The organism is Nitrospira sp. Ecomares 2.1 (assembly GCF_965152585.1).
Genome location: NZ_OZ224219.1, coordinates 4,437,628 through 4,495,298 on the forward strand (window position 1 = coordinate 4,437,628; position 57,671 = coordinate 4,495,298).

Sequence of the window (57,671 nt, forward strand, 5' to 3'; positions counted from 1 at the left end):
CGGATTCCAGCGATCTTCCGCCCATAACCCGTCATCGCCCACCTTTACCAGCCCTTGCAACCGGATCTTACCCACGCAGGCCGCCATACACCGGGTTTCCATCGGCTCCCCACCGGTCAGCGGGTCTTTGCCCTCGACCCGCGGATAGCACGCAATACACTTCTCACTCACCCGCGTCGTGCCCCGGTACATCGGCTTCTTAAACGGGCATTGCTCCACACACTTCTTGTACCCCCGGCACCGGTTCTGGTCGATCAACACAATCCCGTCTTCCGGCCGCTTGTAGATGGCCTTCCGCGGACAGGCTGCCAGACAGCCCGGATACGTACAGTGGTTACAGATGCGTTGCAGATAGAAGAAATACGTTTCATGCTCCGGCAAGCTGCTGCCCTGCATTCTCCACGGCTCTTCTTTCGTGAACCCGGTCTTATCCACCCCTTCCACGATCGCCCGCATCGAGGTCGCCGTGTCTTCATAAATATTCACAAACCGCCATTCCTGGTCGGTCGGGATGTAGCCAATGGCCGCCTGCCCGATCTTGGCCCCCGCATCAAAGATCGTCATCCCTTCAAACACCCCGTACGGCGCATGGTGCTTGCGGCCCACCCGCACGTTCCACACCTGGCCGCCCGGATTGACCTGCTCGATGAGCTGCGTGATCTTGACGTCATAAAATTGTGGATAGCCTCCATATGGCTTCGTTTCCACGTTGTTCCACCACATGTATTCCTGCCCTTTGCTGAACAGCCACGTCGACTTGTCCGCCATCGAGCAGGTTTGACACGCCAAACACCGGTTGATGTTAAAGACAAACGCAAACTGCCATTTCGGATGCCGCTCCTCATACGGATACAGCATCTTTCGTCCTAACTGCCAGTTATACACTTCAGGCATTGTCGTCCTCCGTTTCTGTTGTTTGAAATACTAAGTGAACGAGTGGGGAACCCAAAGAAATTACTTTCTTTAGGCTCCCCTGAACACGTTCTTACACTTTAATCTTAATATGATCACCCTTCAGCCATTTGATCATGAACTCATTCTCCTGGCCTGGGGTAAACCCGGTCCGGACCGGCTCCCACGGTCCACGGCCGCCGATACCACCGTCCTCCGCCTTGGTAATGCGGATCAGACATTCCTTCGGTGTCGTATTGACCGCATGATGGTCAATCGCAAAGCCCCATTTAAACTTCCAGCCCACGGGATGTTTGCCCGGCAACGAGTCGGTTTGATGCATGGGCATCAGCCAACTGCGGGTAAACGACTGCTGCGCTCCATACCGGAAGTTCGATTGATAGCCCGTATCCAGCGCAATCGCCCGTCCATCCGGCCGGGTTTCATGCCCTTTCACCGACTTCGCGGTCGACACATACGGCGCATGCTTGGCCATCGTGACATGGTACGGGAACGCCGGGTTGTACTTCGCCCGGATCATCAACCGCGCCACCTTGTAATACGGGTCACTGGGCTTCCAGCCCCGATACGGCCGGTCCACCGGGTTGCCGTCGACGTAGACATAGTCCCCGTCGTTGATCCCCCGATCTTTGGCCGCTGAGGGGTTGATATGGATTTGATGCTCGCCAACTCCTGGCGTCCGCTTATCCATCCGATAGGCATCCCCAAAGTTGGATTCATACATCTGCACCCAGTCATTCACCGACCATTGGCTATGCACCCGATGCCGGGTCTTCGGAGTGACGCAATAGAACTGATACCCCTTCTCCCAGAGCGGATTGGCGTACCGTTTAATTTCCGACCAGGGCAACCTGATGTTGCGAACGGTTTTGTCGTCATGATGTTGCGCCGTGATCGGCACCCCATAGTCATCCGGCCGGATATACGGATTGGAGGACATGATCGCATTCGGCAAATACGGGGTCGCCTCCGGGCCTTCCCGATGGACAATGAAGTTTTCCCCATATTCAATGGCTTCCGGCTCCACCCGGTAGGTCTCCAGCCGTCCGCTACGGGTCCACTGCGGTTTCGATTCGTTGACTTCTTCCCACAATGGGACGCGAGGATAGGTCCGGGTCATGACCATCCAGCCCTTTTCCGACTTCAACATCGTATCCGCGTTATAGCCATAGGAGCAGTTGCCCGCATCCAACAACCGTTGCAGATACACGTCCACGCGATTGTCATAGACAAACTTAAAGTAATCGCGGAACCGCCCATCCCCCGTCATTTCGGTGAGTTTAGCCGCGACGCCCGCGACCGTATCCAAATCGTTCCGTGTGTCATACAACGGCCGGATGCCGCCTTTCCACACCTGGAACCAGGGATTCGACACCGTCGCCGTATGCTCCGGATAGGTAAACTCCATCCACGTATTCACCGCAAATGACACGTCGAAATGGTTGACATCCGACGTCATCTCAACTTCCTGATGCACCAGACATTCATTATGCGGATCCACATTCTTGACCATGTCATAATGATGCTTCGAATTATTCAATACATTCACGTTGGCCACCCACCGGAATTTACTCGGGGTCGGCATGTGTGTTTTGCCTGTAAACACCCGACGACCATACTTCGGCGTATTCACAATCAACGCCGTATCGCCGTGGTTCCAGTATCCAACCTCTTCCCCATAGTAGTAACTTTTTACTTTTACTTCTTTTCCATGGGCATTGGGGTCCGTCGTAATATTGAACGGATCCTCTCCGGTATGCACCCCAAGACCGGCTCCTGACCACGGGGTCGCCGCCCAGGTTCCCGCCTTATAATTCCCGGACCAGGTATGACACCCGCTGCCGAATTTCCCAATATTCCCCGTATAAATGAGGTTCAAGGCCGCCGCCCGCCCATTTTGGGTCATGTGGAAATAATGACAGACGCCTTCCCCGTTGTGAATCGCAGCCGGTTTGACCGTCCCGATATCACGCGCCCACCGCACGATCAAATCTTTGGGAGACCGACAGATTTGATGCACCGTATCCAAATCATAGTCTTGGAGATGGACTTGATACATTTGGAAAATCGGCATCACGTCCACTTCCCGCCCACTGACCAAACGCACCCGGTGCGTCCCCGTCAAGGCCGGGTCAATGCCACTCTTCTTGAAATGCCACCCCACCAATTCACGATGAATGGGAACCGCTTGATTCTTGTTTAGATCCCAGACCATGAGGCCACCTAACCGCGCGATTTCCGCCGGTTTCAGCGTCTGCACTTTGCCCGAATAGGATTTGGAAAAATCGGGGAACTGATAATCTTTAATCACATCACGCGGATCTAAATATTGCAGGGTATCGGTCCGGACCAGGAGAGGCATATCGGTGTAGGACCGACAAAAGTCCGCATCGAACAAGCCCTCATCTACAAGCATTTTACACGACCCTAAAAAGAAAGAGGCATCAGACTCTGGACGCACAGGAATCCAGTAGTCGGCTCGATAGGCCGTCGGATTGTATTCCGGGGTAATGACCGCAATACGCGCACCACGTTCAATGGATTCAAGTTTCCAGTGGGCTTCCGGCATCTTGTTTTCGACGAAGTTCTTGCCCCAACTGGTGTTAAATTTACAAAAGCGCATGTCGCTCAAATCTTCATCGCAATTCTGGGTCCCATTCCACCAGGGCTGGGAAGGATCCTGGTCGCCGTGCCAGGTATAGTTATTCCAGTAGCGTCCGCCTTGCGCATGCTCAGGCCCAACTTTTCGCACCCAACTATCCAACAGAGCACCGCAGCCGCCATTCATCCGGGTGATGCCCATTTTCCCAATGATTCCCAAAACAGGCATGCCAGCCCGGAATTTCATAGTCCGGACTCCTGAGCCTTTCATCATCTCAAGCATCTCGGGCGGATAACCTTGCTCCCGCAACCGCCTGGCCCCGGCCTCGCCGCTATACCGGTTGGCGATGATGATCATGGCCTTCGCCAAATAGGTAAACGCCGTATCCCAGGACACCCGCAACATGTCGTCCAAGTACCGCGCATTAAATTTGTATTTCGTCTGAATGGCTGGCGTGAACTCCGGGCTCCCGTCATCCATCCATTGCTTCCACCCCCGACGCATCAAGGGCCCCTTGAGCCGGTACGGTCCATACACCCGCCGATGCATCGTAAACCCCTTCAGGCACATGCGGGGGTTATGCGCGAACGTCCCACGATTACCATAGAGATCTTCATAGGTCTGGTGATCGTAATTTTGCTCCACGCGCATGACGACCCCGTTTCGGACAAACGCCCGGATCCGACAGGCATGCGTGTCATTGGGAGAACAACACCAGGTAAACGAACTGTCATAGCGATATTGATCGTGGTAGACCCGCTCCCATGAACGGTCAGGATATTCGCCGAGAGGATTCCCGACTTCGATGACTGGCTGTAACGCCGTTAAGGCCAGAGCCTTATCGGCCAGTGCGACTGCAGCTACCGTTCCCGCTGAAACTTTCAAGAATTGCCGTCTAGAAAGAAACATTGCTTACACCTCCTAAGTGAGTGCAGGACATTAAGTCCATGATTTAATTCATCAATCTAAATTCAAAACTCTTTATCACCTCCTTTACATGAATGAAATTTGCCCAATTAAAATACTTAACCTAAATAATGATTTGTTAAAAATATACTAAGAGCAGGAAAAGCAAGATTTGAACCTTTTTTAATTATTAAAAAAATTTCCTAAGTGTTTGTTTAAATTACAAAAAATTCAAAAACTGACTTTTGGCGAAAATGAATTGATCCAAAATGGTAACATTCACAATTTCCTTCCAATGATTTCCCATTCTTAAAATCCTACTTACAAAAAATCATAAACGCTTGAAAAGTATATAAAAAATTATTAAAAAATTGTATTGAATCAAATTAAGATACCAATTGGTAACAAATAATTAAAAGGTAACATTAATTTATTTCAAACAATTTTAACTACCAATATTCAAAAATAACCCAATGCATAGGCAATTGAACCCCTAACGCAAATCCGTTCCAATTCTTTTGGTTAAATTTTCTAAATTCCCAACATTTTGAATCGCTTCCATTATGATCAATCGTCGCACAACACAATTAGGCGGATGAAGAATCGTTTATAAAGGACTTGGATCAAATAAAAATACGCCCATCCGACATATTCCTCAATTTTAACGTCTGGATACAACACCAATTTTTGGACAATAATGGCTTAGACTACAAGTACTGCACCGCGGCGAGATTGGTGTGCATATGTTTTGACCAAATGGGACCAACATCCCATTGAGAGGAATCCACCACCTTCGAGGAAGCTTCCCACGAAGTGCTTGCTCTGTTCCATCCGGGGTAGCAGTAAAAACAAAACCCCATCGATTGCAAATCCGATGGACATGTGTATCTACACAAATTCCTGGCATTTTATAGGCTAAAGTAATCACCAGATTAGCCGTTTTACGCCCAACTCCTGGCAATGATAACAGGGCATCAATGGTATCAGGAATTTTCCCGTGAAATTCCTTGCAAATCTTTTGGCTTAATGCCTTAATTTGCCTGGCTTTTACGCGATAAAATGCAACAGGGAAAATGGCATTTTCTATTTTTTTCACCTGCATTTGAGCCATTGAAAATGAGTCGGATGAAATAGCAAATAACCTCTTGCTAGCCTCGGCGGTCACTTGATCACGAGTGCGCAAGCTCAAAACACAGGCAACCAGGACTTTAAAAGGGTCACTATCTTGTTCGGCAAGGTGACAAAGGATTGGGGTAGGAAGTGGCCTTATGGCCTTCTTAACCAGGCTGAGGAAGACAAGATTGTCATCCTCATTCATATCTTCCTTTAATTAGACTTTGAGAGAAAAATTGAGGAGAAATTGCGATGTTGCAGGCAAATAGTTACTGGAAGGCTAAAACATTCTATTCTTTGAAAGCCATTTTTGGCGACGACGTGCAGCTTCACGCTCTTTACCCTTTTTCTTAACGCTGGGTTTTTCATAAAATCTGCGCCGTTTCAATTCACGAAATAAACCCTCTGCCGCTAACTTTTTCTTAGCAACTTTCAATGCTTTTTCAACGTTGTTATTGATAACTCGTACTTCCACGTTTCCCTCAACATAAAGATTAAATCAACATTTTACAGTTCAGTGTCCTGCTACCGAGTCTGGCACTCTATCACGAGTTGGAATCCTATGCAAGACGAAAATAATTCGAATATTCAGACATTTTAATTTAAAATCAACAGACTATGCGTTTTCAATAGCTTTGCCTAAAAAGACTGCACTCAGGAGTCTTTTAAGGCGGCAATAATATCCAATATCATTTTTTTGCCGTCCCCAAATAACATTAAAGAATTATCCAGGGCGAATAATGGATTAGGAATTCCAGCAAAACCAGGGCTTAAGCTGCGCTTAATCACCACAACAATCTTTGCCTTATCAACATCAATGATAGGCATTCCCGCAATGGGACTGCTTGGATCAGTCCTGGCTAATGGGTTCACCACATCGTTGGCACCAATAACCAGGACTACATCAACCTGATCGATGGTTTGGTTGATGTCATCCATATCCTTTAGGGAATCATAAGGAACATCGGCTTCTGCCATCAGCACATTCATATGACCTGGCATTCTTCCCGCCACAGGGTGAATGCCATATTCCACGGTTGTTCCGCGGCTCTCAAGGAGCGCAGCAAGGCTTGCCACCGGATGCTGTGCTTGAGATACAGCCATTCCGTAACCTGGAATAATGGCCACTCGCCGCGCCGCATCAAACAACAAGGCAACTTCCTCAGGAGATGCCGACTTAACTTTTCCGCCATACACTTCATCTGCAGTTTGGCCGCCCTCGCCCGAAGGCCCCATGACCCCAAACAAAACATTGGTCAACGAGCGGTTCATGGCCTTGCACATAATATGGGTCAGGATGATCCCGGACGCACCGACTAATGAACCGGTAATAATGAGGACATTATTGGAAAGCACAAAACCTGTTGCGGCGGCAGCTAAACCCGAATAAGAATTCAATAATGCGACCACCACAGGCATATCCGCACCACCAATAGGAAGCACAAGCAAAATTCCTAGAATAGATGCCACCCCAACCAACATCCAGTACAGCGAGAAGCTTTCAGGATTTAGGACCACCCCGATACTTAATCCCAGCACCAACACAGCCAATATTGAATTAATAACCTGTTGACCGGAAAACAATACCGCGTTTTCGGAGATCAGTCCCTTCAGCTTTCCAAAGGCTACCAAACTACCCCAAAACGTCACGGCCCCGATTAAACCTGATGCAGCTGTGGCAATGGTTAATTGAAGAATGGGTGAATCTGTTAAGGAAGAACCTTCAATCAATGCGGCCCCAGCCACAAAAATCGAGGCAGCGCCACCAAACCCATTTAAAAGGGCGACCATCTCGGGCATGGAGGTCATCTCTATGCGCAGCGCTAACACCGCTCCAATAGCGCCACCCACTACCATTCCCAAAATAATGTACTCATAACTGACAATGTGTCGATCAGTAAGGGTCACTATCACGGCCAGCAGCATTCCACAGGCACCCAGAAGATTCCCGCGAACTGCCGTTCGAGGATGGGTAAGCCCTTTCAAACCAAAAATAAACAGGACGGACGCAACGAGGTAAGAAAAATTTATAATAAAATCGTACATATAGTTTTAATTCTTCTTTTTGAACATGGCCAACATTCGGTTCGTCACCATAAACCCACCAATCACATTGATGCTCGCCAAGACCACAGACAGAAAACCCAAAACTGTAGTAACCCACAGTTCGGTTCCTGTAGAAACAATGGCTCCCACTAAGGTGATACCTGAGATGGCATTAGAACCTGACATTAAAGGAGTGTGAAGAGTGGGCGGGATCTTCGTGATGACCTCGAAGCCCACGAAGATCGCGAGAACAAAAACTGTAAACGACATGAGAAACATTTCCATAGCAATTCCCTCGTTCTTACGCCGATTGAGCTGGAAGCCCCAATAACTCTCGAATGCGCGGCTGAACAACTTCCCCATTTCGCGTCATTATGGTTTCTTTCGTAATTTCGTCGTTCATATCAAGTTGAATTTCCCCCTTTTTCACCAAATGGAGGAGAAAGGTCGCCACATTTTTGGCATACATTTGACTGGCATGAAACGGAACGGTTGAGGACAAGTTTTCAGGACCATGAATAGTCACACCATCCACTACAATAGTGTGGCCAGGCTTGGTCAGCTCGCAGTTCCCGCCCCGCTCTGCAGCCAAATCAACAATCACTGACCCTGGAGCCATAGCCCCAACCATATCGGTCGTAATAAGAATCGGTGCTTTTTTCCCAGGCACGGCTGCCGTGGAGATTACCACATCACTGGCGGCAATGACTTTTCCCAATAACTCCCGCTGCTTTTTGTAAAAGGTTTCATCTTGGGCTTTGGCATAGCCCCCTTTATCTTCCGCCGCGCCCGTTTCCAATGGCAGTTCAACAAACTTGGCACCTAAACTTAAAATCTGTTCCTTGACGGCCGGCCGTATATCATACGCCTCGACAGCAGCCCCTAATCGCTTAGCCACAGAAATAGCTTGCAATCCTGCAACCCCAGCACCAATGATCAAGACCTTAGCAGGGGTGACCGTTCCGGCTGCGGTCATGAGCATTGGAAACATTTTGGGCAGAGAAGTGGCGGCAATCAGTACCGCTTTATAACCAGCGACTGTGCCCATGGAGGAAAGGATGTCCATGCTTTGGGCACGGGTAATGCGAGGCATCAATTCTAATGCAAAGGCCGTGACCTCACGAGAAGCAAGGTCTTGAACCGATTGCGGGACAGTCAAGGCTTCGGCCATTCCAATTAGCATCTGCCCTTTGCGAAAACCGGCTAAGTCTGATTGGCCTTCGGTAGGGTTAGCCCCCAGCAAACGCACCTGAACCACGCAATCAGCCTTTTCAAACACTTCTGCGCGAGAGGAGGCTATGGTTGCCTCTTTTTCGATATAGGTGGAATCAGGGTAACCGGCTTGCTCACCTGCCTTGGATTCCACAATGACATCCATTCCCCCTTTTTTCAGTGAGGGAAGCACGGCTGGAACTAGAGCAACACGGTGTTCACCAGGATACGTTTCTTTCAGGACGCCAACAATCATAGGGGCATATCTCTAAAAATAAGGGTTATAGAAATTTTACAAATTTATTAAATCTGCAGGGAATTTTAAGGCTCCTTAACAAACCCTGTGTTGATATCATAGGGATTCAAAGAGAATCAATGTGTCTTTGGATCTATAAGGTGAATGAGACTAACGGCCCATCGTGTTAGGCAAGACCGAGGCAACACGCCTCATAGCCAATCAACAGAGAAATCACAGGAGAGGTAGCCACGGGTTCCGCGACCAAAAGAAACTTTTCACTCAACTACTTTTCTTTGAATAGAATGCCTGCGCGATTTCAGTCGCCAGAAATAGCATGGCACGGCTATGGGTATAGCATGCATGGCCGAATAAATGTTGTCGAGGAGACTCCTCCGCTTGCACCCCATATTCCACCAACAAACATTGTCCGTCATTGGCACATCGTGTCGCACGCCTGGTGCATTCCAGCCACCGTTCAAAGCCGTCATAGGGTTCAAAAATTTCCCGGAAATCAACATTGGCCTGCTCGGCCTCAGGGTTATTCGGAACCATGTCCGTTCCAGCTACAGCCAATTGCTGTACATAATCACCTCCAGTTTGATAGGGCACTTCCCACGCAATTTGAGGTAATTCCATTTTAGCCAACCAACGCTTGCCATCCGTTCGAATTTCACGATGATTCACAAAATGAAGTAGATGACCAACCCCATCGATATCCCAACCATAGCGAATCGGTGTCCCTAGCGTGACAACATCGACCGCTGCTCCATTTAACGCCACTTGATCCATTACAAGACCATACATACGTTCGAGTTGGGCTACGGACCGATCCGCTGAAGGGCACGACTGCCAGTATTTGGCCAAAATCTCGAAAACGCGCGCCCTCGCCTCTGATTCCCCTTTGGTGAGAATATTCGACAATAAAGCCAGGACCTGCCCAGCATGACCATGACCGACGAGAAGAACCCGATCATCTTTTGTTAAGTCAAGACTAGAGCCCCATTTTTGAAGATACATTAAGAGGTGAATGGCGGCTTCGACTCGGCCAACATGATGATTTACCGAGGACCAAATGTAGCGATTACAAGGAATAGATTTCTCGCTCGCCGGAGTCAGGGCGAGTTCAATATTCCTTACATACGACGAAGAAAAATTCCCTATTTCCTGAGCGAGCAGGTCCAACCTTTTGTGCGTTGCTTCATCGTCTGACACAGGGGGGTGGAGGGAATCTCCTGGGAAACAAATACCGTTTGTGGCAGGGCGAAGAAGAGCCAGCAACGATTCTAAACCAGATATTCCCCGTGAATACCCTCGTTTTAAACCTCCAACCTCATCTAACCTGGCAGCTCCAAAGAGATCCATAAAGGGAAGACCCTGGAGAAAGAGTACCCCCTTCACTCGGGATTGGGCCATGTGTTCGCCAACGCCAGCCATGGCTTGGCCCCACTCAGGAGAGTCCGGAGCCGCTCCAGGCTGAAAGGTTCGATAGCCCACCCGTGCACCAGGGTCCGACTTTGAATAATTGGCATGTTGGAAATTATTTTCGTGAGGCATCGCGAACCATCCATACTGTGAATACCCCCATTCATAATGGATACCCCAGACCGAGGGCAAGAGAAGCTTGAAAATTTTTGGGGTCCTTTATTATGGAAAGAAACGCCTGGGCTTCTCAGTTGGTTGACCGCCTGAAAATCTGCATGATAAGTTCAAATCCAACCACTCATCTGACAGTGGAGGAGAAGTTTCCTACTCAGAGAATGTAAGGTTCATTCCCAATTTCATCTATATTTTCTTTTCCTGGAGCAGGGCAGAAATTATGAGCACTTCCCAAATACCTACCCCCCAACATCGTCGTGGTAAACGCATGCGGTGTTTTTTCTTCGCATGGAGTTTGGTCTGGCTTCCGCTAATCGGAGGAACAGCTTCGATTGCTTCTGCCACACAAGCCGAACACATCATTCTGGTTGTATTGGAAGGGATCAAATCATCATCCATCCAAAGCGGTGCCACCCCAAACCTGGCTCGTTTAGCTAAGGAGGGAGTGGTGACCTGGGCCGCTCACTCCATTGCCCCACCTCTCACTGTTCCGGCGATGGCCTCTCTGCTCACCGGACTTCAAGTCGAGAAGCATCGGGTGACCGCCGAATGGGAAACATACGATTTTGCACGTTCATTTATGCGTTCACCCACAGTCTTTGATTACATGGATCTGGCTGGCGGAAAAGACACAGGCGTCTTTCTTATGGATGAACGCCTCTATCAATTGATTCGACCTGAAATTTACGTCGATTCCCAAGTCTGTGGCTACACCAAACCCCAATGCACGCCTGAAAGAGCGTCGGCATACATCAAAGACTTTTTAAAAAAAGTCACCAGTGAGAAAGGCTATGGCTTCCGGCTTTTTGGAGTACCAAACCTCTTATTAGTCCACCTGCCTACGGCGGTGAAGGTCGGACAAAAATACGGGTGGGATTCCGAAAAATACTCCGATGCCCTAAAGGCAATCGATACTACTGTGGAACAAATCATCCAAACGTATAAAGAACTTGGGGTATTGGACAAAACCATGGTGATTGTTACTGGCTTGAATAGCGGACCCCTTTCCTCCCCAGTAGGAGGCGTGAAACCAGTCTCTACCAGTCCTACTTCCCCTGAGTTAGATGCCACCGTCCCATGGATTGCCTGGGGCGCGAATATTAAGAAAAATCACCCCATCACCCAATCAGTCTCTTTGTTAGATACGGGAGCAACCATCATGTATGCCCTCGGGCTTGAAACGTATACAGAATGGGACAGCCACGCTATCGGTGAAATTTTCCAAACCGTTCCAGAACGACGGACCACCGGCAATGAACCATAAAACAAACAATAAAACCATGATTCGAATACATTTTCCGCGTCAATTCACACATATCGTTTTCTGCCTGTTGCTCATGGGAATTTCTCCACTGCTTATTCAGCTCGGGCACACCGCAGACTCTAACAACCCTTTGTTGCGACAATTTCCAATTACCGTGAATCCGAGCGCCCTCGCCCCTCCGACATGGTGGCACGTACCCGGCATGACGCCGTTGATTTGGACAAAAGATCCCATTAGTAGTGACGCCTACAAAACATCCGAGACCAGAACACTGAACCTCAAGCCTGGAGAATATCGCTTTGGGACTTTTACGTTTGATTTCTTATTCAAGGTCACCTTATCCGGGACCTTGGAATTCTCTCCAACACTTGATCAATGTGTAGACGGACGAGGAACACAAGTCCTGACAATTCGTTGTAGCCATACGCAACCCTATCCCCAAGAACCGGACTACCCGAAATAATCGGAAGGGATAAGAAGGAAAAAAATGTCGAATTCTGTGCAAGACTGGATTGATGCCCTGGAAGATGCCGATGATGCCACCCGAGAGGAAGCGGCTAAGGCCCTTGCGGAAAAGGGTGACCCGAAGACGCTAGAACCCCTTCTAAACGCCCTCGAAGATGACTATTGGTCGGTTCGATCTCATGTCGGATGGGCTTTGGCAAAGATTGGCGGAGAAAAAGCCGTTGATGGTCTCATTACACTTTTCAATGACAATATGATGGAAGTACAAGCTGAAGCAGTAAATGCCATGGCCTCCATGGGAAAAAGCGTCATTCCGCAATTACTGACTTGCTTAAAAGACAAACGGTGGCGGGTGCGCGAACAAGCCGCGAAAACGTTAGGCGAATTGCGTGACCCTCAGGCCGTCCAAGGCTTGAGCCTGGTGTGTCGTGACCGAGATGGTGCAGTCAAGAGTGCTGCAGCCGAAGCATTAGGAAAAATTGGAGACCCCAAAGCCATACCAACCCTGATTAAATTATTTAAAGATACATCCAAGATCGTGCGGGAAACCGCCGGAACCGCATTGATGTACGTTGGAAAAGAATCAGTCGATGCGCTTCTGGAATCCCTCAAAGACCCCCATTTCGTCGTGCGCTGTCACGCCGTTCGTGCGCTAGGAGGCATGACCACGGATTACCAAATGGGACGGGTGTGGGTACGTGAACCACGTGTCGTCGATGCCTTGATCGATATGGTAAAGGACCCTGACCGAGCCGTTCGCGAAGATGCCACAATTGCCTTGGGCAATATTGGAGATGCACGTGCGGTGGATGCCCTCATAGAAGCCATGAAAGATGGGACAGTAAAACGGCATGCAATCGCTTCCCTAGGCATGATCGGTGATCCTCGCGCCTACCCTCCCGTCCTGGACGCCTTAAAAGGTAAAGGGATACATCAGGAGGGGAAGCCAACCCCTGGCTGTATTATCAGCGAAGACCTCTTAATTAAAGAAGCGGCTGCCACAGCCCTTGGCCATTTCCGACATCCCAAAGTCATTCCGGATTTAGTGCTGTTACTCAAAGACCTAGTCCTTCGTGATTATGCCGCCAATTCCTTGGTCTTGATTGGAGATGCGGCCATTGAGCCCCTGGTATGGTTCTTCCATGACCCGGATTTATCGAAGGTCCAGCAAGAAAGCGAAAGGGTTTTGGCCTTTGCTACTTCTCGAATGACAGCAGGAGGTGCTCTCAAGAAAACGATACTAGATACCCTGGATAAACTCGGGTGGAAACCATCAGAAGGCATCAGCAAAGAGACCAGAGAGATTGAATATACCGATACTTCCAATGTGTTAGGTGAGGGAGGAGAGGGCCGCTTTGGCAAGAGCGGGGACTTTGCCATGCCGGCCAAACCACCTAAAATCGAACGGTAATATACTCCAATTCCCGTGTTGGAATGTGAAGGGGCTCCGCTCCTGACGGATGCCCCTTCCTCAATTAGTCTCGCCGGAAATGCAAAATTCCCCAGCTGAGGTGGCCACTTTTCCCAGCCTCTACCCAATGCTGGAGACCCACCTTCATATTAGCCAGATAATCCTCCGTACAAACCCGAATAAGCATATGATGTTGGGTGGTAAGTTCCTGAAGCACTCGCTCGTAATGTGAAGCAAGGTTCGCGGAAAGATCCTCAACTCCAACCTCTTTGAATCCAATTTTGGCAGCCAACTTCCTATAGTATTCAATCGATCCCAGTGAATCCAAATGAATACGATCTAAAATAGGTTGAAGCACATCGGGAGAACAGGTTGCACTCTTCATCGGATCGGTAAAAATAAATTGTCCGCCCTTAGCCAACACCCGGTGGACTTCCTGGAAAACTTTCTCCCGATCTCCGCTATGTAAAATGGCATCTTGCGACCACACCAGATCCACGCTCCCATCCGGCATGGGAATCGACTCAAAATTCCCGTCAATGACATTAATGGCTAGACTGATATTCTCCTTCTGATTGAGTTCTCTATTCCGCTTATTTTGGACTTCACTCAAATTCAGGCATCCAACCTGACATCCATATCGTCTCACAAGATGACGGGCGGAACCTCCGTACCCTGACCCAATATCCAATACCCGTGTCGTTGAATCAAGACCTTTGACAGAAGCCGCCATTTTCTCAACGGTTCGTCGGCTGGCATCGAAAATCGAGTCGTTGTCGGATGCGTACAATCCAATGTGAATATCTTCCCCGCCCCAGATTGTGGCATAAAACCGGTCAGCATCCGAACTGTTGTAATAGGCTCGAGCCGTATCCACGGTGGGGGAATAATTCAGATTGCCAATCTTGCCCATGATCGTGGGGGGGCGTTCCTCATTTTTATAGCGTTTCTCAGCCACATGAACATAAAAATCGGGGTCCTCAACTTTATGCGTTTCTTGAAAATCCGCATAGGTTTTTACTTGCTGAAAGCCAACCTCATTCATGAGCCGACGTGTATATTCTTTCCGCAGCGGAAACATATTCAAATGAAACGCTTCGCCATCGGGAAAAGTATATTTGAATCTGGCAAGCCCTTCATCAACATGTTCCGGCTCCGCACTCACATTGTCTCCGCAATAGTAATACACATGCTTTGAGGTAAACCCATTATCTAAAATTCCATCATAATTTCTTTGGTCCAGAATCAATACCCCATCGTGCTTCAGCGCGGTGTAAAATTCGGCCAAGGCTTTTCGCCGATCCTGCTCGGAAAAGAGATGAGTCAGAGAGTTCCCCAGGCAAATCACCGCATCGTATTTATTGTGTATATCCCGGCTCAACCAGCGCCAATCAGCATGAATCGTTCGCATAATAAACCCAGCTCGTCTGGCATTTTCAAATGCCCGTGCTAACATTTCAGGACTGCCGTCCGCACTCGTCACTTCGAATCCGGCACGCATGAGCCGAATAGAATGAAATCCCGTTCCCGTCGCGACATCCAATACCCGCTTGACGCCCCGTTCCTTCAAAATCCTGATAAAAAAGTCCCCTTCACTCGAGGCCCGGGCATCCCAATCAATCAAGGCGTCCCATTTTTGCACAAAACTATGAACATACTCCTGTTTGTACAAATCCGTTTTACGTTGGGCAATGGGATTATCCCCATATTTTTGCTTACTAACTGGCATCGTCGCTTTCTGAGTCATTAGGGGAAACCTCCTGGATGGCTACAGCCCTCACCACTGCTTGAGAATGATGGGTACAAGGTTAAGTAAAGGCTTGCGATTTACACATTTCATTACAGTATTCAAGTGAAAAAACCCGCAAGGGCAAAACAATAGTCTGTCTCCACGGACCAGAAATAAAATTGGGCTCCGTATTTTTCCTACGCGGGTAAGAAAGGCCCCACTGTTGTGTGTGAGATTCTCACACTAACTCGTTAGGCCCATCTTCGCAACCCCCTTTTGATGACGCTTTCATTCCTTCATCAACTCCCAAGTACAAAATTCAGTCGGTAGCCTTAAAATCTTAGGACGAAAAAAAGCTGATTTACCGCCACCTAAATAAAATTTGCCTACTCCTTGCCATTCTTTTCGGTTTGGCAATAAACAAAGGTTTCCTTGTTCAACAATGCCAAGTATGGTAAGGCCTAACCTTCCCATTCATTTCTATCGCCCCATGAACCCACTGAAATCTACCACCCTTGTTTTCAATATCTCCTGCGCCCTCGCCTTTCTCTTTTTGCTCTGGGGTGCCTTTGCCCCGAAACATTTAGCAAAAATCACCGGGACCGTCCAAACGGCCCTTCTTGATTCGTTTGGCTGGTTATATGTCCTGGCAGCAACCGGTTTTCTTATTTGCGCGTTCTGTCTGATTTTTTCCCGATGGGGTGATATTCCACTTGGGCCCGATGGGGCCAAACCTGAATTTCCTCTCCTCACCTGGTTTGCCATGCTGTTTTGCGCAGGCATGGGCATCGGTCTGGTGTTTTGGGGCGTGGCGGAACCCATATCCCATTTCCATGATCCCCCCATCGACGAAGGAGGAACACCCCAAGCCGCACGCCTGGCGCTGCAATATTCTTTTTTCCACTGGGGCCTACACCCCTGGGGCATCTACACCATGGTGGGCATGGCCCTCGCCTACTTTCAGTTTCGAAAAGGCACTCCAGGGCTATTTAGTGCAGGATGCCAGCCGGTTTTAGGCAGACATGCCACCGGGCCGATGGGAACGGCGGTAGATGTGGTCGCTGTTTTTGCCACGGTCTTTGGCGTAGCAACCTCCCTTGGATTTGGGGCTGTACAGATCAGCGGAGGATTATCCTATGTGTTTGCCCTGCCCAATACCCTCACCACTCAATTGGCCGTCATCGCCACTGTCACCGTGCTCTTTATGCTCTCCGCTCAAACCGGACTCCAACGAGGCATCAAATACCTTAGTAATCTGAATATGGTGCTGGCACTGACTCTCTTGTCGTTCTTGCTGTTTCTCGGCCCAACGCATTTCATCATGACCGTGTTTCCCTCGACCTTCGGAAACTACATCCAAAACCTTCCGACGATGAGCCTGAACCTCGCACCATTCCGAGATTCAACCTGGATTCACAACTGGACGTTGTTTTATTGGGCATGGTGGATCGCCTGGGCGCCCTTTGTGGGAACCTTTATTGCCAGAATTTCCAAAGGCCGGACGGTGCGACAATTTGTGTTGGGCGTATTGCTTGTTCCGTCAATATTTTGCGCATTTTGGTTTACGGTGTTTGGAGGAACCGGGATAGCATTAGAACTCTTTCAGGACGTGCCCTTGAAAACCGTCATGGAAAAGCAGGGAATCGAGGTTTTGCTCTTTACGGTATTAGAGGAATATCCAATGGGTACGGTCATGTCACTCATCGCCATTTTCTTGATCGGCACCTTTTTCATCACCTCAGCGGATTCCGCTACTTTCGTCTTGGGAACCTTAACCACGAATGGCAGCCTCAATCCCCCCAATCGGATCAAATTCACCTGGGGCATCATTCAATCCCTGTCGGCAGCCATCCTTCTTTGGTCAGGTGGACTCAAAGGCCTGCAAACCGGGGCCATCCTTGCTGCCTTTCCGTTTGTCTTCGTCATCATCATCCTCATCATCTCTCTCCTCAAATCCTTTCAGGAGGAAACCAGCTAGGCCTCGTGCGACAAAGGACACAATCTCTCAATAGTTGATTTGATCAAAAAAAATCGCTATTACTGCTAACCCTTGCAACCCTACAAAAATATACCTGTCACAGAAATATTAGAGAGGGATCAATGAAGTTAGACTCGCTTCCAACAGAATTTACGCCTTACAAGCAGTTAGAGATTGCGACGAATAAACTGGTCAATGGTGTGGCATTAGTATCAGTCAATGGATTCATTCCGGTTTTAATTGGAAGAGGAGAAACTCCTGAATTATGGGTGACCATTCCTGCCGATCAACAGGGGAAGGAATGGCGTCCAATCGTGAGTAAAAATTCATCTTTGCTTGATGTGATAACCGTCACTGCCTTGGGAAAGAAGATCGAAGTCGCCTTTGCCGACGAGATTGTTCTGGAAGTCAAAGAAATTAGCGGGGAAAACGCCGAAATTACGAAATGCAACCTTCGGCCATTTGGGATTAATGTGTTTTTAGAGGACGACTGTCTGAAAGTCATGACGAACCGCTATTCAGGCAACACCATAACCGAGGCAGAAATATTCATTGATGTAGGGAAAGGATAACCACAGCAAGATCGTTCGAAATGCCCTCGCACAACCGCACATTCTTGTTGGTGAACCATCATCGTGAATCCCAACATTGCGGGGCTTTCACCCTATTAGAGGACGCACACACAGAAAATCCAAAGGGAACCAGGCTCGCCATTTTCTCCCCCCGTCTGAGGCCAACCAGGGTGCCCTTCCATTTGTCTTTGTCATCATCACCCTCACCTATCTCCTTTCTCAAATCCCTCAACTGACGGGGCAAAAGACGGCAACATAGAAAATCACGTGTGACACGAGAGTCGTGGAAACAAATGCCATGCATTCTCCAGCCAGCGCTTTTTACAGGAAAATCTCAAGATGGATTCCCGATCCACACGTAAATCTGGAAGGCCAGAAATTTAAACTCCGAATGATCCAAGCACTTCTCATTCCGGACTTGCGCCATTTCATCTTTATTGTCAGAATGGCGATTGAAGGCCTCCCTGAAAGGCCAATGATTCCTACTTGACTCAAGTAAACGACAGAACCCGAAAGGAACAATCATGACTGACCTTGAGACGCCCCTCCCACATATCACCACCACCGAAACCCTGGTGAGATTTTATGTCCTTCTCTCCCAATACATCGACCGATGTCTGGATGAGGCCACCAAGCGCTCACTCCCGGAAGGAGAATTTCAAAAACACCTGAACGAGACTCACACCCAGGTGACAGAACTTCTCGCGACAAACCGGGTGGTCAAAAACAAGGCGGAGACCGAATTTCAACGGATCACCACGCTGTGTGAACAATTTTTGAAATCCCCGACCGATCAGGCCATTAAAGACAACCTGACCAACGAGCATGACGTTCTGAGAATAAAAATGTTAGCGTTGAGCGACCTCTTAGCGGTGTTTCGGTCGGTATAGGATATTCAACCGCCCTCACAGGCAACCACTCTTTCCCCTCATTGACCCCTCAAAAAATCGTGTGGTAACGTCGACCTTCGGGTTTTCCCTAATGGTAGGGAAAGGGGTGTGGTCTATATTCCACCACTTGGCACAAACATGGTCGACTCCGTCGCTGAACATATATCTGCGCTTGACGACGAGGATTGGGGGGTGCGTGAAGACGCAGCGGTAGCCCTCGGACGTCTTGGCGATCCCCGTAGCGTTCAACCATTGATTCGGGCGCTTCGTGACTCGGATCGGGCCGTGCGGGAAGCTGCAACCTCAGCATTAAAAGCGCTTGGGGAACCGGCCATTCTCTCGTTAGGGTTCTGCCTTCAGGATGCAAATCTTCAGGTTCAGGAATCGGCTGCGTGCATCCTGGCTGATATCGCTAACGAACAAGTCCTAGATCCCTTGTTGTTCGCGGCATTAAGTCCTAACTGGATTGTGCGAATGTCGGCAGCCAAAGGCCTCAGTCGGATCCAGAACCCCCAAGCCATTGATACGTTGATATTGCTTCTACAGGATAAAGTGCCGGCCGTCCGAGAGGAAGCAGGACGGGCCATTCAAGCCATCGGCAACACCAGCATTCCAAAATTATTGGAAAAATTAAAGGATGAAAACTGGAAAATCCGGTTGCGTGCGGTGGAAGCATTGGCCCTGTTAAAGCCCCTGGAAGCGGTAGGACATTTGATGATTCTGGTCCTCGAAGATTCCGATACTGCCGTGCGCCAGGACGCCGTGCGAGCACTTGGCCAGATCGGCGATCCCCGAGCCATTCCTCTTTTACTCTCGTCCCTTGCCCTCGACACGCCTTCGCTGAAATTGCCCTCGATTGAAGCACTTGGCCAAATCGGATCCACCGAAGCCATTCCCATGTTAATCGCGTTGGTCAATTCGCTACCCAAGGAAACCTACGAAGATCGCATGGAAGGATGCACCGACCCGCAATATAAAGAAGATCTTCCTCCCCTGGAAGCTGCCATCAGGGCCTTGGGAAAGATACGCGACCCACAGGCTATTCCCGCTCTTATACAAGCTCTGCAAAGTACGCTCCTGCGGACAGAAGCCGCCGAAGCCCTGACGCAGTTTGGCCAAAAAGCGGTGAATCCGTTGTTAAAGCTCCTAAAATCTACTAAAAATGACAATCTCCGTCGTCATGTGTTGGAATCTCTTTCTCACCTCGGCTGGAGGCCGGGCCAGATACGCATCTAACCGAAAGACCTGACGATGCCGAAAGAAACTTTCGAAACCATCATCTCTGAACTGGATCACGAGGAAGATTGGCGCCGAATGCGGGCCACCTCGACCTGCATGAAGGGGGGACCCAAGGCCGTCGAAGCCATTATTCAAGCTATGGCGACCGGTTCGACTCACTATAAGGTCGAAGCCGCAAAAATGTTGGCCCGCCTACGAGATCCCCGAGCAGGCCAGGCCCTCGCTCATGTCCTGAAGGATGAAGATGAACAGGTGAGACAGTCTGCCGTGGATGCCTTGGAACATATGGCTGGCATTTTGGATGAAGCCACCGCGGCTGCACTCTTAGAACATTTACGCGACGAAACTCTCCAGGAAAAAGTCACGGAACTCCTCGGTGTGATTCCCACCTCTATCGGTCCTCTGTCGGAACGGCTCAAGGATCCCGACCCAGCCATCCGCCTCCGGGCCGCAGAGATTCTCGCACACCTCCTTGATCCTCGATCGGCAAATGCATTTGTTGATGCCATGTCCGACCCCGATCTTCGTGACGTGGCCACCGATACCTTGCGCAAATTAGGTGCGATTCGAGACCGTGTCGATCAAACAATGGATGATCTGCGAGCGGTGGACGAATCCGAGTTAAAAGAAGGCGTGCGGCAGGAAGCGGTCATTCAACTGCATCGTATTGGCCGCCCAATCGTTGAAATTCTCATTGAATACCTGGAGGACGATGATTGGATCGTTCGGGAAGCTGCCGCTGATACCCTTGGCAAAATTGGCGATATTCGGGCGGTGGAACCACTCATGGTCAGGCTCCGGTCGGACAGCGATACGGGTGTAAAAGAGCATGCTCTTAAATCCCTTGGACTCATCGGCGATCCCCGGCCGGTTGAGTTATTCATTGAATCCATTCCCATTCGCCCCCTTCGTATACTCGCGGTCGAAGCCCTGGAGAAAGTGAAAGAAATCGAAGTCCTACGACCCCATATGGAATTATTTGCCAGATTAAAAACGGACCGGGATGGCCTGATTTCCTATAATTCAGGGGTCATCCTTGACAAACTCGAGGCTGCCACTGCACAAATGAGTATGGATGAAGAAGCCTGGGCCGAAAAGGAATAAAAGGAGTGTTGACCCATGACGGAAGGTAACCACGTAGATCCCTTATTGTCAGCGCTTCGTGATGACAATGAAGCCCTTCGGAATCATGCCGCCTCTCGGCTCGGAGAAGCTGGCTCTGAAGCGATTCCAAAGCTGATCAATATGTTCTTGGAAGACGATTGTGTGGTTCGTGAAGCAGCCACAAGCGCCTTGGTTCAAATTGGGGAATCTGCCGTTGATCCCCTGATTGAGGCGTTGAAAGATGATGAGGAATGGTCTGTTCGGGAACAGGCAGCTACCGCTCTCGGGAAACTCCGTGCGATTAAATCGGTGGAACCATTGGTCCAGGCCCTCCGGCACGACAAGGATGGAGGTGTGCGCACTGCTGCCATTTGGGCGTTAGAACGGATTGGGCATCCTGATGCGGTTCCCGCCTTAGTTGATGCCTTGATGGACGCGACCCTCCGTGAGGATGCCGCAAGAGTCTTAAAGAAATTGGGGGATTCGCGCGCGACTGATGCCCTGGTGGAAGGGTTACAGGCCTCGAATTGGATTGTGCGCCGACACGCGGCCGAGGCGTTGGGGAAAATTGGCGATCCCCGCAGTTTGGATCCTTTAATTCATGCTCTGGCTGATGAGGACTGGTTGGTTCGCCGCAATGCAGCCGAATCCCTGGCTCGTTTTAAGGATAGTCGAGCCATCGATCCCCTGGTCCCTTTACTCGAAGATGAAAATGAAATGGTTCGGGACACCGCCGAAGGTGCCCTGGCAAGCTTGGGATGGACACCCGGTTCTTCCCGATCATAACAACAAAAGCTCTTTTCGTTTTTTTAACTACAAATAAGGACACTGAACAATCATGGCAAATGAAGCACCCGCAAAACTCATTTCAATCGGCCCCAAAAGTGGCACGAAAAAAGACGGGTTTAATCTTGTGACTGAAAACGTCACTGCGATCAATCTTGATGAAAGACAAATCGAGGTCGAACTCTTGGCGTACGATGGGAAGACCGTCCTAATGGATGTCAGTGAAGAGGCGGTCGAAGACTTACAAAAGATCAAAATCGGTGACGGGGCGACTCTTCGCGTCGTTGAAGAAGACGGCAAACGAATCGTCAAAAGTTTTCGCATCCGCTCCAAGGACCCCAATATTCAACGAGCCGATGCTGCACTGCAAGATCTTACCGATTCTCACTGGCTCAATCGCAAGCATGCCATTGAAGTGCTTGGTGAACTCCGGGTGGAAGCAGCCGTGAAACCGTTAGTAGAAATGCTCAGCGATGAGGTGGGTGATGTCAGACAGCGTGCCTATGAGGCCTTGATCAAAATAGGCGCGCCCTGTGTTCCCGATGTCATTCCCTTTTTGGTGTCCGAAGAAGACGATCTTCGGCAATCGGCAACCGAAATTCTTCGAAAGATTGGAAAGCCCGCAGTCGAGCCTTTAGCTCTGGCATTAGGCGAGGCTGATGAAAAACTTCAAAAACGCATCATGAAGGTGTTAGACCGCATGGGCTATAAACGAAAATAGCGCAATCGGCAGGATACACCCAAAGCCATCCCATCACTTGCTCTACAAGCCCCGAAAGGCAACCGAAAACGTCTTGTGCCCGAATCCTGGCTTTTCTGGAAACAGGCTTCCCAACTAAGCTAGTCTTCAAGCACGAAACGTGTGTTGCGATCTTTTAGCTTTTTTGGGAAGGAGGGGCTCCCACGGTTTTTCGTCCCACCGAAACATAATGAAACCCCAGATCTTCCATCCTTTGGGGTTCATAAACATTGCGAAGATCGATAAAAATCGGAGAGGTTACTGCGGCCCGAACCCGGTCAAAATCCAAACTTCTAAACTGGTTCCACTCCGTAACCAACACCACGACATCCGCCCCTTCCATCGTGTGGTAGGCATCCTGACAGGGGATCATGGTGGGCAACACCTTCATCGATATCTCCAACGCCTCCGGATCATAGGTCCGCACGGTCCCACCCGCTTTCATGATCTGCTCTGCGAGGTACAAAGCCGGTGAATCCCGAATATCGTCGGTGTTGGGTTTAAAGGCTAACCCGAGTAAAGCAATGGTTTTCCCCCGCAACTCCCCGACCGCTTCTCGAATTTTCTCCATCATCCGGACTCGCTGCTGGTCGTTCACCCGTTTGGTCGCTTTGGCGATAGTCATCTCATAATTATTTTCATTTCCGATATTGATCAACGCGGCGGTATCTTTTCCAAAACACGATCCTCCATACCCTGGACCCGCATGCAGAAATTTCGACCCGATTCGTTTGTCTAAACCCATCCCTTTGGCCACCAGTTGCACATCGGCCCCAACCCCTTCACAGAGATTGGCCATTTCATTGATAAAGGAGATTTTCGTGGCCAAGAAAACATTTGAAGCATATTTGATCATTTCAGCGGTTGGAATATTAGTAATCACAATTGGCGTTTCAAGGATATACAAGGGGCGGTACAAATCTTTCATAATCGCCACCGATTCCGGACTGTCAGCTCCAATAACCACACGATTGGGCCGCAAAAAATCCTCAATAGCCGATCCTTCGCGAAGGAATTCAGGATTCGAGACCACGCCAAAACTACACGTCGTTGTTTGGTTCGCCTGAATAATCGACCGAATGCGTTTTGCCGTTCCGACCGGCACGGTGGATTTGGTCACCACCACCTTATATCCCGTCATCCGACTTCCCACATCTTTCGCCACCTGATCGATAAAGGACAGATCGGCTGACCCATCCTCACGGGATGGAGTGCCTACGGCAATAAAAATAACAAGGGCTTCATCAACGGCTTTGTGTAAATCAGTGGTGAATCGAAGGCGGCCGGCCGTCAGATTTTTGGTTACGAGTTCGGAAAGCCCTGGCTCATAGAAGGGCACCTTGCCCTTTTCCAAAGCCGCAATCCGGCTGGCATCCGTGTCCATACACAACACATTCAAGCCAAATTCCGCAAAACAAGCCCCTGTGACCAATCCAACGTACCCGGTTCCTATCACGCTGACATACATGAATTTATCCTCCTTGATCTCAATATGATATTTCCATTTTACTCGGTTAAAGTCTTATTGCACTTAAAAAAGAACGAATTAGTATACCCTATTCGATGTTGCTTGACAGCCTCCAGGGTGCCAACTAGAATCAGTTCAAATTTTCCTACAGAGCGGGAATAGCTCAGTGGTAGAGCATCGCCTTGCCAAGGCGAGGGTCGGGGGTTCAAATCCCCTTTCCCGCTCCAATTCTTTTATACCTTTCGAGCCTCATTGAGCCTGACAGACATTCCATCTGGCCTTTCATAAGACAATATCTTCAATGCTTCCGTGATTTCCTCCCCCATTCTGGCCACCCAGGCGAAAAATGGGCCGCCACTTCCGGCCTCTTACGATCATGTAAAGGCTGCCCTACTTCGTAATTCCCCCAAGACACTGAAGCCATGTGGTAAGGATCACCCGGGTACTGTTGAATCAGCGGCATCCTAGTAAAAGAATTGGTGGGGAACCAACCTGCGTAGTTTCCTCCCCTCCTCTTTTTCGAGGCAACGAAAAAAGCTTTTGAACACCGGTTGATCGCAAAGACGTTGCAAGAGAATGTCTAGGGAATCCCCATTTTGACCAACTCACGCCAGAAATACGGAAGTCGACCGTAACTGGTCAAAAACAATTCATCGATATGCCACATGTCGCCCGACGGTACTTGCTGCTTTCTTTACTTGCAAGCATTGGCAAATCAAAACTTCTGCCACCGTTAGGGATTATTTTCGTAAATGAACGTAATTCTGCACTCGGCGAGCGACACTTTCGCTTCACGGAAGCTGAGGCATAATCGTTGTTAAACCAAAGAGCATTTCTGAGGATGACGGCTGGGAACCGATAACCGGGGTAGACTGTCTGATAGGATTTTCATCCCACCAGGCTGTTTAATTTCATCCAACCTAATAACACCTCGCTCCTGCCTGCTTCTCCCGTACCCCAAATTGTATCGTTTTAGATAACAACCGTATCTCTTTAGATACTAATTGCATGCCCTCAAAAAGCTCTTTCCCAACAGCCATGAAGACGAAAGGAAGCTACAAAGGCTTCAACTAAGTCTTAGGATTTACCCTCTACTCAAATAAGCAGGCCCTCGCATTCCAGACTTTGAAAGCATATTGATCGACAAGGGTTTTTTCCTCATCAATGGTCCTTAATATCTAGACTAAAAATGATTTACCTGCCATAGCGAGAAGCGGCATTTTTCTTGCTCGCTTTAAAGTATCAAGTACACATTAGTCAGAAGGTTTCCATCAAACTCGCTTCCACTTTCTAGGAATGGGGTTCAGAGAGTGACAGTCATACCGATGACGTAGACCACTAAAGGTTCCTTCCAATAATCACGTGATATATCTGAAAACCACCGTTAAAAACCCCATGATCCCACCACTGATCATCTTCATCGCTATTTATTCAGGGGAAATAGTCTGTAAACAGGGATTATCGTGATGCACCCATTGGTTTGCATTGGGGGAAGCGTCACGCAGGGCATGAAAAGTTTTGCTCTACTTGAACCCCAATTGTCCTACCCTGCAATTATTGCTCATGAATTGGGTCTTTCCGATGATGAATTCCGGTTTCCTCATTTTACGGGTAAGGGCAGCTTTCCATTGAATATCGAATATCTTCTTCGAAAGATGGATCAATCTTTTGGAGAAAACGTCAATCTCTTGGAGCTTCCTTTTTCGGGAATTCTTCTGCGGGAATGGATGGACGAAATAGAGGACTATTGGGAAAGAGGTCCAGGAACCGCACCCCTAAATTATGAAGGATATTTTCACAATCTCGCTGTGTGGGGTTTTGAGATCCAAGATTCCTACCAAGTCACAGCGAAATTATGCCAACAGGTCATTTCACAAAACAAACCCACTGATAATTGGTTCAACCAAATTCCTGAACACGCGATGTTGGCGACTGCTAGGCGGGTCTTGAATCCCAGTCACTCTTCCGACCCCAAACAACTCAAGGCTAGCCAGGTCCAAAGAGCCGCAGAAATGGCGCGAAAGGACGGGATTGAAAATTTGATAATTAATTTGGGTGCAAACAACGTACTAATGAGTGTGGTTGACCTCGTGTATGAGGAAAGCGACGAATGGACAATTAAACAGAAAAATCCAGAATATCGATCCGAGGCACATCATCCCAATAAGAAGCATGTAACCGTTTATACACCTAAACATTATGAACATTTGCTTGATCGGCTTATCACCAAAGTGGAACAAATGAATTCAGGGAAAGGCGTACAGAGAGTATTTTGGGGCAATGTGCCACCGGTAACAGTTTTCCCTGTATGCCGCGGAGTCGGTGGACGCATGGAATCCGCCGAGGGGCTCAGTTCTCCTTATGGGGACAGAGACAAAGGACATCCTGATTGGTATCGTCGCTATTTTCAGTTTTACACCCGGCCCTGGATTCCTGATGACCGCTTTCATCCCGAAGAAGATCCTCACCTAACGGGAAAAGAAATTATTCAGATTGACACCGCAATCTCGACATACAACAAATTATTGAATGATAAGGTCGACCAACACAACAAGCGACGCCGCCACGCAGGCAAGAGTGAGGACTGGTTTATTGTTGACTTCCACAAGCTCCTTGATGAGCTGGCTTACAGGCGGTATCAGGAAGATCAGACTGTCCCGCGGCCCGATGGGTGGCAACCTCATAAAATTCCGCCAGAGTATGAAATATTACAGCTCGATACCAGATTTTTACGAGCCCATAACGGACAACGTACAGCTGGAGGATTTTTCAGTCTGGATGGCGTACACACGACCACAGTCGGAAGCGGGCTAGTGGCGCAGGAAATCATCGACGAAATGCAACGAAGGGGGGTGGAATTCCATAGACTGGTGAACGGGAAAAAGACCAAACGGAACCCGCCGATAAACGTCGACTATAACCGGCTGATTCGGCAGGATACGTTAATCGCCAAGCTTCCATCCACGATGGACGATCTCTGGGACAAACTCGAAAATGGGGATGAACTGGTAGATCTGTTTAAACGGGCATTCAGGGGTCTCGCCAAGCATTTTTGATTCTTCCACCAGGTGCGATGTTCTTTTTCATCTGAATGAAAAGACAATAGATCGAGCGCAGGCACAGTAACCTGAACCAATTTATCGTCAACTTTCATTTTCAGTCAAAAAGGAGATTTAAAGATGGAGGGAACTGATGGAACTCACGAAAGAGAAACAAGGAAACGATTGCCTATTACAGGAAAAAGGGAAAATATTACCGAACTTACGGCAGTTGCCCGAATCAAGCCAGGCACGTATCCGGAAAAGCGACTTCCCCATGAATATAAAGAACTAATCTTTCAAAGTGTCATAAAATTCAAGGATACGTTACTCGGTCTGCCAAAAACTTTTCTCACGGGTTTTGATGATCGGCTACGACAATTCTCCGACACCCTGGTAAACGAAATTTTTGAATCATCCAAGACTTCGATAGAACCTGAAAAATTGGTGTTTCGTCATTTCGAAACGCTTCGAGTACCGTCAAAATACGCCGATACGTTTAAAGTTTTTCTTATCAAATTCATTGAAAAACTATTAAAACAACCTCGACCAATGACGTGGCTGGATCATCTCAAATGGATTGGAAATTTGACTCATGAGAATCGGCAAGGCGAAATTAGAAAGATGTCAACCATTCATTACGCCCGATGGTTTATCCTAAACGAAAACTCTATTCCTGGACTTGATGGTGCACATCTTGTGTTTACAAGCAATTACGACGGGGAGTTGGCCGCCTATCTGGAGGATTTTGCTAGCGTGGATGAAGGTCCAGTCAATCTTGTCTTTGGCCATTGTATTGGCTGGCCTGGTGCCAGACCCGCCGATGGCTTCATAAAGTACGTAAAGGAGCATGAATATCCAGCCTTAATATTTTATGCCAATTATCCATTGGCCACGGTCGGCGAGGTGCGAAGGGCACTCGACTGGAAGAACAAAACCCAAAAGTTCATAGAAAATGATTTGCCAAAGTTGCTTAAGCGGAAGTCCGGAAAATGGGAAGCGTCCGCAAGGAAATATTTAAGCGGGTACCTCAACGAACTGGCAAAACCAACCTCAAACAGCGAGGAAGTATCAGAGTCTACTTTTGGAGTTTCAAGATAATTAAAGGGTCCGACAAGAGTTGAGGAGTCTTTCACCGAGGGAGACCGATGATGAATATGCCACCTATTAATGAACTAAAAGAAAATCTAATCGATATTCAAGGGAATCTTCTACGCGGCTATGGCCCTCGATATGCTACCTATCGCTTCTATAACGTAGGCGACGGGGAACAAGGAAGGAATTGGCTTAAGGAAATTCTCAAACCGAAAACCGGTATTCTCAAAGACTTGAAAATTACGACATCAGAATTCAGGCCAAAAGATCAAAAGCCTACTTTTACCCTCAATATAGCTTACAGCCACCTTGGACTGACCGCCTTGGAACTAGACAAAAATGTCCTTGTCACCTTCCCCGGAGAATTTCGAGATGGCATGTGTAAACGGGCAGTCGAATTCTTGGGTGATGAAGCCGACGGGAAGAATACTGATGGGGATAAAAAAGGTGGAGCCCTTCCAAGGCATTGGACAGACCAATTTTTACAAAAGGCTAAAGCTGACAAAATTCATATTCTGGTCATAATTACCGCTGAGACGGAGGACTTCAAAAAGAAAGGAATATCTTGCCTTGAACAAGCGGTTTCTAAATTTGACAAGGTACAACTCTTATTCACTCTTGAGGGGAAACGACGCCAGGAACCCAATCATAATAAAGAGCATTTCGGCTTTACGGACGGGATCAGCCAACCATTTCTGGAAGGAACAGAAGGGGTGTTCAGAGACAAAAAGAATGCCTACCCCGGCCAGGGAACACCGGATAAAGATGGCAAGTGGCGAAACCTCAAGCCGGGGGAGTTTATTTTGGGTTATGAGGATGAGTTTGGGGAAGTCGCACAGGTTCCCTCGCATTATGGTTTACGGAAAAATGGAACCTACTTGGTTCTGCGAGTCCTTGAGGAAGACGTTCCGGCTTTCAGGAAATTCCTCAAATCGACAGCCAGAAAACTGTGGCCATCAATATACCGAAAGGATCCCGAATACTATGAAAGCCTGGTTGCAGCTAAGATTATGGGGAGATGGCCAAGCGGTTGCCCTGTGATACGCTCAGATGCAAAAGATAATTCCCGTATTGCCAACGATCCCCAGAAAAACAACAACTTTCTTTACGAACGAGAAGATCCAGAAGGTCAAAAGTGTCCGCTTGGTGCGCACATCCGACGAACCAATCCCAGAGACAAATTGCTCTTAACGTCGAAGGACATCTTCAATGAAAATGAAGATTACGAATATCACCTGAATCGGCACCGGATTATCCGTCGCGGTCTCACTTACGGAAATGAGTACAGAGGAGGACGCGGTGACAAGGGTGACCGGGGGGTAATCTTCATGGCATTCAATTCCAGCATTGGCCGGCAGTTTGAGTTTTTACAAAGTCAGTGGATCAACAATGGTGAATTTCTCGGTCTGGACAAAACAGACCGGGATCCCTTTATGGGAAAGATGGATGGGAAGAACGCCAAATTCACTGTACCTGGAGCCGAAAACCCATTTGCACATGATCTCCAACGCTTTGTCACCGAACGAGGAGGAGAATATTTTTTCTATCCGGGTCTCACTGCTTTGCGGAAACTTTCAGAAGGGGTGTTTGGGCCCAATCCAACCTTCCAACCTCAACCAAAGGCCCTGCCGTCTATGGCCCATCAAGCCCTCCAATCTCAATCCAAGGCCTTACCGTCTATGTCCCATCCATCCTTCTTATCCGAATACCAGGCATTGAAATCCATGTCGCATCCTTTCAAGGGGGCGGCGGCCAGGCAACAATTGGTGAGTAAATGGTTAATTGAAAATGCCAAAAAAATGTTTGACGAGTTACGTGAGAAGGAACCGATTTTTATTGTGCAGCCCGTCCCTGCTCCCAAAAAACTTCCTGATTTGGGAAAGCCTTGGATAGTCATTGCGACCAAATATGACGATGTGTTGGAGATTCTCCGGGATAAAAATAAAATTTTTTCAGTTGACCTCTATGCGAAAAAAATGGATGACCCCCGTGGGCCTTTCGTTCTTGGCATGGAACACCATAAGGAACGATACAAGAAGGAATTAAATATTATCAAAAAGGCGGTCTACCCTCAGAATGGTGATGTGGGAACAACGATCTACGATACGATTGACCGTTTCGCCAGTGAGATCATCAACGACCTGAAAGGGAAGGGAAAAATCGATGTGATCGGGGATTTGGTATGGCCGGTCACCCTGCGCTTGAATGGGGAATACTTTGGTGTCCCAGGGCCTGGTCCGGGCTCTGAACTAAAGATCTTCAAAAGATGGTGTCGCGACATTTATACGGATTTATTCCTCAACCTTCGTGGCGACAGGGAGTGGGAGCGACGAGCGGAAATCGCAGTGCCGGAGATGAATAGTTATCTGGACGACCTTATTAAGGTCAGGCGAAAAGAGCTGAAACACTCCCAGAAGGAACCTGACACCGTTCTCGACCGTTTAATCCAAAGCCAGGAAGGGGAAGGTGACAAATTCGAGGATAAAGATCCGTGGGTGGGAGTTCGCAGGAACATCTTTGGCATGGTGATTGCCGTAGTAGAAACAACTTTAAAAGCTGTGCCGCGAACCATTGACCAGCTGCTCAAGCATGAAGCCATATTTCCAAAAGCCAGGGAGGCAGCGCTGGCTTTTTCCCATACTCAGGACCCGGAATTATTTATAAAATATGTGTTTGAAGCCATGAGGTTTAATCCTCAGAACCACGTGCTCTTTCGATTGGCTCAAGAACCCTTCAAGCTGGCTGAAGGGACGAATCGCGAAACAGTTTGTCCAGCACCCGCCTTGGTGTTCGCAGGAAATCTAGGAGCCATGTTCGACGCCGAGAAGATCCAGGACCCGGAGGAATTTCGTTTAGACAGGCCCGATGACAACTACTTATTCTTCGGGTACGAACATCATCGGTGCCTGGGAGAGCAGATCAGCCGAATTCAAATCCCTCTTCTGGTCAAACATGTGGTGACATTGAGTAATCTCCGCAGACCTGAAGATGGCGATCAATTCAACCCTCTGGACCTGCGACCCGAGCACTTCTTGTTGGAATTCAATGCTTCCTAGTGCCTTTGATAAAGGTGTGAAACCAGACTGGTCGGAAAACAATCGAAATTTGCTTGGGAAAAAGAAAGGAGGTGGATCAAGATAAGTCCTCAATAATGAAGAGAGCGGCAAGGGTATTTCTCCACTAGCCTAATTTATCTGATTGGTACGGTATTTTTCATAACACCGTTATTTCGGAAGGATTGTGAGGCATTTTGCAACGGGAGAATATAATGAAGGCTTTAAAAATTTTAGCCATCTCTCTCCTTCTATTTTTGCCATCGATCAACCCGGTATATGGGGAGGCATTCCGTAACCTTCATCAGGGCACGGCGGCAGCGGGACAAGGTGATGCGTTTGCGGCTCAGGCCGACGATCCCTCCGCGCTTTATTATAATCCAGCCGGAATGACCCAGTTAGAAAGCGTACAACTTTATACCGGCCTACTCTTAGTTGGTGGGAATTATCATTATACAAGTCCGGCAGGCCAGAAATTCGATGGCACTCTCGATGGCACCATAGCCTCACCTCCTCCCTCCTATTTTTATCTGACCGCCAATCTCAACCAGCTCAATATTGACGTTCTAAAAGACTTCACTGTGGGGATCGGCCTCAACAGTCCTTTCGGTTTGCTCATCCGGTGGCCTAATGATATCCCCTTTTCCGAAATCGACGTGTTTGGCACTCTTCCGTTGATCGATATCAAGCCGACAGTGGCATATAAGGTAAATGACTATCTTTCCATTGGAGGCGGATTGGATATTTACACGTTTGCCAACTTTTTGGGGGAAGGACAACTTGAGGTTCAGGCTTCTGGCCGAGGAACCAACTTCCCCCCTGGTGCTCTCGTGGAGGTGAATGGAACCGATACCGCTGTCGGATTTAATCTGGGTGGCCTTCTAACCCTCTGGCGAACTGGAGGAAAACCTCGTTTAAACTTCGCCTTTGTCTATCGAAGTCCGACGACTCTTCGGTTAAAAGGAGAGCTTCTACTTAATGGAACCAAATTGAATGATACGGTCATAGACCTCACGCTTCCACAAATTTTCAATTGGGGGATAGCCCTCTGGCCTCTCCGAAACGAAAACAGGGAATGGAAAGTCGAAGTCGACCTGGACTATGTGGATTGGGGATCATTCAACAATACGGACGTTCATAATGCAGATACTGGCGAGGTGCAATTGCCTCAACCGAGAAATTGGAAAAGTGTTTTTGTGATCAAAGTCGGGACAGAATATAAATGGCTTCGACTTCCCACCATGCCTAACTGGGAAATGGCGTTACGCGCCGGGTATATACGTTCAGAAACCCCTGTCCCCCAGTCAACCTTCGAGCCACTGGTCCCGGATGCCGATTTTAACGGCTTTTCGGTCGGCATCGGAATGATTTGCAAAGGACATGCACGTTTTCTTGGCATAGTCCCCTGCCAAAACTCAATCACAAAAAGCATCAGCTTGGATTTGACCTATGTGAACCAGTTGTATGAGTCCCGCACAATTAACAATAATCGTCAGGCCCTCGTGAATGGCAAATATGACACCGCGCTGCATGCCGGAGGAATTGGCGTGCGAGTTACATTTTGACCAGAACAACACCCGGATCATTCTTCAATCACAGGAAAAGGGGTTCAACTATTTTCGGAGATTGAATCGCCGGAATCTTGATCGGCATTGATTAGTTGGTCGATTACGTTATGACTGAATTTCTTCCCATAGAACATCCTATTCTTGAAAGACCGTTCATGCTTTTCCGCCCATTCGGGAAGGAAGCAACCGGAGAACCTATTAACGATATGACAGGAGTATCCATCCGAGAGAACGTCAAACATCTGGAAGAATTTGTTAGTCGGGAACGCGGGGCAGAGGCCAGCTCACTCGCAACAAAGGAATTGGTAAGGCTCTTAAATGAACGAATACCAGAACCGGCTTATCATGTAACCCCCGAGTTTTTAGTGAGCGGGTCCACGGGTTATTCGAACGAGTTTGTCGCATATCTCGTAGAGTTCTGCATGGATTTATCCAAGGATCCCGATTTTCAAATACACGTCGGTGAGAGGCTGGTTCCGGACTGGCTTATTAGAATTATGCAGTTCTTCTCCATCAGGCAAATTTATAACAGTGCAGACAAATGGGTAGGATTTTATAATAAGAGTTCCTATCTTCTGGAGAAGATTCAGATTTCAACACATTCGGTCACAATTCGTCTAAGACTCACGCAGCGTACTGAGGAGCAGTTTGGAGAATATCGAAAATCCTGTGGCAGAATTTGGTGTAATGCCATTAAATATGGAATCGCAAGTATTCCCAGACTGGTGTATGATCTGCCGCCAGCGAGGATTGACGATAAAAGTTGTATCGCAAAAGGCCAGGAATTTTGTGAGTGGAAATTTACGTGGGAAGAACCTCGCGGAACATGGAATCCTGCTAAATTCCTGGCCCGATGGATTCTCAAGAAAGAAATTGAGGGACAGAAACAATCTTTTACAGAGCAATATGACGAGTTACATACAACGAATGTTGAGTTACAACACAGCTCGGCTAAATTGGAAGAAAGTGCCGTTGCATTAGCGCATCGCGTTAAACAATTAACGGCCCTTCATGAAGCCGGAATCGCCTTTACCTCTGCCCGTGATTATAAGACCTGGGTTCAAAGTACTTTACAAGCAATCATTAACATTCTTCACTATGAACGGGCCATGATTAACCGTTACGACCGGGTACGCCAAGTCGCCTATGATGCCCAACTTATAAATGTGCCCGAGGAAGTCGCAAGGTTCGCCAACTTGCTAGAAGTCCCGGTTACTGACCCGCAAAGCATAGAAGGACAGGTCTTGCTGCAAAAGAAGCCGCTGCTCCTAGACGATATTCACCACGAATGGCATAGACTACATCCCCTTAATCAACAGCTCGTAGGCCTTACCCACGCCCAATCTTTTATTTCTGTACCGTTAGTAGGTAAGGATGGCGTCTTGGGATCTCTGACTGTTGACCGAAAGGAAGGCAATTCTCTAAAGCAGGACGACTTAAATTTGATGATCACATTGGCAAATCAACTCGCACTTGGTCTGGAAAATGTCGATGCTTACCAGGAGATTGAAGCGTTAAATGTCGGATTGGAGGCAAAAGTTCAAAAACGCACCGCAGAATTGGAAGTATCCAACCGGAAGCTCCTTGAACTGGATAGGCTGAAAAATGATTTTTTTGCCAACATCAGCCATGAAATTCGCACTCCCCTCACCCTCAATATAGGTGCATTCAAAACTCTTTTGAAATCTACACCCAGTGCAGATGCCCAAGAGGTCATTCAAACCGGCATACGGAATGCCTCTAGGCTCTTGTTTCTGATCAATGAATTGTTGGATTTGGCCAAGCTTGACAGTGGGCGCGCAACCCCGAAAATCCGGTGCATCGACCTTGCGGGGCTCGTCCGCAGCGTAGTTGCTAACTTCGATTCCAGTCCGATTCGTCGTATACACTTAAAAGGACTCTCGCAGCCGGTGGCCGTGGAGGCCGATCCACGGCAATTGAAGAAGGTTCTCTATAATCTCCTTTCCAACGCGTTCAAGTTTAGCGATCCACATGAGGGACAAATTTGGATTCGCCTGACAAGCAAGGAGAATTCTCTTGTATTAGAAGTGGAAGACAACGGAATCGGAATTCCGAGCGATCAAATAGAGTGTATATTCGATCGATTCACACAGGTGGAAAGCAGCGCCACAAGACGATACGAGGGGAGCGGGATCGGTTTGGCTTTGGTGAAGGAAATCGTAACCCTGCATGGAGGTACGATTGCCGTAGAAAGCGATCCTGGCAAGGGGTCCATCTTTACCATCACCTTGTCTCGGGGGAATGTGACGGAAGTCCCCGCGTATGAAGTTCAAGACGAGGAAGATGATCCGAGCTATCCGCCACTGCCATCTTCCACTCCTCCCACGGATGAACAGAAGGGGAATGCTCCGCTCATAGCCTCTGTCTCGCCGATTAACGCCCCGTTGGTCTTGGTAGTTGACGACAATGCAGACATGCGAGGTTACGTCGAAAGAATATTGCATAAACACTATCGTATTGTATCAGCCAAGGACGGTGCTGAAGCTCTGGCACAAGCACAACGGTTTAATCCGGAATTGATCCTGACCGATGTGATGATGCCAAAAATGAGCGGGCATGATCTCTTGAAAGCAGTTAGGGAGAATTCCGTGCTGCATTCGACGCCCGTGATTTTCCTGACAGCTCGTGCTGGGACGGAAGCCCGGGTGGAAAGCCTGGAGGCAGGAGCCGATGATTATCTGTCCAAGCCATTCGATGAACCAGAACTCCTCGCCCGCGTTGGTAATTTGATTCGAGCCCGCGCCCAGGAACGAGGAATCAGAAAATTACAGAAAGAAAAACTAGCGAGATTCCTGCCCACCCCTCTGGCCGATATGATTACGTCGGGTGAACACGAAAATTTCCTGAAAGGGCACCGTAGCGAAATAACCGTGTTGTTTATCGATTTACGAGGATTTACGGCCTATGCCGAAACTGCTGAACCGGAAGATTTGTGGAAGGAACTTCGCAAGTATCAGTTGGAAATTGGAAGGTTAATTCTTAAATTTCATGGCACATTGGAGAGATTTACCGGCGATGCCATTATGGTCTTTTTCAATGATCCACTCCCTGCGCCCAATCACACTGAGCTGGCCCTAAAACTAGCATTGGCCATGCGGGAAAGAGTGAAAGAATTGTGCAGGGATTGGAAAAACCGAGAAGTACCGCTTGGTGCGGGGATAGGGATTGCCACTGGCTTTGCCACCATGGGCCTCATGGGCTTTGAGGAACGCGTGGATTATGCAGCCATTGGCCCCGTAGTCAATTTGTCCGCACGATTGTGCGATGTGGCCAAAAATGAACAGATTCTCGTTCCTCAATCCTTTTTCAAAAAAATGGGGAAAAGAATTATTGCGGATCCACTGGGAGATATAACCCTCAAAGGGTTTCAGCGTGCTGTTCCCGTTTATAATGTAATGGGTCTCCGAAACGATTCGGGGATTCTGTCTCACGGATCATTAGAGAAAGAATCCCAATGAAAATTAATTAGAGATGAATAACCTCGACAAAGCAAAGCTTACCATTGTTTCATTTCCTACCCTCACGAACCGTAGAGTGTAAGTTCCCGTAAATCCGAAACAGGCGCATGGGATTTTTTTGACGTAATAATCACCCTTAGAGATGATCATATTGTGATAACAAACTAGCATAGAATGACTATAGGGCTTTAAGCTGTTGTTTTCATGAATGAATAGGAAACCAGAAATAATATCAACCACTTAGAAAAATATTTATTCCGTTTGGCCAAGGCGAGGGTCGGGGGTTCAAATCCCCTTTCCCGCTCCAACTTCAACCGTGTCCTTTCCGAATTACAACTTCCTCTCTCCTTCGCCCTATTTCTCGGGCTGCCGAGGCTCAACTTTTATATTCATTCCGTCTAGGGGTTCCCACAGACCTTCCTCCTTGGTCGGCCCTGGAATTTTGACCAATATCTCTAAGTCCTCATTCAAATCTTTGAGAAAATCTTTCATTTGCCCGACTGTCATGGATCGTGCCTTTCTATAAAAATTGTTAACTACTCCTACCCTGCTGGCACCTCAATTCTTTCCTATACTACTTCAAAGAATAGGTGGGCCCTGACGGGTCTCATTAACGAAATTTTTCCCAGCTTCCCACACCCAGGGAAGTGAGTATTTCTTCCGTTCAATCGGTCACCATTATCACCCACCATGGGGTGGATTCTTCTTTCATCTCGGAAAACTGCCTCGCGGTAAAACTGCTGGGGACTCCCCCAAGCACCGCTCCCCGCCGAATTTCCACATAACGAAACCTGGGAGGCCTCTGAGTACCCTCATTCTTCACGACCCCAAAAGGCATAGAATCTCGCAGGTCAGCTAAGACGGAAAGGTCTTTTCTCTGTCCGACAGCCATGGAGGTTAATTCCTCATACACGCTTCCAAATATTGCAGGCAGAACTGTATTCGTAAAAATCTCATTTCTTGGACGGAATCGATCATCCGCTAACAATTGGCTGAGCACCTCCCAAAAGACCCCATCATCGATTGCTGAAAGAATACCCACACGACTTCGTTGAGCCATAAATTTCAACAATGCCAAAGGGCCCAAAATGTCAAACTTCCAATCGGGGAAGGTTAATGTCCGTCCTCGGTGAGAGACTTCTAATATGGGCTCCCCTTCATATCGGCTTTTCCGATAATTTCCCCGGCTGGATTGAAGATGCGCATGAATAATTTCAGGTGCCAAACGACTGGGTTCATAGGCAAAGGTGGGATTTGCCGGAGCATGGCAGGTACTAACGGTGTAACGGGACAACTTCCCTTTGCTCTTCGAAAATGTCTCCAGACCCATGCCCCCCCAAAATTTAAATCGTAATTCTTCTGACGAGAACCCCTGTAAGTAACGCTCACGCTCAAGGTTTTTGTGATAGACGCCGCCCACCCGTGACCCCGGCATCAACCGATCAAAGGCATGCAAGGTCAGCGGGGTACGTTGCGTCCGTAAGTATGGGACATAGTGATCCACCAATTCCTGTTCAAAGGACAAATCTCCAGCTCCGATATCTAACAGGGAGGGTGTTGGCGTCTGTCGTAACACGTCATAAGGATTAGACACATCCCGAAGAATTTCCTCCCATCGTATCCCAGAATACACTTCCGGACTTTCCCTTTCTTCATTCACGTTCAAGATTCCCCATACCATGAGCGCGCGAACCGCCTTGGAAGGGGGAAAGCCGGTGAGGTCCTTGAGGATCTGATTTCCCTCCTTACTCCCGATAGGTTGTGAGAATTTTTGCAGGGCAGCAATTAATCGTTCTTGAATTGTTGGATCGAGAGAGGCCTCTTGAATATGTTGAATGAGGGCGGGAAGCTTGGCCTGAAAGGTTTCAGGAACCATAAATTTCCTACTCGCCTCCCAGTGATGGGGGGAGGATTCCCGACTGATTTTGATTCTCTCCCGAAACGCCGTTAATCCGAGTCTCTGGTCATCCATTGATGTGTATCCCTTTGACTGATGGCTAACCTAAATTCTTCACCCACCTTAGCCCCTCCGAATATCCTGAAACAACCGCATAGCTCCTAAAATATTGCCCACAAGGGAGAACTATGCTACACCTTGTTTCGTCATGGTCACGCATTATTTTCTACGTGCGAAACAACACGTTCTCTTCCTCTTTCTGGGCATCATTGTGATGAGCGCCACCGCCGGGTGTGCGACATCTCAAGCCAACCCGACCTTTGGAGTCAACCACATCTACGATGTCGACAGGCAGCAAGCAACCACATTCGACGATGTCCTCCCACAACTTTTAGCCGCCGACGTGATTTATATCGGCGAAGAACATTACACCCCTTCACACCTTGAGGCAGCCCAGAAAATACTGACTGCCCTCCTTGCCCATGACCGCCATCCAGCGCTAGCCATGGAAATGTTTAGTTGGGATGGACAATCCGGGCTAGACCGGTATAGCCAAGAATCCGAATATACGACAGAACAATTGGTTAAGGATTCAGAGTGGAACACGAATTGGGGGGGAGAGTTTGCCGATTATCAACCATTAGTGACCTTTGCCAAATCACATCAACTCAAAATTTTTGGCCTTAACCCGCCACGCCCACTTGTTCGATTAGTCGCCACGAAGGGACTATCCGAAGCCTTGCAAGACCCGGAAATGCGAAAATGGCCTATTCAAGAAATCGTGACCGATGATCACGCGTATGAACAATTGATTTTTGAACAAATTGAAGCCTGCCATCCTGGCTTACCAGACCACGTGTACCGCCGAATCTTCGAAGCATCCATCTTCCGGGATGAGGGCATGGCACAAATTATTACCAATTACCTCAACACGCGATCCCGGACCGCCGGACCGTTGGTGAGCTACACGGGCGGCGGTCATATTCAGTATAAGACCCCCGTCCCCAAGCGAGTTAAACGAAAGCACCCCGGTGTCAAATCTATTACCATTTATCTCGAAGCATGGGATCCATCCAAAGAAGAGAATGTTCGTTCGGAGTTGCAAGCCGGCATTGCTGATTTCCTCTGGCTTACCCCTTTGGGCCCTAAAGGCCTTCAACCCCGCTGCGGCTAACTAATAACACCAATTTTCTTAACGAAGGAAGGAGGTCTAACCACATGGGCGACCCGATTATCATTGCACAACGAACACCTTACGTTCTGGACATGGAAGCAGGAACCTATTATTGGTGTCGATGTGGCCGATCAAAAACCCAGCCATTTTGTGATGGGTCCCACACGGGAACTGATATTTCCCCCATCGAGGTGGAACTCAAAGAAAAACAAAAGGTAGCTTGGTGTGGATGCAAATACAGCAAAAAGCCCCCATTCTGTGACGGTACTCATTCCAGACTGGAATCGTAAAATCTGCTCTCGACTCATTAAACCAGCTCGTCTTTTCAAGATCCTTCGTGATCATGATTACGTATCATAAACTAACATGAATGCTTTAATTAAATTATACTAGTTAGAAGCTTGCATCCATGAAATAAAATTTACTACAATCCTCCACGATTGTGGATAGTTGATTTTTATTTCGAAGCTATCCCCAAACATAAATTGTGTGAGATATTTTTATAATGTCCGAAAGTGAGGATTTTCGTATGAATCGGATTACTTCCCTTCTCAGTGCTTTTCTCCTATTAGCCGCAAACCCTGCATTTGCCAATGAGCCAGGCGGAGGCTATGAAGGGATCACGGGCTTGTACTATGGAACCATAGCCCTTATTTTGGCCTATGGGGTCTATGACATTTTCTTCAAAAAGTCATAACGTCTCCCGCATTCCCTAACATGCCATTTAGAGGATTCCCCTTCCCATTAAAGGGGGAGGGGTGCAGACTACTCTTGGGCCTGATGATTCCGCCGAGTTTTGAGTAAAGGCTCCAAGGTGCGAAAAACATTCTGAGCTACAATGGTATAGCCTTCCGCCGTGGGATGGATTCCATCCGCCTGATTTAAGCCCGGTTGGGCCGCCACACCTTCCAGGAAAAATGGAATGAGTGGAAGCGTCAATTTCTGGGCTAGCCGTTCATACATTCCAAAAAATTCTCCAGTATAGGCTTCGCCATAATTTGGCGGAATGCGCATGCCCGCCAAAATGACCGCTACTCCTTCCTCCTGCAACCGGTCAATTATGCTGTGAAGGTTGAGATAGGTCTGTTCTAAAGAGAGCCCCCGAAGTCCATCATTGACGCCCAATTCCAATATGACAACCGTCGGCCGACTTTTTAATATCCACTCTACCCGTCGCACTCCCCCCGCTGAGGTTTCTCCGCTGACTCCAGCATTGACCACCTCATAATGAAATCCACCCTCACGCAACTGTTTTTCCAACTGAGCCGGATAGGATTCGTCTGATGACACGCCAAATCCAGCCGTTAAGCTATCGCCAAAGGCCACAATTTTAGGCAGAGATTCTTTCTTTCGCACCGAAGGCTTGGATAAGGATTGATCGGGAGGAAATTGAGTCCCAGAAATTTCCGTGTCTGAACTATGCTTCATGGGCTCTGGTATACCGGTAGACGGACTTTCCTGAGGGTCACACCCCCAGATTCCCAGACAGAGGAGCACAAGGACTGATAGGATACATGTATGCATAATAGCCGGGTAATAACTCTCATCTCTATTATTCACCATTTGGACCCATTTGTGTAATCAACGTGAACGTTCCTGCATCGTCTGTACCCCCTTTGCACCCCCTCACTCCATCATCTCAGGTCCTCATTTCTGTCAATCACCTTGAAATGGAGCTTCAGGCAGCCAATCAGTCCGTCAAGATTTTACAGAACATATCCTTTGAGGTCCTCACTAATGAGGTAGTCGCTATTGTCGGTCCATCTGGAAGCGGGAAATCAACACTTCTGGGGTTACTTGCAGGCCTCGACAGGCCAACACAGGGGTCTATCCGCATCAACCAGACCGATATCACGACCTTAACCGAGACCGAAATGGCACACTTTCGCCGCAAACACATTGGCTATGTGTTTCAAGCCTTTCATCTCCTTCCCACATTGACGGCTCTGGAAAATGTGGCTCTCCCATTGGAATTGCAAGGCATATCCACGGGCACAGTACGGGCCAAAGCACTTTTACAATCCGTAGGCCTGGAACACCGTCTCCACCATTATCCGGTTCAACTCTCGGGTGGCGAGCAGCAACGAGTGGCCTTGGCCCGAGCCTTTATTGTCCGGCCTCCCCTCCTGCTGGCCGACGAACCCACCGGCAACCTGGATAGCTCAACCGGCGCAATGGTCATTGATCTTCTGTGGGAACTTCATCAGCAACACGGCAGTACTCTCATCCTCGTCACTCACGACATGTCATTGGCCGCTCGGGCACAACGAATCCTGGCTCTGCAGGATGGAGCAATGGTGAACGAGACGAGACCCCCTTTATTATCATCCGGCTCAGAGGCATGACCCCAGTATCCGTCAAACTCGCCTGGCGGGAAATCCACAGCGCCTGGTCCCGTTTCCTCTTTTTATTTCTCTGCATTGCACTCGGTGTCGGTGCCATTGTGGCCGTAGATCTGTTTGCCGTCAATGTCGAACAGGTCATTCTGGGAGATACCCGGGCCCTGTTAGGGGGTGACGTCGAACTATCATGGCGGCGGGCAATTTCCGATAAGGGCCGCAACGTACTGGACTCCCTCGCTGACCGTGACATGATCCTTTCACACGTGACTGAAATCGCCGCAATGGCGACAGTGGAGAACCCTCACTCACAAACGGCTTCTCAATTGGTGGAACTCAAGGCCATAGATTCGGCCTATCCCCTCTATGGTCAATTGGTAGTGGAGCCGGATCTCCCGATGACGCAACTCCTGGATCCCCTTCAATCCGGTTGCGGTCGCTCGCCGTGTTTTGGTGCACTTGTCCAGGAATCCTTACTGATCCGGCTCAATCTTACCGTTGGCAGCGAGCTACAGATTGGCAAAGCGAGCTTCCTCATTACCGCCGTGCTGAAAAAAGAACCGGACAGGATTGCCAATGGATTTAGTTTGGGTCCCAGGGTCATGATTTCCCGAGATGCGCTCAAAGCCACCACCTTGATCCAAACCGGAACCCGGATTCAGGAACGATATCGCCTGTCCCTATCCGACTCTACCTCTCTTGAGCCTTTAATGGGTGAGTTACGCGGGCGCCTCAGCCAGGAAGGAGTTCGGGTCAGCTCATTTCGCGATGCCCAACCACGACTCCGCCGGTTCCTTGACCAATTAAACCTCTATCTTGGGCTGATTGGTTTTACGATCTTATTGGTCGGTGGGATTGGAGTGGCATGCACGATTCAAGGATTCCTCACACAAAAAATTCCGATTATTGCCACACTCAAAACTCTGGGAGCGGATTCTTCACAAATCATCCGTCTCTACCTCACACAAAGTCTCATCCTGGGAGGGATCGGCAGTCTTATTGGGGTCATAGTCGGCGTCATTCTCCACCGGGGCTTACCCCTATTGCTTCAAGGCATTATTCCTGAAACCATGCCACTGAATACCTCTCTCGCACCCGTCCTGCGTGGAATCTTTCTTGGCACCCTAGCCACTCTTGCCTTCTCACTTTGGCCGTTGCTGGCTATCCGTCATGTCTCTCCGGCATTGGTCTATCGACAAGCGGTGGATCACTCCCAGGACATGGCCAATAGCCAATCCAGACTAACCCGATGGCGGACCATCCTGAAGCGTTGGTGGAATGACCGGGCACAGGTCATGGTCAGCATCAGTATGATGGTGGGCGTGACCGGCCTGGCCATGTGGCAGTCCCACTCACTGACCCTCGGTTTATTTTTTTCCGGTGCTTGTGCGATCGCGGTTCTCCTCTTATTAGTCGGCACTGGAGCACTGTATAGAATTCTTGGGCATGTCCCGATTCCTCAGTGGTATTTATTGCCTCATGCGGTGAAGAATCTTCAACGGCCTGGAAACTTTACCAAAGCCATGACGTTGGCCATAGGGATTGGTGTCATGCTCATGACAACGCTGACTATTGTGCAACGGTCCTTACTTGACCTGATAGGAAACCAGATACCCTCTCAGGCTCCCTCATTTTTTTTCATAGACATCCAACCAGACCAATATCCCCAATTTGTGGATGTGCTACAACAGAAATTCCCCGATTCACCCTATAAACTAGTTCCAGTCGTGCGGTCTCGCCTCACAGCCATCAACGGACAACCCATCGACCCTGAAGAGCATAAAGGCCAACGAAATGGATGGTATTTCACCAGGGAATACGCATTGACCACATCCCAGGACCTTCCAAAAGATAACGTCCTCACTCAGGGACAATGGTGGGATCACACCAAGGAATCAGACTCGGACGGAGCGCCCGGGAGGCCTTTAGATATCCCGTTGGTCTCCGTGGAGGAAGACGCCGCAAAAAACCTGGGACTGACCCTGGGCTCAACCCTGACCCTGGATATTCAAGGGGTGCCAATTGTCACGAAAGTAGGCAGTCTGCGACAGGTCGATTGGGGCAGTTTTTCCATGAATTTTTTCATGATCCTTCAGCCTGGCTCCTTTGACGGCGCACCTTTCACCTACATCGCCACAACCAGAGTGCCGACTAATCTCGAAGTCCCCTTACAGCAAGCCATCGTCGCCGTTATGCCCAATGTGACAGCCATCAACGTGGGAGATGTGCTGCAGAATATTGGTCGAATCTTTCACCAGTTGGCCATGGGAATTCAAGCCTTGGCCCTGTTATGTCTGGTCACCGGAGCCGTGGTCATGGTTGCGGCGATTTCAATCAACCGGTATCGGCGCCTGAATGAATTGGCAATTGTGAAAGCCCTGGGAGCAAGTCGCAGACTACTCGTATTTTCGCTCGGAGTGGAATTCGGTGTCATTGGGGCCTTTGCAGGGCTGGTTGGACTTGGATTGGGGTCTCTACTCTCCTGGTCTCTCTTGTACCTCTTTTTTGACCTGACCTGGAACTTCGATCTCATCGTGCTAAGCACAGGTTTGCTTTTGACAATTCTGCTAAGCCTCATGACCGGCTTTCTCGGGACGTACCGGTTGCTGGGCTTCCCTCCTCTATCCGTCCTCCGTCAAGAATAAACCCCGTCCATCAGATTGCCGGGTTCTTCTCCCAACACAACATCCGTGACTGAGGCCGGCCTCTTTCTTCGATGAACACTCGCAGGAGTTATCCATTTAGATACAAACTGTATGCTGTTGAATAACAACCTGTCCCACAACTGATGCCCTTATGCCTCATCTTCTTTGCATCCTTTAAAAAATTCCCAAACCAATTTTAAAAATTTGCTTCTCCATTCATCAGATTATCAATGAGTTATAACCATGAAAGCCTTAAAGAACCGCTCCCCTACTATTTAGGTACATTCTTTGCTTTGTAATATGGCAAGTAGGGGATATTAAGGGGAGCTATGGAAATTATTTTCGCCATCTGTATCACAGGCTTTGGAATCTTCGGAGGAATGTCCCTCATATGGAATGGGCAGAATCCTATCCCATCAAAGGCACCCGACAGGTCAGGCTCACGGTAAAATGATGACCAAAACAACACAGGCCTGTGCCTGCATGACATTTGTTCAGGAGCCATCTTTAGGTGATTTCACCAAATGGTGAGTCGGCCATCAATCGACTCGAATCCACCAAGATGGTGAATTCGCTCATAGGTTAGGAAAGGAGATCCTCATGGCTAAAAATATTCTGATTATCGATGATGATGAAATGAGTCGAGGATTGCTCAGGATGGTCCTGGAATATGACGGATGTGAGTGTGTAGAAGCCGAAAATGGAGCCAGCGGGTTAACACTTCTTGAATCAAAATCCTTTGACGTGGTGATCCTGGATAATGCGATGCCCGTCATGACCGGAATGGAGTTTTTGGACCGGTTACAGCATATACCCCACAAGTCCGACATCCCAATTATAATGATAACCGGGTACCTCAATGCCGTAACACGAGAAAACGCCACCCGCTTAGGAGCCTATGCCATTATCGGCAAACCCTATGATTTTGGGGAGTTACGGGCCATAGTCGCTCAACTGTGTCCGTCAGCCGCTCCAAGGCGGTCCCATTCCTTCATCGTTGCCAACATGTCCCAAACCTATAGTCCCCCTCCGGGTTGAGACCGGGATGAAGGAATCATCCAGTCCCAAACAGGACATCTCCTCCTCTATTGTCCAAATAACTGTTTGAGAATATCCGCTCCGTCTTGTAAGAGTTGCTGTAATTCCTGTTCATCTCCCTGTAAGGCTTTCTCAATCCTCCGCTCCACATTCCTTTGGACCTGTTGCCCAAAGGATTGCGTATCTAATTGCAAGAGCGGTTTCTGAACGGTTCCCATAACAGCAAAGGGCAGCACCAACTTTCCCTCATGCCACGCAACTTTGGCCATCGGAAACCGTTGAATAATCCGGTCCCCGATCATCCGTGAAACGGCCAGATTGCCTTGAAGGTTCAACGATTCATCTAACCCGAGAGTTCCCACCCCTGTCATCGAGAAATCTGGGGCCTCAACTGTTAATTGCCGAATAACCACTCCCCTATCTTCCAATTCCATTTGAGTATCAATCAGAGAAAATTTCGTCGCACCGGTGGATTCGTCCATGAGATCCGGTAGCTGAAGGGCATCTTCAATCGCCTGCATGAGGTCAAAGCCACCTAATTGCCCATCGCGGATCATCAATCGGACTGGTCCGGTCATATGTGGTTGCCTGGAGGAAGACTGTGCTGCTCCCGTGACGCTCCAATCCAACTCTCCCCTACCAGTCAAACGGAAAGAAGAAGATCTCACCACTTGCATCATTGATTCGACGGAAAAATTCGTGAATTTTCCTTGGAGTGAGAGCAGGGGAACAGCGTGAGTCCCATCCCATCTTCCATGCGCCTCAAGATTTCCCCTAAACGCTTTGGCCTTGAGAGACACCAGATCCACCCTTGTCCCTTGGATCACCGTTTCAAAACGGATCTGTTCGAGTGAAAACGGGCGTTGAACGGAAAGAGCCAAGGGAAAATCCTCTGAGGACAGGGCAGGAGCCTCCCCGGACAAATTCAGACGTCCAGGCGTACCCTGACCCGAAAGGTGAATGGTCGCTCCACCCAATTGGAGATCTGCGGTCAACGGATCAATCCTCATTCCTGTGGAGGGTTGCGATGGCTCGGAAAACAGGGGTGCCATCACATGAGCCTGAAAGCGGCTGAAGACCACAGGCTTATCCAACGATATATTCACAGGCAGGTCATCCGACGATATGTTTGGGATTTGCACGTCCAACTCCAGCCTTCCATCGATCACTTTCCCCTGTGCCGTTCCCCCTATTTTGCCTACGCGACCCGCAAGATTGATCATCGGAAGATCAAAAGTGGGTTGAAGGGGGCCAAAACGCCCATCCATCTCCATGGGGAGCTGATAGGGCATCACCATGCCCTTCATGTGCAGGCTCGCCATCTGTCCCAACTGAACGGAATTTGTAACCAACTCCAGTTGCTCAAGGTGGTATGAAGGGGAAGATTCTTTGGAACGATCCTCATACTGTAGAGAGCCTCCAGTCATCAAGAACCGCTCCACCGCAAATATCCCGAATAAGGGCTTGAGAGCAGTGGCCGGATTCGCCGCGGCTGCCTCAGGGTGCTGTTGAGCGGGATCTTTTCCGATGGTGGCCATATTCAAAAACCCATCAGGAGTGCGGATGACGTAGACAGTCGGATCCTGAAGACGCACCTGTTCAACCTGAATGTGCCGGCGCAACAGGGGGAGCCACTGAATCTCCACCTCAGCGGAAGGAATTGTGACAAACGCCTTAGGACTGAACGCCGGGTCATCTCCTATTGTCAGATCCTGCACCCGAAACCCGAGGTTAGGAAAGAGCGTTAAGCGGGCATCCTGAACATCCACGGTTCGATTAAGGGCCTGCTCCAGAACCGGGAGATACCGATCCCGGTACCGATTCAAATCCAACAGAAGCGGAAGGAGCAGGTAGGCCACAAGAACCAGCCCAATGAGGATAGCGAGACTAACCATGATATTACTCTTCACGAAGACATGCTCCCGTCATGAACCAAAGAATTCGGTAGTTTACCATGTTCCATTTTTCTCGGTGGACAAACAATCCTGGGATATCGACACCTCAAGAGCTATCAGGTATCTTCAAGGGCCAACAATCACACAAAGAGGATATTTTCCTGTGACCACTGTGAGTGAACCGTCTTCCCCTCTTCCGATTCGTCATGTCGTGTTAGTCGACGCCTCAGGCTACATTTTCAGGGCCTTTCATGCCATCAAGATTTTGAACAGTCCGAATGGTACCCCCGTCAATGCCGTCTATGGATACATCACCATGCTGATGAAACTACTGGACGATATGAAACCCGATCATATTGCCGTCATCTTTGATTCCGCACGAAAAACCTTTCGAAACGATCTTGCCCCCAGCTACAAGGCCAATCGCAGCGAACCACCTGAGGAGTTGGTGCCTCAATTTGCTCTCGTCCGGGAGGCGACACGGGCTTTTAATTTTGATTGCATTGAACTGAACGGTTTCGAAGCCGACGATCTGATCGCGACCTACGCCAAACATGCCATGGAAGCCGGCGCGAATGTGACCATCGTGTCCTCGGACAAAGATCTTATGCAGTTAGTATCAGAACAGGTCAGTATGTTCGATCCCATCAAAAGCCGAAAGATCGGTCCCGAGCAAGTTCTGGAAAAATTTGGTGTGCCGCCCGTGAAAGTGGTCGACGTGCAGTCATTGGCGGGAGACTCCACGGACAATGTGCCCGGGGTCCCGGGTATCGGCATCAAAACGGCCGCACAACTCATTCAGGAATATGGTGACCTGGACACCCTCCTTGCGCGCGCCTCAGAAATCAAGCAGAACAAGCGACGGGAAAGCCTCATTGAACATGCCGATAAGGCCCGACTCTCCCGTGAATTAGTCCGGCTTCGTTCCGATGTCCCGCTGCCATTTCCGCTTGAACAATTGGAGCGGCGCCAGCCCAATATGGATTTATTAGCTTCCTTCCTCAACGAACAAGGCTTCAAATCGATTTTGGCTCGCCTACAAAGCCGCATAAAGGGCGGACAGGAACCCAGTACCACTCCTTCTTCCACACCGGTCAACTTTGCACCAGCAAATAAAGATCCCGAAACAAAGCCGCTGCCTACCAAAGCCCAGTACGAGTTAATTCAAACAGTGTCGGCCCTTCAAGGCTGGGTGGAGGAGGCGACTCGTCGCGGGGTTGTGGCCGTCGACTGCGAAACCACGTCTCTGGATCAAACCAGAGCTGAATTGGTTGGGTTCTCACTGAGCCTGGAACCCGGCCAGGCGTGTTATGTACCCGTCGGTCATGTGGCCCCGGGATCCACGTCTTATCAGGATTTGCTCTCACACGATACGTCTGCTCCCTTGCCGGAAAAACCGGAACAAATTCCACTCCAACAGGCGCTCGACATCCTGGGGCCACTGCTAACAGACCCCGGTGTGCTCAAGATCGGGCACAATATCAAATACGACATGGTGGTGTTTCGCCGGTATGGCCTTGAGGTGTCTCCCGTGGACGATACCATGCTGCTTTCATACGTCCTAGAAGGAGGCATGCATGGCCATGGCATGGACGAACTGGCCGAACACTTTTTCGGCCATACAACGATCAAATTTAAAGACGTCACGGGTACCGGGAAATCTCAAGTGACCTTCGATCAGGTTCCCCTGGAAAAGGCTTTGGAATACGCTGCGGAAGATGCCGAAGTGACCTTGAGGCTCCATCAGGTCCTCAAACCCCGTCTCATCAGTGAACACATGACCACAGTCTACGAAACACTCGAGCGTCACCTCATTCCCGTGCTGGCGACCATGGAGCAAACAGGCATCAAAGTCGATGTCTCCCAATTGAAGCAGGTCAGCCAGGAGTTTTCTCTCCGCCTTCGGGATCTGGAACAAGAGATCCATCGCCTGGCCGGGAAAACCTTTAATGTCGGTTCCCCCAAACAACTCGGCGAAGTCATGTTTGACGACCTCGCATTGGGAGGAGGGCAAAAAAGCAAAGCCGGCAGCTATGGCACCGGGGTCGATGTGCTCGAATCCTTAGCCGCTCAAGGACATGAACTCCCGTCACGTGTCTTGGAATGGCGGCATTTGGAAAAACTCCGCAGCACCTACGCCGATGCGCTCATCCGTCAAATCAATCCCAACACGAACCGGGTGCATACCTCCTACGCCATGGCGTCCGCCGCGACGGGAAGACTCTCATCCACAGACCCCAATCTTCAGAACATTCCTATTCGCACGGAAGAAGGTCGAAGAATCCGGCGCGCGTTCGTTGCGGAGCCTGGTTGGACATTACTCTCCCTCGATTACTCCCAGATTGAACTTCGCCTGCTCGCCCACGTCGCAGATATTCCCGTTCTCAAGAAAGCCTTTTGGGAAGGCCAGGATATTCATGCGCTCACCGCCAGCCAGGTCTTCGGCATCCCCCTGGAACAGATGGATCCGGGAATTCGACGAAAAGCCAAGGCCATAAATTTCGGCATCATTTATGGGATCAGCGCATTCGGATTAGCCCGCCAATTGAGCGTAGAGCCGGGCGAGGCCTCTGCCTATATCAAAACCTATTTCGAACAGTATCCCGGCATCCAGGATTACATGGAACGCACCAAACAGTATTGCCGGCAACACGGGTACGTCCAGACATTGTTTGGACGTCGGTGCCACGTCCCGGGTATTCATGATAAAAATCCCGCCCGACGAAATTTTTCTGAGCGTGCCGCCATCAATGCACCACTGCAAGGCACGGCCGCCGACATTTTAAAGCGTGCCATGATCCGCGTACCTACAGCCTTGGCAGAGCATGGCTTAACCAAACAGGCGAAAATGTTGTTAACCGTCCACGATGAATTATTATTCGAGGTAGAAGAGGCGGCTGTCTCCCAAACCATTGGGGTCATCCAGCAGGTCATGGAAAGGGCCACACTGCCTGCCCTACAATTGTCGATCCCGCTGACGGTGGAAGCCGGACATGGCCCATCCTGGGACGAAGCGCATTGAGGAGAAGGGCACTGCGAAACGTAAAAGGGTAAGGCGACCGGAGGATTTTCCACCTCCCCTCTCCTCTTTCTCAGTCCCCCCATTTCTCATCAGGGATCCATCTGGCTGGTCTTGCCAAAAGAAAAGATGGATCCCCCTAAATACCTCGAGGATGACAACAAGAAAAGATTTGTTCCCTTCTTCTGTACAGGTTCACTTTTCAGGAACGGCGGTATATACTTTTAGTAATACCTGAAAGGGGGGAGAGAAATGAGCAAAGTGTTATCCCTAAAACTCGACGAACATGCCTACCAAGAAACTGAAGCCATTCGAAAACGTTTGAACATGCCTCGAAACCTGTATATCAGAAAAGCTCTGGCTCACTTCAACGCCCTCTACGCGAGAAAAGCGTTGGCCCAGGAATATCAAAAAGCCTCCCAGCAGGTATCCGCCGCACATCTTGCCTATTTAAAAGAAACTGAACTGCTAGAGGATCTTCCTGGCGATCTATGACCCCCCAGTACGGCCATGTGTATTTGGCGGACCTGAATCCACGATTTGGAACCGAACCGGGAAAGGTTCGACCGGTTGTCGTCGTGCAAACTGATGCCTTGAATCCCTATCACCTTTCCACCCTTATTTGTCCATTAACGACTCAAGTGGTTGATGTTCAAACTCCCCTTCGAGTATCAATTCCTCAGGGGGTCTCAGGGCTGACCTCCATCTCTGACATTTTAGTGGATCAAATCAAGGCCATTGACAATCAACGCTTTCGCAAAGAACTCGGTGCGTTACCTGATCCCTACCTTGCAGAGCTTCGAAAAAAAATATTGCAAATCTTGGACTTTGTCGAAGAAAGTCTCTCCTTGGCACCGCCCACCTGAGTCATGTCCCTATCGAAGTTAGGCGGTCTATTAAATCTGTTACCCTCTGGAACACTGCACTGAGGAAGGAGTTGTATGGAAATACCAACATATAAAGAACTGTTGAAACTTATGTGGTTCCTGGTGTGGCGCCACGTGGTGATTCTGATGTTTGTGAGTATGACGATCGGATGGGCAGTTCCTGTGATCTTCAATGGCACGGTCTCTGAAGACTCGCAGTATATTTTAGAAATTTGTATTTATGCCGTGTTATTCTTTGGCATCACCCCATTTATTTTAAAGACCCTGTTTCAAAAACAATTCCAAGGCTTTCAGGTCATCTTCCAACGCGAAACCGACTCACCACCACTTTCTTCATCATAATATGGGGTTCATTCAGCATATGATGGTTCCGGTCTCCTTCAGGTGTGTCACTGAAATATTCAGTCTCTCATGGTCCGACGCCTGCTGTCTGGCCGGAGGGACGGATGAACTCATCAACCGGCGGGCCTTTTTTGAGCACAAGTGGAATTGGTTCACCTGGCAACATTTTGTTCATGGCCACACACCCAAAAATAGATATCCGGCACACACCGTAAAACCGTAAAACCGTAAAACCAGAATCATAAATTATCTATGATACTCATTATGGCTCAATACACATTCTGAAACTCATCATGAAAATTGCAACCTGGAACGTCAACTCGATTAAAGTCCGAATCCCCCATTTAATGGAATGGGTCAACCAAGCCAATCCGGACATTGTCTTGCTCCAGGAACTCAAAACCACTGAGGACCAGTTCCCTAGAATGGCAATCGAGGAACTTGGCTATAATATGGCCATCGTGGGCCAAAAAACCTACAACGGAGTCGCAATCCTCTCCAAAGCTCCAATCGAAATCGAACACACCTCTCTGCCAGGGGCCCCCTCTGATGAACAAGCCCGCTACGTGGAAGCGGTGGTGGGCAACGTTCGAGTAGCTTCAATTTATTTGCCCAATGGAAACCCGTTGGGAACGGAAAAGTTTCCATATAAACTTGCCTGGTTGGATCGACTGATCACGCATGCGCAATCACTCTTAGCCCTGGAAGAAGCGGTGGTGTTAGGAGGAGACTTTAACGTGTGCCCCACCGACCATGACGTCTACGATCCCAAGGGATTTGCCGACGACGCCCTCTGCCGTCCCGAATCCCGTGCCCGCTTTCGTGCCCTCTGTCATCTCGGATACACCGATGCCCTTCGAGCCTTGCACCCCGAATTAGGCCTCTACACCTATTGGGATTACCAGGCCGGTCGATGGAATCGGGACGAAGGGCTCCGCATCGACCATCTCCTGCTCTCTCCCCAAGCGGCAGATCGGTTAGTCGCAACAGATGTGGACCGGGGACCGCGCGGGATGGACAAACCTTCCGATCACACCCCCGTCTGGTGTGAACTATCTCCCTCGTAAACGCAAACTATTCTAGGCATTAATTTTTACTTTTGTTAAAACCACAAATAGAAACCCACACAAAATCAACATTTTACAGAACTCAAACCCCATGCTATTTTGGCTTTTATGACTAAATAACCAAAACCAAAAATTTAAAAACCGACCTGGAACAAGGGCAAAGCGGTCGGTCAAATGACACCATTTACCCCGGAACTGGCGCAGGTTATCCGCGCCTTGCTAACGACAGAAAAAAATTCGGGATGTGGCGCTCCTTAATGTGGGGATCGATACCATGCTCCGAGCGTCCGACCTGCTTCGCCTTACAACCTCAGATGTGACCGATCATAACGGAGATGTAGTCAGTGCAATCAATATTCGGCAAAAGAAAACCAACCGAGGGCATCTGGTCACCTTATCGACTGAGACGCAAGATAGTTTGGCGGATTGGATTCTGCATAGTGGGAAGAAATCAGAAGACTTTTTGTGGACGAGTATCGGCAACCGCAAAACCCGTCCACACCTCACACGCGAACAATATGCCAACTTGGTCAAGCAGTGGGCTTACCTCGCCCGACTGGACCCGAAGCGCCATAGTACCCATTCCATGCGCCGCACGAAATCAGCGGTCATCTATGACAAAACACAGAACCTTGCAGCGTGTCAGCATCTCCTCGAACATAAAAGTATTGGGAGCACGGCCCACTATTTGGGAGTGGATCAACGCAGGGCCCTCGATTTGGCCAAACGGATTAAAATTTGACTGATGCTGGTTCATCAATGCCATCTGATAAAGTTCTGGAATCATCTATATATGGTAAAAATACGTTTAAAATAAGGGGTAATTACCCCCTGCTCAACATAAAGTATACCCATAATGAACTGCCTGAAAATTGGCAGAAAAATAAAAAACGCTGAAGAACAGTGGTAGTTATTTTGTATAATTACTCCTTCTGAAGCTTCTCAGCAAAGAAATGTCGCACTTTTCAAAGGAAAGTTTTTAGAGGATTCTATTTTCAATTTGTCAAAAAGCAGTACTAGGAACAGTCTTCTCCATTCTGGTCTTCCCCTGATTTTGCGGACACATCTGAAAAGCCTCATACTAGGCGAGGAGGTGTGTCATGGAGCAACGGAAAAAGTACAGCCAAGAGTTTAAGCAGGAAGCCGTCCAGCTCACGAAGCAGGCGGGGGGGTGCCATTACCCAAGTGGCCAAGGACTTGGGCCTCAATGCCGCGATGTTAGGGCGCTGGTGCCGAGAGGCCAAGCAGCGAGGGGCCAAAGCCTTTCCAGGGACCGGCATGCCCCACGAGCAAGAGGTGGCCCGCCTCAAACGGGAATTGGCCCTCGTGACGCGGGAGCGGGATTTTTTAAAAGAGGCGGCAGCGTTCTTCGCCAAGACCTCACGGTAAGGGATGCCATGATTCAACGTTGTCGCACCATGGTTCCTGTGCGTCTGATGTGTCGCCTGCTGCACGTCGCGCCGAGTGGCTATTATGCCCGGCAGCGCCGTCCGCCGAGTCCTTGGGCGCAAGACTGTCAGCGCCTGACCGCGGCGATTCGTACCCTTCATGCGAAGAGTGATGGGGTGTATGGCAGTCCCAAGATTTGGCAGCGACTACGCCAACAAGGCGAAGGGTGTGGAAAACATCGCATTGCCCGGCTCATGCGGCAGGAGGGCTTGCGGGGGATTCCGGCTCCCACGCGCTGGAAACGGCGGAGATCCGGAGCACGACCGGCGGGGATCACCAATCAGCTCGCCCGAGACTTTACCGCCTCGGGTCCCAATGCCAAATGGGTCACCGACATCACGTACATTTCGACGCAGGAAGGCTGGCTCTATCTGGCGGTGGTCCTCGATGTGTTTTCTCGCCAAGTCATTGGGTGGTCGATGCAGCCCCAGCTCACGCGGGATCTGGTCCTCCAAGCCGTGTTGATGGCCGTTTGGCAACGGAGCAGTATGGAGCCCGTTATCCTTCATTCGGATCGGGGAACCCAGTATACGTCCCAGGAGTTTCAAGCCTTCCTCCAAGCACATGGGATTGTGAGCAGCATGAGCGACGTGGGGAACTGTTATGACAATGCCGTGGCCGAGAGTTTCTTTGGCTTATTGAAACGCGAACGAGTTCACCGGCGGCAGTACCGAACTCGGGTAGAGGCCCGCGCCGATATCTTTGACTACATTGAGCGGTTTTATAATCACCAGCGGAGTCACTCCTTTACCCAAGGAGTGGCACCAAGGATATTTGGCGAGAGATATCAGCAGAAGTCTTCTTGAACCTGTCCGTAAATTCGGGGGAAGACCAATTCGTTTTTTTCACAATTGTGGCTCTCCCTCCTTATGTAAGGCAGGACTCTCTCTATCTTGTAATTTTAAACTGTAAGAGTAAAATTACGCATGAATCCTGAGTCTGAGTTCTTAAACTCCCGATTCCGCTTGGCAACATAAAGCACAAGGAAGTTTATTATCGTAAATTATAATAGCCTTGGCCCATCTAAGAATTATCATTAGCGTTTCTTCCAAGTGGAGGTAACACGGATGCCTACGAAACATGTCTTGCTTTCAGTCTTTTCTTTTTTATTTCTTATTTTTATTCCAACCACGGGACTCAGCATTGAAATTAATGTCGAGCACGCGTTACTCAAAGAGAATTGGCAGCAAGTTGCAACGCTCATTCAGCAGGACACGACACAAATAGCTGATCCTGTCGCCGTTCTCTTAGTCGGGCATGCGAATTTAGCGACGAACCGGAATAATGAATCCCTGGTACTCTTTCTCTCTGTTAAAGAAGAAAGAGAGTTGCAACAATGGGCTTCTTGGACAAACGGGTTTTTACAAAAAAATGCTAATAGTCATGTGGCACAATATCTTGCCGCCGATGCCAAGGGGCGTCTGGGAAAATTTGAAGAAGCGATCGCTTCTTTTTCAAAACTTTTAGACACTCAATCCGACTTTGCTCTTGCTCGAAACGCCCGTGGGGTATTATACGCTCTCCAAAACCAAATAGATTTAGCCCTCGTTGATTTTTATGTTACGACCAAGAGTAACCCTAATCTGGCAGATGCTTTTGCAAATCTAGGAACTCTTGCGGTAGTTCAAGAAGCGTCGATTAGTCAAGGTGATGAGGCGCTAAAGAATTTCACCCGTGCCCTTGAATTAAATCCTGATTTTTCCTTAGCGTACAATGGCAAGGGGTGTCTCTATTTTGGGGATGGTGAATTTGAGAAAGCCTGGGAAAACTTTGAAAAGGCAAAAGAGGTTATGCCAAATCTGGCTTTGCCAGAAATCAACCAGGTTTTTAATGCCAACTATTCCCATCACCTGGTTACTTTGGCCAGTCTGGGAAAGACCGAGGGGATGTATATAAAAAATGTTTTTGAACAACATAGGGTTGAAGTTAAACGAGAAGAAACAGCACTTTACACTAAAATAGCTGACCCAAACTTTAAAAATGGGATTGATTCCTTTGCCCATTTTACTCCTGAGGCTAAGAAGAACTTTGTTGAAAAATATGGTGTAAAAACGGTTGTAGCAGCGATGGACCTAAGTATAAAAAATAAAACTCATGAGGCGATCAGAATAAACCAGCAAGCAAAATTACGTCCCCAGAAAATTAAATCAGCCAATACGGGGTTCCTTTGGATGAATGGCGCTTATGAAATTTTATCCAAGATCTCTGCTTTTTCTGATGCACGTACGATTCAAAAACATGGGTTGAATCTTACAAACGATGAGGTACGCAAGACATTAGGCGATCAAGCCGTCAACGTTATTCCTAGTAAAAATTTAAAAATCGCCAATGATTTTAGCGATATAATTTATAAAGGTTCCAAAGGCGATGTTGTTGGGCTTGGCGCATTTGCCGTTAGCAAATTTGCGGAAGCCGGTCGTTCTATTTTCGATGATAAGAGAAAAAGCCAAATTACGATGGGGAAGGATGACCTCACCAGGGTCATTAATTTAAATACAGCAGTCACCCAACTTCGACATGCAAGAAATACGATTTATTCTCCGAATACCAAATCCAGCCCAAATCATTCGCTTCCTACCATGTCCCAAAATCCTTCTCACAGTTATCCCAAATCCACGGATTTTTCTTCTAAGCCCCTACCACGAAATAAAATAGGCACGACAGGCTCGGAGTATCTCGGGCATGTTCTAAAAACTCCCAGGTCTGCGCTTTATCCAACCGGACGGACTCCCGGGCCACTTTTTCCAGCTAATATCCCCAAGGTGAGCGGTGTATATACCGTTGACCCTAAAACTTTTATGGATTTAGGTGATCGTCCGGTCATGACCGTATTTGGGTTGTTTTATACAAGAAATCTGAACATTGTGGCTAAGCAATAAATGCAAAAATTCCTCCCTTTAATTCTCCTCTTTTCCCTCACGGGGTTTTTTCTCCAGGGTTGTTCTTCTAAAAAGTTTTCTCCCTCAAATCCAAACCCAAGTTCGATAGACGAGAACTTTGAGCCTCCCCTGGCAGTATCTCTCGAGGAGAGAATGAAGTCGTATCCCGCTCCAGGTGATTACGTGGCTTTCTCCTTAAAAGTTGCGCAGGCTAGGATCGCTGGCCTTGAGAAAGGAAAAAATTATCGAACTGTTTACCCTGTGGCCTACAACCTAGGTGGCATCAACAAGATCTTTGGGTTGGTCTATGACCGGGGAAACAGGGATACCATCCTGATAGGAAAATATGACCCCAAGTGTCAACCGATCACACTGGATGATTTTGTCGTGGCTTTAAAAGCTCGGTTTATTCACGGCCAATGGCCAATGGTGAGCTTGGATCCAACTGAAGATTCCCCGCAAACGGGGAGGCAGAACGTCCGGTTCGAAGGGGGGATTGAAAACACCCAATTTGGTGCCGACCTTTTAGATGCGGAC

General features: G+C 48.8%; 42 protein-coding genes, 1 tRNA gene and 1 pseudogene (2 of these 44 only partly in view). 31 read left to right on the plus strand and 13 right to left on the minus strand.

Features of this window, described 5'->3' with window-relative positions; all coding sequences use genetic code 11:
* The 8 genes from ACWHYD_RS19510 to ACWHYD_RS19545 form a co-directional block, all read right to left on the minus strand.
* Window positions 1-894, minus strand: the 5' portion of a protein-coding gene (locus ACWHYD_RS19510) for a 4Fe-4S dicluster domain-containing protein (protein ID WP_447963673.1). 396 nt of this gene lie to the left of the window's left edge; 894 of the gene's 1,290 nt are visible here — the first part of the coding sequence; the start codon lies at window positions 892-894; its stop codon lies off the left edge, out of view.
* Between the two features lie 91 nt (window positions 895-985).
* On the minus strand, window positions 986-4,423 hold the full coding sequence (locus tag ACWHYD_RS19515; protein WP_447963674.1) for a molybdopterin-dependent oxidoreductase: 3,438 nt from the start codon (window positions 4,421-4,423) through the stop codon (window positions 986-988).
* A gap of 658 nt (window positions 4,424-5,081) precedes the next feature.
* Complete coding sequence (locus ACWHYD_RS19520) at window positions 5,082-5,738, minus strand: endonuclease III domain-containing protein (protein ID WP_447963675.1); 657 nt, start codon at window positions 5,736-5,738, stop codon at window positions 5,082-5,084.
* 75 nt (window positions 5,739-5,813) lie between these two features.
* Window positions 5,814-6,008 carry a 30S ribosomal protein S21 gene (gene rpsU, locus ACWHYD_RS19525; protein WP_312645163.1) on the minus strand — a complete coding sequence of 65 codons (195 nt, stop codon included), beginning with the start codon at window positions 6,006-6,008 and terminating at the stop codon, window positions 5,814-5,816.
* A gap of 179 nt (window positions 6,009-6,187) precedes the next feature.
* Window positions 6,188-7,579, minus strand: a complete 1,392-nt coding sequence (locus ACWHYD_RS19530; protein ID WP_447963676.1) for an NAD(P)(+) transhydrogenase (Re/Si-specific) subunit beta — start codon at window positions 7,577-7,579, stop codon at window positions 6,188-6,190.
* Window positions 7,580-7,585: 6 nt separating this feature from the next.
* Window positions 7,586-7,864 (minus strand): proton-translocating transhydrogenase family protein, encoded by a 279-nt coding sequence (locus ACWHYD_RS19535; protein ID WP_447963677.1) that lies wholly within the window; start codon window positions 7,862-7,864, stop codon window positions 7,586-7,588.
* A 16-nt stretch (window positions 7,865-7,880) separates the two neighbouring features.
* Window positions 7,881-9,047: an NAD(P) transhydrogenase subunit alpha gene (locus ACWHYD_RS19540; protein ID WP_447963678.1), complete on the minus strand. Its 1,167-nt coding sequence runs from the start codon at window positions 9,045-9,047 to the stop codon at window positions 7,881-7,883.
* 261 nt (window positions 9,048-9,308) lie between these two features.
* Entirely contained in the window at window positions 9,309-10,583 is a 1,275-nt protein-coding gene (locus tag ACWHYD_RS19545) for a hypothetical protein (RefSeq protein ID WP_447963679.1), read from the minus strand.
* Window positions 10,584-10,845: 262 nt separating this feature from the next.
* On the opposite strand from ACWHYD_RS19545, the gene ACWHYD_RS19550 reads away from it, so the two are divergent.
* From ACWHYD_RS19550 to ACWHYD_RS19560, 3 genes are read left to right on the plus strand one after another with little or no spacing between them, the layout of a single operon-like run.
* On the plus strand, window positions 10,846-11,889 hold the full coding sequence (locus ACWHYD_RS19550) for an alkaline phosphatase family protein (protein ID WP_447963680.1): 1,044 nt from the start codon (window positions 10,846-10,848) through the stop codon (window positions 11,887-11,889).
* 16 nt (window positions 11,890-11,905) lie between these two features.
* The gene (locus tag ACWHYD_RS19555; protein ID WP_447963681.1) at window positions 11,906-12,352 is read left to right on the plus strand and encodes a hypothetical protein; all 447 of its coding nucleotides are present in this window, start codon (window positions 11,906-11,908) and stop codon (window positions 12,350-12,352) included.
* A gap of 24 nt (window positions 12,353-12,376) precedes the next feature.
* Window positions 12,377-13,765, plus strand: a complete 1,389-nt coding sequence (locus ACWHYD_RS19560; protein ID WP_447963682.1) for a HEAT repeat domain-containing protein — start codon at window positions 12,377-12,379, stop codon at window positions 13,763-13,765.
* 64 nt (window positions 13,766-13,829) lie between these two features.
* On the opposite strand, the gene ACWHYD_RS19565 is transcribed toward ACWHYD_RS19560, so the two are convergent.
* Window positions 13,830-15,512 carry a glycine/sarcosine N-methyltransferase gene (locus ACWHYD_RS19565; RefSeq protein ID WP_447963683.1) on the minus strand — a complete coding sequence of 561 codons (1,683 nt, stop codon included), beginning with the start codon at window positions 15,510-15,512 and terminating at the stop codon, window positions 13,830-13,832.
* A 481-nt stretch (window positions 15,513-15,993) separates the two neighbouring features.
* Here ACWHYD_RS19565 and ACWHYD_RS19570 point away from each other — a divergent pair, with 481 nt between their 5' ends.
* The 7 genes from ACWHYD_RS19570 to ACWHYD_RS19600 all read left to right on the plus strand — a co-directional run bounded on the left by ACWHYD_RS19570 (window position 15,994) and on the right by ACWHYD_RS19600 (window position 22,784).
* Window positions 15,994-17,472 carry a glycine betaine uptake BCCT transporter gene (locus tag ACWHYD_RS19570; protein WP_447965900.1) on the plus strand — a complete coding sequence of 493 codons (1,479 nt, stop codon included), beginning with the start codon at window positions 15,994-15,996 and terminating at the stop codon, window positions 17,470-17,472.
* A 122-nt stretch (window positions 17,473-17,594) separates the two neighbouring features.
* Window positions 17,595-18,044 carry a hypothetical protein gene (locus ACWHYD_RS19575; RefSeq protein ID WP_447963684.1) on the plus strand — a complete coding sequence of 150 codons (450 nt, stop codon included), beginning with the start codon at window positions 17,595-17,597 and terminating at the stop codon, window positions 18,042-18,044.
* A gap of 524 nt (window positions 18,045-18,568) precedes the next feature.
* Entirely contained in the window at window positions 18,569-18,934 is a 366-nt protein-coding gene (locus ACWHYD_RS19580) for a hypothetical protein (protein ID WP_447963685.1), read from the plus strand.
* Between the two features lie 108 nt (window positions 18,935-19,042).
* Window positions 19,043-20,170 (plus strand): HEAT repeat domain-containing protein, encoded by a 1,128-nt coding sequence (locus ACWHYD_RS19585; RefSeq protein WP_447963686.1) that lies wholly within the window; start codon window positions 19,043-19,045, stop codon window positions 20,168-20,170.
* A gap of 15 nt (window positions 20,171-20,185) precedes the next feature.
* A complete protein-coding gene (locus tag ACWHYD_RS19590; RefSeq protein WP_447963687.1) occupies window positions 20,186-21,277 on the plus strand; it encodes a HEAT repeat domain-containing protein in 1,092 nt (363 codons plus the stop codon).
* Between the two features lie 15 nt (window positions 21,278-21,292).
* Window positions 21,293-22,063: a HEAT repeat domain-containing protein gene (locus ACWHYD_RS19595; protein WP_447963688.1), complete on the plus strand. Its 771-nt coding sequence runs from the start codon at window positions 21,293-21,295 to the stop codon at window positions 22,061-22,063.
* 52 nt (window positions 22,064-22,115) lie between these two features.
* The gene (locus tag ACWHYD_RS19600; protein ID WP_447963689.1) at window positions 22,116-22,784 is read left to right on the plus strand and encodes a HEAT repeat domain-containing protein; all 669 of its coding nucleotides are present in this window, start codon (window positions 22,116-22,118) and stop codon (window positions 22,782-22,784) included.
* A 154-nt stretch (window positions 22,785-22,938) separates the two neighbouring features.
* Here ACWHYD_RS19600 and ACWHYD_RS19605 read toward each other — a convergent pair whose 3' ends face one another.
* Window positions 22,939-24,270 (minus strand): UDP-glucose dehydrogenase family protein, encoded by a 1,332-nt coding sequence (locus tag ACWHYD_RS19605; RefSeq protein ID WP_447963690.1) that lies wholly within the window; start codon window positions 24,268-24,270, stop codon window positions 22,939-22,941.
* Between the two features lie 152 nt (window positions 24,271-24,422).
* Between ACWHYD_RS19605 and ACWHYD_RS19610 the strand changes: the two genes are divergently transcribed.
* The 6 genes from ACWHYD_RS19610 (at window position 24,423) to ACWHYD_RS19635 (ending at window position 36,503) form a co-directional block, all read left to right on the plus strand.
* A tRNA-Gly gene (locus tag ACWHYD_RS19610) sits at window positions 24,423-24,497 on the plus strand.
* A 1,281-nt stretch (window positions 24,498-25,778) separates the two neighbouring features.
* Window positions 25,779-27,326, plus strand: coding sequence for a hypothetical protein (locus ACWHYD_RS19615; RefSeq protein WP_447963691.1), 1,548 nt, complete (start codon window positions 25,779-25,781; stop codon window positions 27,324-27,326).
* Window positions 27,327-27,449: 123 nt separating this feature from the next.
* Window positions 27,450-28,409, plus strand: a complete 960-nt coding sequence (locus tag ACWHYD_RS19620; protein ID WP_447963692.1) for a hypothetical protein — start codon at window positions 27,450-27,452, stop codon at window positions 28,407-28,409.
* 56 nt (window positions 28,410-28,465) lie between these two features.
* Window positions 28,466-31,459: a cytochrome P450 gene (locus ACWHYD_RS19625; RefSeq protein WP_447963693.1), complete on the plus strand. Its 2,994-nt coding sequence runs from the start codon at window positions 28,466-28,468 to the stop codon at window positions 31,457-31,459.
* A gap of 212 nt (window positions 31,460-31,671) precedes the next feature.
* Window positions 31,672-33,021: an OmpP1/FadL family transporter gene (locus ACWHYD_RS19630; protein WP_447963694.1), complete on the plus strand. Its 1,350-nt coding sequence runs from the start codon at window positions 31,672-31,674 to the stop codon at window positions 33,019-33,021.
* A 110-nt stretch (window positions 33,022-33,131) separates the two neighbouring features.
* Entirely contained in the window at window positions 33,132-36,503 is a 3,372-nt protein-coding gene (locus ACWHYD_RS19635; protein ID WP_447963695.1) for an ATP-binding protein, read from the plus strand.
* A 664-nt stretch (window positions 36,504-37,167) separates the two neighbouring features.
* Here ACWHYD_RS19635 and ACWHYD_RS19640 read toward each other — a convergent pair.
* A complete protein-coding gene (locus ACWHYD_RS19640) occupies window positions 37,168-38,475 on the minus strand; it encodes a hypothetical protein (RefSeq protein ID WP_447963696.1) in 1,308 nt (435 codons plus the stop codon).
* Window positions 38,476-38,674: 199 nt separating this feature from the next.
* Between ACWHYD_RS19640 and ACWHYD_RS19645 the strand changes: the two genes are divergently transcribed.
* The 3 genes from ACWHYD_RS19645 (at window position 38,675) to ACWHYD_RS19655 (ending at window position 40,271) form a co-directional block, all read left to right on the plus strand.
* Window positions 38,675-39,574: a ChaN family lipoprotein gene (locus tag ACWHYD_RS19645; protein WP_447963697.1), complete on the plus strand. Its 900-nt coding sequence runs from the start codon at window positions 38,675-38,677 to the stop codon at window positions 39,572-39,574.
* Between the two features lie 44 nt (window positions 39,575-39,618).
* Entirely contained in the window at window positions 39,619-39,864 is a 246-nt protein-coding gene (locus tag ACWHYD_RS19650) for a CDGSH iron-sulfur domain-containing protein (RefSeq protein ID WP_447963698.1), read from the plus strand.
* Between the two features lie 239 nt (window positions 39,865-40,103).
* Window positions 40,104-40,271 (plus strand): hypothetical protein, encoded by a 168-nt coding sequence (locus tag ACWHYD_RS19655; RefSeq protein WP_447963699.1) that lies wholly within the window; start codon window positions 40,104-40,106, stop codon window positions 40,269-40,271.
* 68 nt (window positions 40,272-40,339) lie between these two features.
* On the opposite strand, the gene ACWHYD_RS19660 is transcribed toward ACWHYD_RS19655, so the two are convergent.
* Window positions 40,340-41,002 (minus strand): arylesterase, encoded by a 663-nt coding sequence (locus ACWHYD_RS19660; RefSeq protein WP_447963700.1) that lies wholly within the window; start codon window positions 41,000-41,002, stop codon window positions 40,340-40,342.
* A gap of 158 nt (window positions 41,003-41,160) precedes the next feature.
* Here ACWHYD_RS19660 and ACWHYD_RS19665 point away from each other — a divergent pair, with 158 nt between their 5' ends.
* The 3 genes from ACWHYD_RS19665 to ACWHYD_RS19675 all read left to right on the plus strand — a co-directional run bounded on the left by ACWHYD_RS19665 (window position 41,161) and on the right by ACWHYD_RS19675 (window position 45,596).
* On the plus strand, window positions 41,161-41,919 hold the full coding sequence (locus ACWHYD_RS19665; RefSeq protein ID WP_447963701.1) for an ABC transporter ATP-binding protein: 759 nt from the start codon (window positions 41,161-41,163) through the stop codon (window positions 41,917-41,919).
* Complete coding sequence (locus ACWHYD_RS19670) at window positions 41,916-44,558, plus strand: ABC transporter permease (RefSeq protein WP_447963702.1); 2,643 nt, start codon at window positions 41,916-41,918, stop codon at window positions 44,556-44,558. Before ACWHYD_RS19665 ends, ACWHYD_RS19670 begins: the two co-directional genes overlap by 4 nt.
* Before the next feature lie 600 nt (window positions 44,559-45,158).
* Complete coding sequence (locus tag ACWHYD_RS19675) at window positions 45,159-45,596, plus strand: response regulator (RefSeq protein WP_447963703.1); 438 nt, start codon at window positions 45,159-45,161, stop codon at window positions 45,594-45,596.
* 47 nt (window positions 45,597-45,643) lie between these two features.
* Here ACWHYD_RS19675 and ACWHYD_RS19680 read toward each other — a convergent pair whose 3' ends face one another.
* Window positions 45,644-47,491 (minus strand): AsmA family protein, encoded by a 1,848-nt coding sequence (locus ACWHYD_RS19680; protein ID WP_447963704.1) that lies wholly within the window; start codon window positions 47,489-47,491, stop codon window positions 45,644-45,646.
* A gap of 163 nt (window positions 47,492-47,654) precedes the next feature.
* Here ACWHYD_RS19680 and polA point away from each other — a divergent pair, with 163 nt between their 5' ends.
* The 9 genes and pseudogenes from polA to ACWHYD_RS19725 all read left to right on the plus strand — a co-directional run.
* Window positions 47,655-50,513: a DNA polymerase I gene (gene polA, locus ACWHYD_RS19685; RefSeq protein WP_447963705.1), complete on the plus strand. Its 2,859-nt coding sequence runs from the start codon at window positions 47,655-47,657 to the stop codon at window positions 50,511-50,513.
* Window positions 50,514-50,762: 249 nt separating this feature from the next.
* Window positions 50,763-51,005: a hypothetical protein gene (locus tag ACWHYD_RS19690; RefSeq protein ID WP_447963706.1), complete on the plus strand. Its 243-nt coding sequence runs from the start codon at window positions 50,763-50,765 to the stop codon at window positions 51,003-51,005.
* Complete coding sequence (locus tag ACWHYD_RS19695; protein ID WP_447963707.1) at window positions 51,002-51,376, plus strand: type II toxin-antitoxin system PemK/MazF family toxin; 375 nt, start codon at window positions 51,002-51,004, stop codon at window positions 51,374-51,376. The genes ACWHYD_RS19690 and ACWHYD_RS19695 overlap by 4 nt, the downstream gene beginning before the upstream one ends.
* A 75-nt stretch (window positions 51,377-51,451) precedes the next feature.
* Window positions 51,452-51,739 carry a hypothetical protein gene (locus tag ACWHYD_RS19700; protein WP_447963708.1) on the plus strand — a complete coding sequence of 96 codons (288 nt, stop codon included), beginning with the start codon at window positions 51,452-51,454 and terminating at the stop codon, window positions 51,737-51,739.
* Between the two features lie 293 nt (window positions 51,740-52,032).
* Entirely contained in the window at window positions 52,033-52,806 is a 774-nt protein-coding gene (gene xth / locus ACWHYD_RS19705; protein ID WP_447963709.1) for an exodeoxyribonuclease III, read from the plus strand.
* A 235-nt stretch (window positions 52,807-53,041) separates the two neighbouring features.
* Complete coding sequence (locus ACWHYD_RS19710; RefSeq protein ID WP_447965901.1) at window positions 53,042-53,548, plus strand: tyrosine-type recombinase/integrase; 507 nt, start codon at window positions 53,042-53,044, stop codon at window positions 53,546-53,548.
* Window positions 53,549-53,906: 358 nt separating this feature from the next.
* Window positions 53,907-55,061, plus strand: a pseudogene (locus ACWHYD_RS19715) (IS3 family transposase).
* A gap of 261 nt (window positions 55,062-55,322) precedes the next feature.
* The gene (locus ACWHYD_RS19720; RefSeq protein ID WP_447963710.1) at window positions 55,323-57,134 is read left to right on the plus strand and encodes a tetratricopeptide repeat protein; all 1,812 of its coding nucleotides are present in this window, start codon (window positions 55,323-55,325) and stop codon (window positions 57,132-57,134) included.
* 153 nt (window positions 57,135-57,287) lie between these two features.
* On the plus strand, window positions 57,288-57,671 hold the start of the coding sequence (locus ACWHYD_RS19725; RefSeq protein ID WP_447963711.1) for a tetratricopeptide repeat protein. Its footprint extends 1,881 nt past the window's final position; only the first 384 of its 2,265 coding nucleotides appear in the window; it begins with the start codon at window positions 57,288-57,290; its stop codon lies off the right edge, out of view.

Bases quoted from the DNA above. Each gene is read 5' to 3' on its own strand.
- ACWHYD_RS19515 (WP_447963674.1), bottom strand. From the start codon at position 4,423: ATGTTTCTTTCTAGACGGCAATTCTTGAAAGTTTCAGCGGGAACGGTA.
- ACWHYD_RS19520 (WP_447963675.1), bottom strand. From the start codon at position 5,738: ATGAATGAGGATGACAATCTTGTCTTCCTCAGCCTGGTTAAGAAGGCC.
- ACWHYD_RS19530 (WP_447963676.1), bottom strand. From the start codon at position 7,579: ATGTACGATTTTATTATAAATTTTTCTTACCTCGTTGCGTCCGTCCTG.
- ACWHYD_RS19535 (WP_447963677.1), bottom strand. From the start codon at position 7,864: ATGGAAATGTTTCTCATGTCGTTTACAGTTTTTGTTCTCGCGATCTTC.
- ACWHYD_RS19540 (WP_447963678.1), bottom strand. From the start codon at position 9,047: ATGATTGTTGGCGTCCTGAAAGAAACGTATCCTGGTGAACACCGTGTT.
- ACWHYD_RS19545 (WP_447963679.1), bottom strand. From the start codon at position 10,583: ATGCCTCACGAAAATAATTTCCAACATGCCAATTATTCAAAGTCGGAC.
- ACWHYD_RS19550 (WP_447963680.1), top strand. From the start codon at position 10,846: ATGAGCACTTCCCAAATACCTACCCCCCAACATCGTCGTGGTAAACGC.
- ACWHYD_RS19555 (WP_447963681.1), top strand. From the start codon at position 11,906: ATGATTCGAATACATTTTCCGCGTCAATTCACACATATCGTTTTCTGC.
- ACWHYD_RS19560 (WP_447963682.1), top strand. From the start codon at position 12,377: ATGTCGAATTCTGTGCAAGACTGGATTGATGCCCTGGAAGATGCCGAT.
- ACWHYD_RS19565 (WP_447963683.1), bottom strand. From the start codon at position 15,512: ATGACTCAGAAAGCGACGATGCCAGTTAGTAAGCAAAAATATGGGGAT.
- ACWHYD_RS19575 (WP_447963684.1), top strand. From the start codon at position 17,595: ATGAAGTTAGACTCGCTTCCAACAGAATTTACGCCTTACAAGCAGTTA.
- ACWHYD_RS19580 (WP_447963685.1), top strand. From the start codon at position 18,569: ATGACTGACCTTGAGACGCCCCTCCCACATATCACCACCACCGAAACC.
- ACWHYD_RS19590 (WP_447963687.1), top strand. From the start codon at position 20,186: ATGCCGAAAGAAACTTTCGAAACCATCATCTCTGAACTGGATCACGAG.
- ACWHYD_RS19595 (WP_447963688.1), top strand. From the start codon at position 21,293: ATGACGGAAGGTAACCACGTAGATCCCTTATTGTCAGCGCTTCGTGAT.
- ACWHYD_RS19600 (WP_447963689.1), top strand. From the start codon at position 22,116: ATGGCAAATGAAGCACCCGCAAAACTCATTTCAATCGGCCCCAAAAGT.
- ACWHYD_RS19605 (WP_447963690.1), bottom strand. From the start codon at position 24,270: ATGTATGTCAGCGTGATAGGAACCGGGTACGTTGGATTGGTCACAGGG.
- ACWHYD_RS19615 (WP_447963691.1), top strand. From the start codon at position 25,779: ATGAAAAGTTTTGCTCTACTTGAACCCCAATTGTCCTACCCTGCAATT.
- ACWHYD_RS19620 (WP_447963692.1), top strand. From the start codon at position 27,450: ATGGAGGGAACTGATGGAACTCACGAAAGAGAAACAAGGAAACGATTG.
- ACWHYD_RS19625 (WP_447963693.1), top strand. From the start codon at position 28,466: ATGCCACCTATTAATGAACTAAAAGAAAATCTAATCGATATTCAAGGG.
- ACWHYD_RS19630 (WP_447963694.1), top strand. From the start codon at position 31,672: ATGAAGGCTTTAAAAATTTTAGCCATCTCTCTCCTTCTATTTTTGCCA.
- ACWHYD_RS19635 (WP_447963695.1), top strand. From the start codon at position 33,132: ATGACTGAATTTCTTCCCATAGAACATCCTATTCTTGAAAGACCGTTC.
- ACWHYD_RS19640 (WP_447963696.1), bottom strand. From the start codon at position 38,475: ATGGATGACCAGAGACTCGGATTAACGGCGTTTCGGGAGAGAATCAAA.
- ACWHYD_RS19645 (WP_447963697.1), top strand. From the start codon at position 38,675: ATGAGCGCCACCGCCGGGTGTGCGACATCTCAAGCCAACCCGACCTTT.
- ACWHYD_RS19650 (WP_447963698.1), top strand. From the start codon at position 39,619: ATGGGCGACCCGATTATCATTGCACAACGAACACCTTACGTTCTGGAC.
- ACWHYD_RS19655 (WP_447963699.1), top strand. From the start codon at position 40,104: ATGAATCGGATTACTTCCCTTCTCAGTGCTTTTCTCCTATTAGCCGCA.
- ACWHYD_RS19660 (WP_447963700.1), bottom strand. From the start codon at position 41,002: ATGAAGCATAGTTCAGACACGGAAATTTCTGGGACTCAATTTCCTCCC.
- ACWHYD_RS19670 (WP_447963702.1), top strand. From the start codon at position 41,916: ATGACCCCAGTATCCGTCAAACTCGCCTGGCGGGAAATCCACAGCGCC.
- ACWHYD_RS19675 (WP_447963703.1), top strand. From the start codon at position 45,159: ATGGCTAAAAATATTCTGATTATCGATGATGATGAAATGAGTCGAGGA.
- ACWHYD_RS19680 (WP_447963704.1), bottom strand. From the start codon at position 47,491: ATGGTTAGTCTCGCTATCCTCATTGGGCTGGTTCTTGTGGCCTACCTG.
- ACWHYD_RS19690 (WP_447963706.1), top strand. From the start codon at position 50,763: ATGAGCAAAGTGTTATCCCTAAAACTCGACGAACATGCCTACCAAGAA.
- ACWHYD_RS19695 (WP_447963707.1), top strand. From the start codon at position 51,002: ATGACCCCCCAGTACGGCCATGTGTATTTGGCGGACCTGAATCCACGA.
- ACWHYD_RS19700 (WP_447963708.1), top strand. From the start codon at position 51,452: ATGGAAATACCAACATATAAAGAACTGTTGAAACTTATGTGGTTCCTG.
- xth (WP_447963709.1), top strand. From the start codon at position 52,033: ATGAAAATTGCAACCTGGAACGTCAACTCGATTAAAGTCCGAATCCCC.
- ACWHYD_RS19720 (WP_447963710.1), top strand. From the start codon at position 55,323: ATGCCTACGAAACATGTCTTGCTTTCAGTCTTTTCTTTTTTATTTCTT.